Source organism: Oceanobacillus sp. B139/18 (genome assembly GCF_055524595.1).
On sequence record NZ_JBVFXI010000014.1, the window covers coordinates 1 to 44,546 of the forward strand.

The 44,546-nt window shown below is 37.5% G+C and carries 66 protein-coding genes; 10 read left to right on the forward strand and 56 right to left on the reverse strand.

Translation table 11 applies throughout. From position 1 onward, the window contains the following. Nucleotides 1-317: 317 nt before the first annotated feature. The 3 genes from ACZSMY_RS22220 to ACZSMY_RS22230 all read right to left on the reverse strand — a co-directional run bounded on the left by ACZSMY_RS22220 (nt 318) and on the right by ACZSMY_RS22230 (nt 1,326). Nucleotides 318-590, reverse strand: a complete 273-nt coding sequence (locus tag ACZSMY_RS22220) for a hypothetical protein (protein ID WP_465148300.1) — start codon at nt 588-590, stop codon at nt 318-320. Nucleotides 591-871: 281 nt separating this feature from the next. Continuing rightward, nucleotides 872-1,111: a YolD-like family protein gene (locus ACZSMY_RS22225; protein WP_289584881.1), complete on the reverse strand. Its 240-nt coding sequence runs from the start codon at nt 1,109-1,111 to the stop codon at nt 872-874. Then, a complete protein-coding gene (locus tag ACZSMY_RS22230; RefSeq protein ID WP_465148301.1) occupies nt 1,111-1,326 on the reverse strand; it encodes a hypothetical protein in 216 nt (71 codons plus the stop codon). The genes ACZSMY_RS22225 and ACZSMY_RS22230 overlap by 1 nt, the downstream gene beginning before the upstream one ends. A 116-nt stretch (nt 1,327-1,442) precedes the next feature. Between ACZSMY_RS22230 and ACZSMY_RS22235 the strand changes: the two genes are divergently transcribed. The 5 genes from ACZSMY_RS22235 to ACZSMY_RS22255 all read left to right on the forward strand — a co-directional run bounded on the left by ACZSMY_RS22235 (nt 1,443) and on the right by ACZSMY_RS22255 (nt 4,710). After that, nucleotides 1,443-1,841 carry a hypothetical protein gene (locus ACZSMY_RS22235; RefSeq protein ID WP_465148302.1) on the forward strand — a complete coding sequence of 133 codons (399 nt, stop codon included), beginning with the start codon at nt 1,443-1,445 and terminating at the stop codon, nt 1,839-1,841. Between the two features lie 34 nt (nt 1,842-1,875). Next, on the forward strand, nt 1,876-2,163 hold the full coding sequence (locus tag ACZSMY_RS22240) for a hypothetical protein (RefSeq protein WP_465148303.1): 288 nt from the start codon (nt 1,876-1,878) through the stop codon (nt 2,161-2,163). Between the two features lie 215 nt (nt 2,164-2,378). Further along, complete coding sequence (locus ACZSMY_RS22245) at nt 2,379-2,528, forward strand: hypothetical protein (protein ID WP_289584886.1); 150 nt, start codon at nt 2,379-2,381, stop codon at nt 2,526-2,528. 245 nt (nt 2,529-2,773) lie between these two features. Further along, nucleotides 2,774-3,016, forward strand: a complete 243-nt coding sequence (locus ACZSMY_RS22250; RefSeq protein ID WP_465148304.1) for a DNA-binding protein — start codon at nt 2,774-2,776, stop codon at nt 3,014-3,016. A 686-nt stretch (nt 3,017-3,702) separates the two neighbouring features. Next, nucleotides 3,703-4,710, forward strand: a complete 1,008-nt coding sequence (locus ACZSMY_RS22255) for a YheC/YheD family protein (protein ID WP_465148305.1) — start codon at nt 3,703-3,705, stop codon at nt 4,708-4,710. A 38-nt stretch (nt 4,711-4,748) separates the two neighbouring features. Here ACZSMY_RS22255 and ACZSMY_RS22260 read toward each other — a convergent pair whose 3' ends face one another. The 39 genes from ACZSMY_RS22260 to ACZSMY_RS22450 form a co-directional block, all read right to left on the reverse strand. Further along, nucleotides 4,749-5,519: an N-acetylmuramoyl-L-alanine amidase gene (locus tag ACZSMY_RS22260; protein WP_465148306.1), complete on the reverse strand. Its 771-nt coding sequence runs from the start codon at nt 5,517-5,519 to the stop codon at nt 4,749-4,751. A gap of 56 nt (nt 5,520-5,575) precedes the next feature. Continuing rightward, the gene (locus tag ACZSMY_RS22265; protein WP_465148307.1) at nt 5,576-5,842 is read right to left on the reverse strand and encodes a phage holin; all 267 of its coding nucleotides are present in this window, start codon (nt 5,840-5,842) and stop codon (nt 5,576-5,578) included. Between the two features lie 14 nt (nt 5,843-5,856). Continuing rightward, nucleotides 5,857-6,201: a hypothetical protein gene (locus tag ACZSMY_RS22270; RefSeq protein ID WP_465148308.1), complete on the reverse strand. Its 345-nt coding sequence runs from the start codon at nt 6,199-6,201 to the stop codon at nt 5,857-5,859. A 60-nt stretch (nt 6,202-6,261) separates the two neighbouring features. Beyond that, a complete protein-coding gene (locus tag ACZSMY_RS22275; RefSeq protein ID WP_465148309.1) occupies nt 6,262-6,522 on the reverse strand; it encodes a hypothetical protein in 261 nt (86 codons plus the stop codon). A gap of 90 nt (nt 6,523-6,612) precedes the next feature. Continuing rightward, complete coding sequence (locus tag ACZSMY_RS22280) at nt 6,613-6,933, reverse strand: hypothetical protein (protein WP_465148310.1); 321 nt, start codon at nt 6,931-6,933, stop codon at nt 6,613-6,615. Between the two features lie 87 nt (nt 6,934-7,020). Beyond that, on the reverse strand, nt 7,021-8,982 hold the full coding sequence (locus ACZSMY_RS22285) for a phage tail protein (protein WP_465148311.1): 1,962 nt from the start codon (nt 8,980-8,982) through the stop codon (nt 7,021-7,023). Nucleotides 8,983-8,992: 10 nt separating this feature from the next. Further along, a complete protein-coding gene (locus ACZSMY_RS22290) occupies nt 8,993-9,337 on the reverse strand; it encodes a hypothetical protein (protein WP_465148312.1) in 345 nt (114 codons plus the stop codon). Then, nucleotides 9,327-10,835, reverse strand: a complete 1,509-nt coding sequence (locus tag ACZSMY_RS22295; protein ID WP_465148313.1) for a S8 family peptidase — start codon at nt 10,833-10,835, stop codon at nt 9,327-9,329. Before ACZSMY_RS22295 ends, ACZSMY_RS22290 begins: the two co-directional genes overlap by 11 nt. Beyond that, nucleotides 10,835-11,533, reverse strand: coding sequence for a hypothetical protein (locus tag ACZSMY_RS22300; RefSeq protein WP_465148314.1), 699 nt, complete (start codon nt 11,531-11,533; stop codon nt 10,835-10,837). The genes ACZSMY_RS22295 and ACZSMY_RS22300 overlap by 1 nt, the downstream gene beginning before the upstream one ends. A gap of 8 nt (nt 11,534-11,541) precedes the next feature. Next, a complete protein-coding gene (locus ACZSMY_RS22305) occupies nt 11,542-12,468 on the reverse strand; it encodes a phage tail domain-containing protein (protein ID WP_465148315.1) in 927 nt (308 codons plus the stop codon). Between the two features lie 3 nt (nt 12,469-12,471). After that, on the reverse strand, nt 12,472-16,116 hold the full coding sequence (locus ACZSMY_RS22310; protein ID WP_465148316.1) for a phage tail protein: 3,645 nt from the start codon (nt 16,114-16,116) through the stop codon (nt 12,472-12,474). 181 nt (nt 16,117-16,297) lie between these two features. Next, on the reverse strand, nt 16,298-16,639 hold the full coding sequence (locus ACZSMY_RS22315) for a hypothetical protein (RefSeq protein ID WP_465148317.1): 342 nt from the start codon (nt 16,637-16,639) through the stop codon (nt 16,298-16,300). A 26-nt stretch (nt 16,640-16,665) separates the two neighbouring features. Then, the gene (locus tag ACZSMY_RS22320; protein ID WP_465148318.1) at nt 16,666-17,052 is read right to left on the reverse strand and encodes a tail assembly chaperone; all 387 of its coding nucleotides are present in this window, start codon (nt 17,050-17,052) and stop codon (nt 16,666-16,668) included. Nucleotides 17,053-17,158: 106 nt separating this feature from the next. Next, nucleotides 17,159-17,701, reverse strand: a complete 543-nt coding sequence (locus tag ACZSMY_RS22325; protein ID WP_465148319.1) for a phage major tail protein, TP901-1 family — start codon at nt 17,699-17,701, stop codon at nt 17,159-17,161. A gap of 45 nt (nt 17,702-17,746) precedes the next feature. Continuing rightward, nucleotides 17,747-18,133 (reverse strand): hypothetical protein, encoded by a 387-nt coding sequence (locus tag ACZSMY_RS22330; RefSeq protein WP_465148320.1) that lies wholly within the window; start codon nt 18,131-18,133, stop codon nt 17,747-17,749. 1 nt (nt 18,134) lies between these two features. After that, a complete protein-coding gene (locus tag ACZSMY_RS22335) occupies nt 18,135-18,476 on the reverse strand; it encodes an HK97-gp10 family putative phage morphogenesis protein (RefSeq protein WP_465148321.1) in 342 nt (113 codons plus the stop codon). Then, nucleotides 18,467-18,778, reverse strand: coding sequence for a hypothetical protein (locus ACZSMY_RS22340; RefSeq protein ID WP_465148322.1), 312 nt, complete (start codon nt 18,776-18,778; stop codon nt 18,467-18,469). Before ACZSMY_RS22340 ends, ACZSMY_RS22335 begins: the two co-directional genes overlap by 10 nt. Further along, complete coding sequence (locus ACZSMY_RS22345; protein WP_465148323.1) at nt 18,775-19,125, reverse strand: phage head-tail connector protein; 351 nt, start codon at nt 19,123-19,125, stop codon at nt 18,775-18,777. The genes ACZSMY_RS22340 and ACZSMY_RS22345 overlap by 4 nt, the downstream gene beginning before the upstream one ends. Nucleotides 19,126-19,127: 2 nt before the next feature. Continuing rightward, nucleotides 19,128-19,409, reverse strand: coding sequence for a collagen-like triple helix repeat-containing protein (locus ACZSMY_RS22350; protein ID WP_465148324.1), 282 nt, complete (start codon nt 19,407-19,409; stop codon nt 19,128-19,130). 62 nt (nt 19,410-19,471) lie between these two features. Beyond that, nucleotides 19,472-20,401: a phage major capsid protein gene (locus tag ACZSMY_RS22355; RefSeq protein ID WP_465148325.1), complete on the reverse strand. Its 930-nt coding sequence runs from the start codon at nt 20,399-20,401 to the stop codon at nt 19,472-19,474. Nucleotides 20,402-20,413: 12 nt separating this feature from the next. Further along, nucleotides 20,414-21,016 carry a DUF4355 domain-containing protein gene (locus tag ACZSMY_RS22360; RefSeq protein WP_465148326.1) on the reverse strand — a complete coding sequence of 201 codons (603 nt, stop codon included), beginning with the start codon at nt 21,014-21,016 and terminating at the stop codon, nt 20,414-20,416. 180 nt (nt 21,017-21,196) lie between these two features. Continuing rightward, nucleotides 21,197-21,367, reverse strand: a complete 171-nt coding sequence (locus tag ACZSMY_RS22365; RefSeq protein WP_465148327.1) for a hypothetical protein — start codon at nt 21,365-21,367, stop codon at nt 21,197-21,199. A 58-nt stretch (nt 21,368-21,425) separates the two neighbouring features. After that, entirely contained in the window at nt 21,426-21,587 is a 162-nt protein-coding gene (locus ACZSMY_RS22370; RefSeq protein WP_465148328.1) for a hypothetical protein, read from the reverse strand. Between the two features lie 11 nt (nt 21,588-21,598). Next, entirely contained in the window at nt 21,599-22,540 is a 942-nt protein-coding gene (locus ACZSMY_RS22375; protein WP_465148329.1) for a minor capsid protein, read from the reverse strand. Between the two features lie 181 nt (nt 22,541-22,721). Continuing rightward, entirely contained in the window at nt 22,722-24,137 is a 1,416-nt protein-coding gene (locus tag ACZSMY_RS22380; protein ID WP_465148330.1) for a phage portal protein, read from the reverse strand. Between the two features lie 12 nt (nt 24,138-24,149). Continuing rightward, nucleotides 24,150-25,442: a PBSX family phage terminase large subunit gene (locus tag ACZSMY_RS22385; RefSeq protein ID WP_465148331.1), complete on the reverse strand. Its 1,293-nt coding sequence runs from the start codon at nt 25,440-25,442 to the stop codon at nt 24,150-24,152. After that, complete coding sequence (locus ACZSMY_RS22390) at nt 25,432-25,872, reverse strand: terminase small subunit (protein WP_465148363.1); 441 nt, start codon at nt 25,870-25,872, stop codon at nt 25,432-25,434. The genes ACZSMY_RS22385 and ACZSMY_RS22390 overlap by 11 nt, the downstream gene beginning before the upstream one ends. Before the next feature lie 554 nt (nt 25,873-26,426). Beyond that, on the reverse strand, nt 26,427-26,951 hold the full coding sequence (locus tag ACZSMY_RS22395) for a hypothetical protein (protein WP_465148332.1): 525 nt from the start codon (nt 26,949-26,951) through the stop codon (nt 26,427-26,429). A 2-nt stretch (nt 26,952-26,953) separates the two neighbouring features. Continuing rightward, nucleotides 26,954-27,175: a hypothetical protein gene (locus ACZSMY_RS22400; RefSeq protein ID WP_465148333.1), complete on the reverse strand. Its 222-nt coding sequence runs from the start codon at nt 27,173-27,175 to the stop codon at nt 26,954-26,956. After that, on the reverse strand, nt 27,175-27,570 hold the full coding sequence (locus ACZSMY_RS22405; RefSeq protein WP_465148334.1) for a RusA family crossover junction endodeoxyribonuclease: 396 nt from the start codon (nt 27,568-27,570) through the stop codon (nt 27,175-27,177). The genes ACZSMY_RS22400 and ACZSMY_RS22405 overlap by 1 nt, the downstream gene beginning before the upstream one ends. After that, complete coding sequence (locus ACZSMY_RS22410; protein WP_465148335.1) at nt 27,563-27,733, reverse strand: hypothetical protein; 171 nt, start codon at nt 27,731-27,733, stop codon at nt 27,563-27,565. The genes ACZSMY_RS22405 and ACZSMY_RS22410 overlap by 8 nt, the downstream gene beginning before the upstream one ends. Before the next feature lie 5 nt (nt 27,734-27,738). Beyond that, nucleotides 27,739-28,053, reverse strand: a complete 315-nt coding sequence (locus ACZSMY_RS22415; protein ID WP_465148336.1) for a MazG-like family protein — start codon at nt 28,051-28,053, stop codon at nt 27,739-27,741. Then, entirely contained in the window at nt 28,050-28,388 is a 339-nt protein-coding gene (locus ACZSMY_RS22420; RefSeq protein WP_465148337.1) for a hypothetical protein, read from the reverse strand. The genes ACZSMY_RS22415 and ACZSMY_RS22420 overlap by 4 nt, the downstream gene beginning before the upstream one ends. 11 nt (nt 28,389-28,399) lie before the next feature. After that, nucleotides 28,400-28,660, reverse strand: coding sequence for a hypothetical protein (locus tag ACZSMY_RS22425; RefSeq protein WP_465148338.1), 261 nt, complete (start codon nt 28,658-28,660; stop codon nt 28,400-28,402). Then, complete coding sequence (locus tag ACZSMY_RS22430) at nt 28,660-28,854, reverse strand: hypothetical protein (protein ID WP_465148339.1); 195 nt, start codon at nt 28,852-28,854, stop codon at nt 28,660-28,662. Before ACZSMY_RS22430 ends, ACZSMY_RS22425 begins: the two co-directional genes overlap by 1 nt. Before the next feature lie 55 nt (nt 28,855-28,909). Beyond that, nucleotides 28,910-29,140 carry a hypothetical protein gene (locus ACZSMY_RS22435; protein WP_465148340.1) on the reverse strand — a complete coding sequence of 77 codons (231 nt, stop codon included), beginning with the start codon at nt 29,138-29,140 and terminating at the stop codon, nt 28,910-28,912. After that, nucleotides 29,133-29,279 (reverse strand): hypothetical protein, encoded by a 147-nt coding sequence (locus tag ACZSMY_RS22440; RefSeq protein ID WP_465148341.1) that lies wholly within the window; start codon nt 29,277-29,279, stop codon nt 29,133-29,135. The genes ACZSMY_RS22435 and ACZSMY_RS22440 overlap by 8 nt, the downstream gene beginning before the upstream one ends. Further along, nucleotides 29,276-29,674, reverse strand: coding sequence for a hypothetical protein (locus ACZSMY_RS22445; RefSeq protein WP_465148342.1), 399 nt, complete (start codon nt 29,672-29,674; stop codon nt 29,276-29,278). Before ACZSMY_RS22445 ends, ACZSMY_RS22440 begins: the two co-directional genes overlap by 4 nt. Before the next feature lie 383 nt (nt 29,675-30,057). Then, nucleotides 30,058-32,277 (reverse strand): AAA family ATPase, encoded by a 2,220-nt coding sequence (locus ACZSMY_RS22450; protein ID WP_465148343.1) that lies wholly within the window; start codon nt 32,275-32,277, stop codon nt 30,058-30,060. Nucleotides 32,278-32,342: 65 nt separating this feature from the next. Here ACZSMY_RS22450 and ACZSMY_RS22455 point away from each other — a divergent pair, with 65 nt between their 5' ends. Beyond that, entirely contained in the window at nt 32,343-33,173 is an 831-nt protein-coding gene (locus tag ACZSMY_RS22455; protein ID WP_465148344.1) for a DUF4393 domain-containing protein, read from the forward strand. 149 nt (nt 33,174-33,322) lie between these two features. On the opposite strand, the gene ACZSMY_RS22460 is transcribed toward ACZSMY_RS22455, so the two are convergent. Beyond that, nucleotides 33,323-34,906, reverse strand: a complete 1,584-nt coding sequence (locus ACZSMY_RS22460; protein ID WP_465148345.1) for a DEAD/DEAH box helicase — start codon at nt 34,904-34,906, stop codon at nt 33,323-33,325. Between the two features lie 69 nt (nt 34,907-34,975). Here ACZSMY_RS22460 and ACZSMY_RS22465 point away from each other — a divergent pair, with 69 nt between their 5' ends. Beyond that, complete coding sequence (locus ACZSMY_RS22465; RefSeq protein ID WP_465148346.1) at nt 34,976-35,773, forward strand: hypothetical protein; 798 nt, start codon at nt 34,976-34,978, stop codon at nt 35,771-35,773. A gap of 10 nt (nt 35,774-35,783) precedes the next feature. Here ACZSMY_RS22465 and ACZSMY_RS22470 read toward each other — a convergent pair whose 3' ends face one another. The 13 genes from ACZSMY_RS22470 to ACZSMY_RS22530 form a co-directional block, all read right to left on the reverse strand. Next, on the reverse strand, nt 35,784-36,539 hold the full coding sequence (locus ACZSMY_RS22470; RefSeq protein ID WP_465148347.1) for a hypothetical protein: 756 nt from the start codon (nt 36,537-36,539) through the stop codon (nt 35,784-35,786). 3 nt (nt 36,540-36,542) lie between these two features. Beyond that, entirely contained in the window at nt 36,543-36,968 is a 426-nt protein-coding gene (locus ACZSMY_RS22475) for a hypothetical protein (protein ID WP_465148348.1), read from the reverse strand. Nucleotides 36,969-36,981: 13 nt separating this feature from the next. Continuing rightward, the gene (locus tag ACZSMY_RS22480) at nt 36,982-37,551 is read right to left on the reverse strand and encodes a hypothetical protein (RefSeq protein WP_465148349.1); all 570 of its coding nucleotides are present in this window, start codon (nt 37,549-37,551) and stop codon (nt 36,982-36,984) included. Between the two features lie 17 nt (nt 37,552-37,568). Further along, nucleotides 37,569-38,702 carry an ATP-binding protein gene (locus ACZSMY_RS22485; RefSeq protein WP_465148350.1) on the reverse strand — a complete coding sequence of 378 codons (1,134 nt, stop codon included), beginning with the start codon at nt 38,700-38,702 and terminating at the stop codon, nt 37,569-37,571. Between the two features lie 2 nt (nt 38,703-38,704). Further along, nucleotides 38,705-40,030, reverse strand: coding sequence for an AAA family ATPase (locus ACZSMY_RS22490; RefSeq protein WP_465148351.1), 1,326 nt, complete (start codon nt 40,028-40,030; stop codon nt 38,705-38,707). Between the two features lie 48 nt (nt 40,031-40,078). After that, a complete protein-coding gene (locus ACZSMY_RS22495) occupies nt 40,079-40,330 on the reverse strand; it encodes a hypothetical protein (protein WP_465148352.1) in 252 nt (83 codons plus the stop codon). A 15-nt stretch (nt 40,331-40,345) separates the two neighbouring features. Then, the gene (locus ACZSMY_RS22500) at nt 40,346-40,561 is read right to left on the reverse strand and encodes a hypothetical protein (RefSeq protein ID WP_465148353.1); all 216 of its coding nucleotides are present in this window, start codon (nt 40,559-40,561) and stop codon (nt 40,346-40,348) included. Then, nucleotides 40,562-40,888 (reverse strand): hypothetical protein, encoded by a 327-nt coding sequence (locus tag ACZSMY_RS22505; RefSeq protein WP_465148354.1) that lies wholly within the window; start codon nt 40,886-40,888, stop codon nt 40,562-40,564. A gap of 4 nt (nt 40,889-40,892) precedes the next feature. After that, on the reverse strand, nt 40,893-41,042 hold the full coding sequence (locus tag ACZSMY_RS22510) for a hypothetical protein (protein WP_465148355.1): 150 nt from the start codon (nt 41,040-41,042) through the stop codon (nt 40,893-40,895). A 93-nt stretch (nt 41,043-41,135) separates the two neighbouring features. Further along, nucleotides 41,136-41,375, reverse strand: a complete 240-nt coding sequence (locus tag ACZSMY_RS22515; RefSeq protein WP_465148356.1) for a hypothetical protein — start codon at nt 41,373-41,375, stop codon at nt 41,136-41,138. A gap of 2 nt (nt 41,376-41,377) precedes the next feature. Next, on the reverse strand, nt 41,378-41,701 hold the full coding sequence (locus tag ACZSMY_RS22520) for a DUF771 domain-containing protein (RefSeq protein ID WP_465148357.1): 324 nt from the start codon (nt 41,699-41,701) through the stop codon (nt 41,378-41,380). A 13-nt stretch (nt 41,702-41,714) separates the two neighbouring features. Beyond that, nucleotides 41,715-41,897, reverse strand: a complete 183-nt coding sequence (locus ACZSMY_RS22525; RefSeq protein WP_465148358.1) for a helix-turn-helix domain-containing protein — start codon at nt 41,895-41,897, stop codon at nt 41,715-41,717. An 18-nt stretch (nt 41,898-41,915) separates the two neighbouring features. Continuing rightward, nucleotides 41,916-42,131 (reverse strand): hypothetical protein, encoded by a 216-nt coding sequence (locus ACZSMY_RS22530; RefSeq protein WP_465148359.1) that lies wholly within the window; start codon nt 42,129-42,131, stop codon nt 41,916-41,918. 379 nt (nt 42,132-42,510) lie between these two features. Here ACZSMY_RS22530 and ACZSMY_RS22535 point away from each other — a divergent pair, with 379 nt between their 5' ends. The 3 genes from ACZSMY_RS22535 to ACZSMY_RS22545 are packed head-to-tail and all read left to right on the forward strand — an operon-like array spanning nt 42,511 to nt 44,501. Next, complete coding sequence (locus ACZSMY_RS22535; protein ID WP_465148360.1) at nt 42,511-42,933, forward strand: helix-turn-helix domain-containing protein; 423 nt, start codon at nt 42,511-42,513, stop codon at nt 42,931-42,933. A gap of 12 nt (nt 42,934-42,945) precedes the next feature. Continuing rightward, the gene (locus tag ACZSMY_RS22540; RefSeq protein WP_465148361.1) at nt 42,946-43,359 is read left to right on the forward strand and encodes an ImmA/IrrE family metallo-endopeptidase; all 414 of its coding nucleotides are present in this window, start codon (nt 42,946-42,948) and stop codon (nt 43,357-43,359) included. A 35-nt stretch (nt 43,360-43,394) separates the two neighbouring features. Continuing rightward, nucleotides 43,395-44,501: a site-specific integrase gene (locus tag ACZSMY_RS22545; protein WP_465148362.1), complete on the forward strand. Its 1,107-nt coding sequence runs from the start codon at nt 43,395-43,397 to the stop codon at nt 44,499-44,501. The last annotated feature ends 45 nt before the right edge of the window (nt 44,502-44,546 follow it).

Genomic DNA, 44,546 nt, shown 5'->3' on the forward strand with positions numbered 1-44,546 from the left:
CGATACTGGTATGATAGGCTAGGTTCAACGTGGTTCGTAACCATCCCACGCTAAAATTGGGTTGAATTTAGATAATTTAAAAGAATTTCAAATGAGGATAAACGTTGTTATGGAGGCGTTTATCCTCATTTTCATTTTACTCAGGATAATGTGAGATGATATAAAAATTGATTTTGTTTTACACATTTTTTACACACTAAAAAAAGAGAGGTCCTCTTCTCTTTAAATCCTTTTTATAAAATTATTTACTATGTTTTTATGTATCCTTGTAATGCATGATTTATCTCCGAAACGCCTACCCGCAATTTTTTATTTATTTACCATTCAGACACTATATCTACGATTGCCTTAAATGTAGGTTGAGCAATCCACCAACGCTTTCGATTCTTTCTTACCTCATGAACCCTTACTCTTGGATCGTGTAATATTTCATCCTCTAAATAACGGACGGACATGCAAGTGACTTCTGTTAACTTATTGATGTCTACAAGCACCAAATGTTGATGAATTTGCTTACTAACTTCTTGTTCAACGAAATCTCTTAAAGCTTTTTCATCTAACGAAATTTTTATCTCTCCAGTTGGAAACAAATTTTCACCTCCGATATATTCTACTTAGAAAGAATTTTTCCTTCTTAAAGTATAGATTTATGGTAACATTGTTACTAAGTTGGGGCTAAAAATAATACGTGGGTGAACGTTAATTTATAACCAAATAAAAAAGACGCACCGTCCTTGTAGTGCGTCTTTTTGTTCCTACATAAAAATGAGATAACATAATATATCGTTAAAAAAAATAAACAAAAGGATTATATAGGAATAGGTAAATTATAACATAGAGAATGCATAATAAGTATATATTTTTTGATAATTTACACTTTTATTACTTGCACTATCCAATTAAACGGAATATCAATTTCTCTATCCTCATCATTGGAACATCTAACCACCATATCCCAAATGTTCATAGGTTTGTCTATGTAACAAGTTATTTCATGAAAGTCATCATCCTTAAAATATTTAATATTTACCTCTGCCCCTTGCTTGTGAGCGTCATATATCATACTTCCGTTATATTCTAATTGATCTAAATCCAATACAGGCTTTTCCATTATGCACCAATGCCCCTTTTCGCTTGGCCACAAGATAAAATATTTTCTAACTTAAAGCTGCGTACCTGTTTTCTATAGAAGCAATAGGCCAACACTCTTTTATCATCTATATCCATTACACGAATAATACGCTGGCTAACCTTAGCTTTAGAGTCCATATAATAAATCATGACCTTTTCTTTTTTATCCAAAGACTTATTAAGTAACCCAATCATAATTATCCCTCCAAAAATTGCCGTTTGACGAATGTTTGTTCTGGTTATAATATAAATATATCACACAAAACAGAACAAGTGTACTGTTATTTTTTAACAAGAAGGGAAGGTTTGGAATGGAAAATGTATCTATAACCTACGTAACACCTGAGATGCATGGCTATAAGGATCGCGGTATTTTGAAATGGCAAGGGATGATGTTAAGCGACCACACAGACGCATTAAAAAAAGAAATGAATGAGTATGAAGAAGTTAAACCGAAAGAAGAAATGACGGAGGATGCAATTGCAGAAGTGTTAAATAAGGCATTTATAAATAGCTATCCTGTTTTAATCCAGGCAAACGTGATGCAAAACGGACTGTATTATAAAGACCTCCAATGCAAACTGGAAGGATACGCAGAAGGTCAGATTCATTTAAAACTGAAAGATGGAAGAACTACCTGTTGTATTCTTGAAGAAATAAGAAATGTGGAAATGATGAATCCTTTGGATTGGTATGATAAGCTAAAATAAGATTTCGCAATAACACAAAAAGGAGTATCGATATATGACAGAAAAATATAAATTGTTTTTAGATAAAATAAAAATACATGAAAATCATTTAAAAAAAGAAGTTAAATTAGCGCAAGAATTAGAGAGAAATTCACCTTACATCGATGATTACCAAAAGAAGAAAATTATCGATGAGGATGGAGAAACTGTTGTTTTTATCTCAAAAATAGAAATTAATGAATTTAAATATAGCAAAGAACGTGATGAAATTTATCATAATCGGATTACCGGTAAAGCATTAAACTATTGGTTAGATTTTGTTATAGATAAAGTTAAAGTTTAAATAATATATACAGCCCCACTTTGTGAGGGCCTTTTTTTATATTTAAGATACGTAACGTGGAGCATTTGGGTCCTTTGGATCGGTCTGATAAAAGATTAATGATACAAGATATTTCTAGCATTTTTATTGAAAAAAATTAAAAAAACCCTAAAACCTATTTACTTTTTTGAATAGATATAGTATAATTAATTTATCAAGTTAAGGGAGGTGAACAGGTGGATGTAGAAAAAATCATAGCATTAATTGGAGTTACAGCAGGAGCGTTCAAAGCCATCACGTCAGGATTGAAAGATATCCACGACATGAGAAAGACGAACAAAAAGAAAAAGCGACGCTCTCCCGCCAAGAAGAAACGTCGCAAGTAACTTACAGGGAAGGGTAAAACCTTCCCCTCCAATTAATATTATAACACATCCACCCTATGCTATGATAAAAAAATTCGGTTACACTAATGTAATGGTATTAGCTATAGGAATATTGATTATTGTAACTTTTGTTGATTTCAATAATTTAAAAGCTATAGACTACGTAATACTTTCACTTTTCGGCATTACTGTTCTGATTCATCTAATTAGAATTGTATTACTTCTTATGAAAGGCTGGGATTAAATTGAAGTATGAATTTGAATCTACAGAGGAATTGTTGGATTTTTTAAATGAAAATTTATTATCAACTGTTGAAACAGCAGAGATTTTAGAAGTGTCTAAAGCACGGGTCGGGCATATGGTGAAAGACGGTAAGTTAATACCAGCTAAAGACCAACCCAAAGTGTTTTTAAAAGAAACTGTGCTGGAAAGAAAACAAGAACAAGAAGATTTAAGGAAAAAATATAGACCGTATGATGAAAAATAAGCCCCTTACGCCGTGAAGAGCTTATTTTTGCGAAAAGAAAGACGCCTGCAATTATCTATGCAAGCGTCCAACCTTTGAGTCCCAATTGCCAAAGCAAATCCAAATATCCCACAGAGCATTCTATGTACGTACTTCCATAAACGTGAAGTTTTATTCTTAGTTAACAAAAAAAGCCACCTCTACACAGGGGCGCAGAAGTGCCTAAGATTCAAGCTTACGGAAATATTAGGTGTGTTCAATAATAGGTCAAGGGATATTATCCGTTTATCCCTTATTTATCTATGTAATTCGATTTTATCCTATGAAAAAAGGTTTGTAAAGGGTTTACAAAGAAAAAGGCGCCCGCAAGTATCTTAACGAGCGCTTCATCATCTATATAAAGGATGGAGTTAGGAAAAGGGTGGTACCCCTATATCCTTACGATATAATTTTATCTTATAGGAGAGTTCGTGTAAACAGATAATAAAAAGACGCCCGCGGTGCATAGTCGGACGTCTAATTGCAGATTTACAGATAGTCAAATACTGAAGATGGAGGTATCAGATTTCTATAATTCTGCAATTTAATATTAGCCTATCATATTTAAGACTGTAAAGTCTCAAAACGTGAAGGCTTATTTTCTTGTATTAATTTACAGAAAAATAAGTTATCATGATATTATATGGACGATTAAGGAGGAATAAATTATGAAAGTAGGCATGTTAAGATATCCTGAAAAACCACCCTTTCTAGCTCGAACTATCGCTTATATTTGCAGCCATTATAATATTGACTTTTTCTATTTTAGACCAGAGGATGTTGACTTAACTTATCAAAAAATAAATGCGCTATTTTTAGTTAACGGAGAATGGTTGCGAAAGGAAACGGATTTTCCAGACGTTATAGATAACGCTCCAATGCGGGAGCGTGATAAATTTTTGTATAGTGTATTAGAAGACCATAGTATTTTAACAACAAGAAGAATCGGTTCAAAAAAGAAAATCTTTAATATGTTAGAAAAAGATGGCAGGTTTAAAGATATATTAATTCCTTATAAGTTAATAGAGGATGAAGTGGACATTAAATTAGCTATTGATGAATACGGAAAGGTTTTACTTAAACCATCTCGAAGTAACCAAGGTAAGCATATTTATGTAATTGAACGTAATAATAATGGCTTTCAGGTTAGTACGGACTCTACAACAAACAGTTATTCGGATCAAGCATTTACTAGCCTATATAATGAAGTCTTTGCTGATAGATTGTATATTTGCCAGCCGTTTATTGATTCTAAAACTAAAGAGGGTCACCCATTCGATGTGCGCATACATACTCGTAAAAACATTGAAGGTAAGTGGTCAACTGTTAAAATATACCCAAAAATAGGCATTGGAAAATCCGTTACATCTAACATAAGTCAAGGAGGCGGCATAAGCGCCATTAATTCCTTTTTAGAAGCGCAGTTTGGGGATAGGTGGAAAGAGGTTAAGCAACGCTTGAATCAAGTAAGCAAACAATTCCCTGCCCGCTTTCAAACATTATATGACTATCCTATAGATGCATTAGGTATTGACGTAGGCATCGATAAGTCAGGCAAGTTATGGCTTTTTGAAGTAAATACATTCCCTGGTGCTATGTATTTATTTGCAGAGGATGCAGAAGCTCGTGTACAGTATTATAGGTATTGCGCTAATAAAGCTACACAAACAATCTAATATGTATAGCCCCTCACGAAAAGTGAAGGGCTAGTTTTTTATCTAGTGTAATAACGAACATACTGCGTGCTAGCAGTAATATACAGTCCGCTCTTAAGCTGATACATATAACCATTGCCAACTTTAAATTTATCTCTAGCTACTGTAAAAACTTCACCCTCATTAACGATTACCGCTCTGTCATCCCAATTAGCAGTGTTGTAAGTCCATAAGGACGGTGTGATGACCTCAACATAACCTTGCTTACCAGAGCCACCACTACCAGATTTACGTTTTAATCCAAGTGCTTGTGCAATACCATTTGCATGTCCTAAAGCAATCCGATTCAGATAAGCATCTGATTTAAGCTTATTTGCATCAGCAGTTGTGTCGATAAATCCATTTTCAGTGAGGACTGCTGGCATCGCTGTTTCTCTTAGCACATGGAAATTAGCACGTTTTTTACCACGATTATTAAGGTCGACCTGTTTCATAACTTCTGCATGCAGTTTATCACGATAGGTTATTGTGTTATTAGAGACACTTCCATTGTAAATATAATCTTCATAGCCCGTACCGCCACCAGCATTAATGTGGATGGATACAAAGTAATCAGCACCCCAGCTGTTTGCATCATTTGTGCGTTGTGCAAGACTTCGAGTTGTGTCGCTTGTCCTACTCATGCGTATAGAGTGCCCTTCATAGTCACGATTTAAAATGTCCCGTGTTTTTAGTGCGATTTTAAGTGTAAGCACCTTCTCCTGTAAGCCATTTGCAACTGCACCTGGATCTGTTCCGCCATGTCCTGGATCTAAATAAATTCTTGCCATAATAAATTCCTCCTAAAATATTTTTATATAAAAATAAAGAGCAGCCGCAGCTACTCTTATAAACGTTTTGCTTTTTTATCGTCTTTAGTTGCTTTTAAAATGCGGTCTGCCTCTTGTGCTTGCGGTGTGTAACTGTTGTTTTTCCAGTGATTCCAAGCCTCGGTTAAAAATAAAGCAGCAATGGTTAATCCGGTTGCTATTTGCTCGTTATCAAAAGGCAATATTTGATACCCTAAAACCATTCCAGCAGTATTTATAAAAACCACCGCCAACACAATTAATCGTAACCACTTGTTATCAATTCTTTGTAATTTCTCTTTCATTAAAATCCTCTCCTTTAGCTATTAATTACATAAGTCAAGAAAAATACCGCCAGGCTTATACCTAAGGCAAGCCATGACGGTAAGTTATTTAACACATTTTCTCTGCGCTTTACTTCTTTTTCGACATCTTCAATGTTAGCTTTATCTTTCATCTCATCTTTAATTTCACGGATGTCTTTTTCTAACTCTGCCCCTTTATTTCTTGCGCCTTTAGCGATATCGTAAGTCTCGTTTATTCGCTCCTTCATATCTAACAAACTGTCTAGTTTCCCATCCTGTTTTGCTAGCGACACCTTGACTTCCATCAGGACATTCATAAACTTTTCCATGTCCTCCACTTCCTTCTGTGTTGTGTCCATTCTCGCCCCCCTAACTTTAGAGCATGAAAAAAGCACCCCAAGTATGGGATGCTTTAATATTTATTCTTCATATTTGTTTATTAAATCTTTTACCTTGTCATACATTTCTTCGTGTGCTGACTTCGATTCATCCTTTAACAAGCGCCATGGAATTTCAATATCTTTTTTAGAACAAAAGGCTTTTCCATAATACACATCTTCTTTGCCGCCCATAGATTGAGCTATAAGCACCTCGAAATCCCAAATATCTTCCGTTTTACCATCAATATCATCAATTCTTAAAAAGTAATGCTCAGTAACATTGCTAACATGAATTATCATTTTATCTCCTCCTTCCTACTACTTATATCGGCATAGTAGAAGGTATTTTTAAGCATTAAAAGACACCTCTTTATGAGATGTCTTTTGCGGTTAATTATTTTCCTCATGTGCTTTTCTATTCCAAAGCAACTTATATTCATTATTTTCTTCTATTAATGTGACTACATCTATCACTGATGAATTAGTATTCAATAAATGAAATACATGGGTGCCCACAGGTCCTGCCGTTTTTTGAGGATGTCCAATCGATATCATTTTGTTTAAGAAAAACCTTTGAAGTGATTCTGTTATTTTTTCAACCGGTATATCGCTTAATTCTTCTTTTGATGACGATGAAAGCATATCATATATTTTCGTATCACCATTTTTACCGTATGCATAAATTAATTCCATAGCTTTTTCTGAATCCAATATTATCCCTCTCCTTTCCGTCTTAATTATAATAATATTCGACAAAAAGAAGGAAATTCCTGCATAAAATAACAATTATTCAGTGATTTATGTCAACCATGTAATATTTCCAAACCTACTAATTCCAGCTTCTCCATCATTATTAACGAAAAAGTAAGTGTTTTCGGTTGGACCAATTCTTGCAGAGTTAGTACTACTGCGGATTTTAACATTGCTACCTACATCGATATCCGGAGATTCGATTTTTCTTGCCCAGAATTTTTCATTATCAAAATACCCCATAATGTAGGCGTTACCGTCATTTCGATTGTAACTAAACTGGTACCTTCCGTTCGAACCGTTCCTTCCGTAATAATTTCTGACAGTATGATCTGGTTCGTATAGACTGCAAGCTTGATTTCGTGGGCTGTCGCCCTCCCATAGTTTCGTGGAAGAGAACACTCCCGCCCAGGAATCGTTCGAGTATGGTCCAGCAATAAATGTATAGTGACTACCGTCATAACTAAATGTACGGAAAGTTGGTCTAATCAGACTTTCTACGGAATGACCGATGTTAAAGTAACCCTCATCTCTATCCAGTATCAATCGGAGTCCAGGTATATCCGTGTCGACTATATTTCCGGGTCCAAATCTTCCAATCTGAAAACCGTTCGGATGGTAAAAGGTTAAATCATACTGCCCGAAATTCATCGTCAATTTATCGCCAACATAACTCCATATCGAACCGTCAGAGATATCAACGCGTCTATCTCCGCCAGCAGTAATCGTTCCAGCTAAAATATGTTCTGCAAGGATGCCTCGACCAGTGATAGCGTTACGGAACGTCCTACCGCCATCCTGCGATATCCCTAAACCTGCACTATTTAAAACTACAACAAGGTTAGGGTTATTTGGATCACGGGCAATGATGCCATTCTCAAAATCCAATTCAGTTTGAGCAGAAAGTAACGCCTTGGTTACTTGTGCTACCTCATTATTTAAGGCATTCATCGGCAGCTTGCGTTTACCTTCTAAAATATCACTAATGGCATTTGTAGCATTACGCATTTTTGACTGATGACGTTTGACGATATCTTGACTGCCAAATGTGATATCAAGGGCGATAATTTCGCCTTTCCAGTTCTTTGTTTCCTTCTGATTTACAATTCTCACTTCTTCATTAAAGCCAATTCGTTCATCAATTAAAAATACCCTATCGCCGACATTAGTCTGACCAATAGGGTACCCCTGCGCTCTTAAATCGTGAATATCAGCAGTAACACTTATCTTAATAGATTCGTCTACAATCTTTTTCATATTTCGATTAAGCGTTGGCTCGTTACGAATTCTACCATCTTTCAAAGGCTCTGATTCACGTATACCAAGAATGTATACTAACGGAGAAGCATAATCGCCTGTCAATTTTGCATCTTGCCAATCCCCTGCTTCTTTGTCACCTTCATAATCTGCATAACCTTTAATATAGGTATACATTTCTGAAGCATCTACATCATAAACGACATTAGATGCGTTTAAGCGATGTCGGTACATGATGTTTTTATCTTCTCCAACCTGTTCATTGATAAATACTGTGTTGCCCACAGGGGGGTGAAATTCTCCACCATAGCGATTAAGCCAATCCTGGAACATTTTAAGGCGTTTCGTACCACCTCCAAAATTTTCCCATTCCGATGCAGAGTAGTCACCATTTAATACATAATTATAGCCACTATCAGAAAAAATAAGGTCTAGTCCCCTTCTGGCAGTCATCGAACCGCTATGCAACTCATGTACTACTGACACATTAAAGTCGTCAAAAAACTTTGGAATGGCACGTATTTGGGCTTTAAGATATTGCCCTTCTCCACGCTTTTGAATAGCAACTATTTTCCATTCCGTTTCATCATCATCCACCAAAGTCCAAAGTTCCGATAACTCCATCAAAAAACGGCTATTTGGTTTGTTATATTCCAAATCAGCCGTTAATATTTTGTCACTATTTAATGCATGATCTACCTCTGTCGTTGCCATCACAACATATTCCCGATTGTTTAAGTCTCTAACATACATTTAATCACCTTCATTCAATAACAGCACTATCAAAGACACGTATTTTAAAACTTAAATCAGATGGATAAATATAAGTGAATTCCTCAACGACAATATGCACCTCTACACTATACGTTCCAGCTGGGAGAACTTCATCAATGTTAAACTCTAAACGACTGTCAAATACAGTAGAAGACTGCTGATATTTGATTTCATTTTGACTATCAACTAAATAGATTTGAGCCAATTGACCGTTCAATGAGAGCATGGATAATTTATTTTCATCCAGTAACTCAAGTACGAAAGTGCTTGCATTATCACCTTGAGCAATTCTAGTTACCCTGTTGACAGATCTGATATTTAAACTATTCGCCATAACCTACCGCCTCCACTTCTTTCCAATCTCCATCAATTTTTGCGTAAGCTTCTGTTGCTTGCCACATGTAATCTGTATATCGCCTGAATTGGCTGACTGCTGTATCTAAAACAGATAGCTCGTATAGTTCTTCTGGTGGTTGCGGAATCCCTCTACTTCTGTTTTTCACAGGCAATTCCGGTGGTCTTATACTATTAGCAAAAAGTATTTCTATAAGTTCTTGCGCTGTTTTATCCGAAAAAAGTTGCCGAATAAGCGCCAAATATCCAGCTATCATCGGAACCGACATAGAAACACCTGTCATGCGTCCATATTTATTCCCAGCATAACAAGACATAATATTATGTCCAGGAGCCGATACGTCCAACCAATTATAATCACTATTAGATTTAAATTTTCTACCATCATCTCCTGTGTGACTAACAACGACTACGTTAGGCATCTTCGGTAACAATTCTACGAAGTTCACTTCTCCACTACTTGTACTCGCTGGTACGACTACTATAACTCCGCGTCTATATGCTCGTAAAAATGCCTCACGCATAGCAAGTCTTAAATGTTTTGGGGCACCCATTGCGCTAGTACGCCTGTCAGTTGCTTCATATCTAGCACTATTCTCTGTTATTGCTTGCGAAATAGATAAAATATCAATCCCTTCCTCAATGGCATAATCAATTGCCTCAATGAGTGACTTAATGCGGGTTTCTATAGTCAGCATATACATCCGGATTACATAATGCTCAGCATCTGGAGCAACACCGCATGGATATCCGTTTTGTAAGTTCCTGGCTAAAACAATACCCGCACAATGTGTATGATGGTCACCGGCAGCATAATAATAGGTGTCATGATATAAACACGCATGACCTCCTGCGATAGGTAAAGCATCATGCTCTCCAATACCGTGGTCAACAATGCCAACTTTCACGCCTTGACCCGTAATGCCTCGATTCCAGAAATCATCTATCTTTAGCCTTGCATGAGCGTAGGTGACGGTTGTTTTCAAGTAATTATCGAGATAGTTGTCTTCAGGTGCCGGTGAATAATCTGAAACTCTGGTGCTCTGTTCTAATTGATCATCCCACACAGTGAAATCTACATCTTCGGTAGAGTTTGAAGTCCTTACTTGAAACTGAAAGATATTAGTATTTCTTACACTAGTATGCTCAAACCTTATTACTTCATTTCCACCGATTCGTTGCTCATAATGCCTGTCAGTACCGGAATCCATTCCATTAAATCTAACAATTCTACTTTCACTCAAATTGTTTTTTACATAAACAGATGCGGTGTGTATTTCACCAACCTCACCAATCCGACCATAAGATACCAATGCTTTAAGGTTTGTTGTTCCTCCAGAGGTTGTTATTCTTACAGCGTTACCTATATTAAATTCAGGTACTTCTATATTAGGTTCTCTGTTGACCGTCGAATCACTGTAACTTTGGAAATTGAATTTATTAGAACCAATTATCAAATTCCGTCCTCTATCCAACATCAGTTATCACCTACTGGTTTAAACCAAAATTGAGCATCATTTGGAGGATTATCTCCGACATAAAACTGCTGTGGCGGCGTTACGCTATCGTTCATAATCCGATAGATTTGTGCAATCTTGGCCACTACCTCAATTTCAAAAAAGTAAATATTCAAGAAGTTTTCACTTCTGTCCAAGAAGCGACCGTTCATCATTTGCAGACTTTCTCCAATCCATTGTTCCGGATTGCTTTGCCAGCTGTCACGTCTATCTTGCCTAAAATGAACGGTCTGCCCTGATAAATTACGTTTAAACAGTGTATAGCGCTTATTCTGTTCCAAAGGAAAATTCAATACTAATCGATTCCATCCGGAATTTACACGTACTGTTTTATAAGCTATTTGAGCACTTGCGGGTTCTCCTGCTTCTTGTTCGGATAGTCCAATACCAATGGAACCTGCATTATTGGAAAATACCCACACACCATGGATAATACCGTTAACCTTAGATATAAAATTCGCTCCGTAGTCAGACGTATTGTTAAACTCTCCGCTTGATGGTTTTGTAGCACCATTGATGTCGACATCTGTGGCATTTGGATTTGTGCTAATTATATCTTTAATAATTTCAGCAGGAATGTGAGATAGTGTTTCAAAATTATCATTAATCTTTTTTAATTCGTCCCGATCTAACGGACTTCCTATTGTTTCAATTGTCATATAATCACCTACTTGTAGTAATATGGAAAGTCAAATGCAATTATTGCGCTATTACAAAAGAAAATCTGAATATTGTTCCATCCCGGGGAAAGTTCAATAAAATCTTTTCTCGTATCACGTAAAAATGCCAAGTTGTTTCGTGTGACGTTAGCACCATCATAAACAACAGTATCTGTAGACCTTAAAGGTACATTGACTCTTGCCCTACTACCATTTGTTGAATTGGTAATCTGAAACATGTCAGTACTACCTCGAACATTAGATACAGTTATCTTTAAATCCTGTTCAAACGGGTGAATAGGGACATTACCGGCATTAAAAACTCGAAAAGTTTCTCCTGATTCAACCTCATGCGTGTAAACAAGAGATTCATCTGTTAATTCCAAGCCCATTCCAAACCCCCATAGTTCACTGATTACATCAATGCCGTCACGTTGAATGTCTTGGGTGGTGCCGATGGATTCCGCAAATGGTAATTCCGTGGTCTCGAATATTAATTCTCCTTCACCATCATATATCATTTGCTCTAATTCAAACGTATTCTGTAAACGAACCTTATATATTTTTCCTCCGATAAATTTATTATTTGTAGATTCATCCATTTTTGCTGGTTCATTCAAATCAACAAAAGCGTAAGCAAGCATTTTCGCTCGCCTACGCTCTCTGATATAGTATGATTCTTTATCTAATACTTTTTCAAATAGTAAATCTCGCAATAATGGGTAGTCGTGGTAATCTCTAGCTCGAACCATGAACGGTATTTTTATAGTTCTCACGCCATAAGTTGAGCCATAATCAACACGCCGGTCTGTACCTTCAACTTCACCATATTGAGGTTCTATGGGTATGGATGACACGATGAAGTCTTTAACCATCACACCGAAATCCTCAAAATTGAAAGACTCCCCATTCTGTTTTATGATTTGGGCATCCACCGATTAAAACCTCCTTATAGTAGCTTCCACTGCATTTTGTTCATTGACATAAGCTCTTACACCCTCTTTGTTATCATAGACATTTATTTCTATAGGTTGTCTCCTAACGTCAACGTTTGCATTGACGCCATTCTGCACCTGCGCTACAGCATTACGCTTTATTCCTTTCAAACTGGAAGCAATCTGTGATGATTTCATATCCATTTCCGGATTAAATGACTTCGTTGCTACAGATGCCATGTTGGTGCTGATATTAGCAACTTTGTTTTTCATTCTTCCAGCACCACGAACCCAGCCTTGGAAAGTATATACACCAAACTTATCAAATACTTTAGAAGGCGAATTAATGCCTAGCAGGCTTTTAGCACCTTCAATAGCTCCATCAACAACGCCTTTAGCAGCATCTATAACATCATCAGCCATTGATAAAATACCATCAATTAATCCATCGATAATATTCTTTCCAATGCTGAATAAATCAATGTCTCCAAAAAAGTCCATCACATTGTTCCAGATATCTTGAATCGTTGTCCAGACGTTATCCATTGCTTCTCCAACAGCGCTAACAATATCATTGAATATATTAGATACTGTATCAAAAATAGAACTAACAACATCCGATACAGTAGAGCTAATACTATTCCATATACTCGAAATCGTATCCCAAATACTGCTCATGACACTGCTGATTGTGCTAAAAATGCTACTAAAAATACTGCTGACCGTACTGAAAATGCTACTTAACACACTAGAAACAGTTGATACTATAGTATTCCATACGCTAGACGTCACACTAGAAATCGTATTCCAAGTATCTGTTATGAAACTCTTAACTGAATTAAATACGCTGGTTGCAACGCTTTTAATTCCATTCCATACTGCGCTTAGCACACCTTTTATCGCATTCCAAACAGCTGACGATACAGATTGTATGATATTCCACACTGTTGATATTAGGTCCTGAATACCGTTAAACTGCGTATCTGCCAGTGTTTTGATTCCATTCCATATCGACATGAGAACGGATTTTATTCCGTTCCATACAGCCGACGTAATGCTTTTGATGGTATTCCACACCGTTGACACGACATTCATCACATTATTAAAGGCACTCGTTGCAATACTTTTGATGCCATTCCATATAGTCGTGAGAACAGATTTAATACCGTTCCAAACTGTACTCGATACAGATTTAATCATGTTCCAAACAGAAGTTATCACCGATTTGATTCCATTAAAAATAGGCGTCACAATAGACAACAATGTATTCCATATCGTTGATAAGACTGTTTTGATATTATTCCACGCCGTTGTAGAAGTGGTTCTTATACCGTTCCATAAGCCTGTGAAAAATGCAACTAGTCCCGCAAATACTGTTGATGCAGCAACTACAATTGCATTCCATACTGTCGTTATCCCGGCTTTTAAAATTTCCCACGCCGTTAAAGCCACAGTTTTGATCGTGTTCCACAAATCTGTAAAAAATGTTTTTAATCCTTCCCAAACTGGAGTGGCAACTGCAATAATCCCTTGCCATACAGCGGTTAAAGCAATTTTAATAGCATTCCATACAGTTGTTGAGATTGTCATAATCGCATTCCATAGACCTGTAAAGAATGCTTTCAGCCCTTCCCAAATCGGAGTTGCGACAGCGATGATACCTTGCCATACAGCAATCAAAATGGTTTTAATGACGTTCCATGCTGCTCTAGCTGTCGTGCTTATTACTGTCCAAACACCTTGAAGGAAAGTTGCAATGCCTTGAAATATAGGAATAGCAACGGATAAAATCCCCTGCCAAACTGACGATAGAAAAGAAGTTATCTCTGTCCATGCCGTCATTGCTGTGGTTTTAATCCATTCCCAAATAGAAACAAAGAAGTTGACAATTCCAGTCCATACCGATGTTGCTATTTCTTTAATATTCTGCCATGTATTGGATAGAAACGTAGTAATCGCATTCCAAACAGTGGAAGCAACGTTTTTAGTTCCTTCCCAAACAGTGCTGAAGAAGTTTGTTATCGCCGTCCATACTGTTGTTGCAATGCTTTTTATCTTACTCCAAGTGGACGAAAGGAAATCACTTACTGTACCCCAAGCTTGAATAGTGAATGCTTTGATTTGATCCCAGTATTGAAAGATAATCATAGCCACTAAAATAACAGCTTGGACCACTATACCGATTGGGCCACCCGCAAAACGCAATAACGCACCGCCGATTCTAGCAATCCACGGTCCGACTACCGTCATAATATTGATAAATCCGGAAAATGCGGTAATTACCATAGTGATAAACGGTATAAGCGCAAGTAAAGCTCCACCTAACACCGTTCCTAAAGCAATTAATTTTCCTATAATCGGATTGTTTTGCATCATAGAACTTGCCCACTGTAAAAATCCATTTGCTACATCCAGCATCTTAGAACCTAACGGAGCGAGTGCAACACCTAAGTCGATGATAAAACCGATAACGTTACCTATTAGATCAATTACTTTCGGGCCATTCTCCTGAACATACTGGATGAATTTCTGGAACCCGTCAGACTCTGCTATTGTAGATGACCATTCGCGGAACCTTTTCATCATTTGACCTAAGGCGTTAAATATAATTTCACTATTTGCACTGAACGCAACAAAAAGATTAATGATTCCATGAAAGGCGTCACCAAATATCCCCCTTACTGTTGGAAGATTGGTTTTGATGTAATCAACGAATTTTTGTAAAGAATCTGACTGTGCAACTTTGGAAGCCCAGTCTGCGAAATTCGCACCCATTTGTTGAAAACCTTCTGAGGCATCCCGTATAGCTGGACCGAACGCAGTAAGCAGGGTCATTATTCCTTTACCAAAATTACCTATGGCAAGTCCTAGATTCTGAAATACCATTGGTCCGACTGTATTGATCATGTCAAAAAAGTCCGTTGCTATTTTTGAATCAAAAAACTTATCAAATCGCTCTGACAGTATTCTTACATACGTACCAACTTTTTCAAAAGCTGGCTGTAATGCGACAACGACTTTTTCCAGGCCTGACATAGCTGCAGTAAATGCTCTAGCTACATCTGGTGCGATTGCATCCGTTACACCTTGCCAAGCACTTTTTAGCGATTCTAATTGCTTTGCTGCCTTCTGATTTTCTGCCGTAGCTTCTGCGGTACCATCAATGATACTTGTAATGGTCGGTGTCGCTGCTGCACCAAAAGCGAGCGCTAACCCGCCAGCAATACCAAACGCTGCACCTAATGCTGCTACTCCAGAAGCTAAAACGCCAAGCGCATTAACTGCTGCCATAATAGCCGGAACTAATGAAGCGATAATTGGAACTAATACAGAAGAAAACGATAGCGCAATACCGCCTATCATACTGCTCATCACAATACCAAATGACTGCATAAAGCTTGCCATTCTCTTGATGGCGTTCTGGAAATGGCGAACTTCTTCTTCTGCAGCGTTAAAAACACGCTTATTCATATCTCCAAATGTTTTAAAGCTTTTCAAAGCATTTTTAGCTCTTACTCGAATAGGGATGTTGACTCGTCGTTCAAGTGCTTGTTTAACAGCCTGTAGCATTCCCATTTTACGGGTTGCTTCTGACGTATCAGCATCTACGTTCACAGTATTTTTCGACTTAGTAAAAGCTTGCATCATCTTCCTGGCTTTACGGATATTACGCCTTAGGAGCTTTATGTCCGCACCTAATTCTGTATCTTTTACAGATTCAGATTCTCTTTTAAATTTTTGGGTTACTCTACGCGCAATGTCAATAGCCCGTTTGTATTTACTAGTTTTTGCTTTCAATTCTGCTTCAATACTATAATTCGCCATCATTTCACTCCTTTCTGTTTAGATTCATTGCAAGTTCTGCAGGAGAAGGCTGATTATTGATTGGCTTTGATTTTTCTATAGGGTTATTAAAATTCTCGTCAACCTTTTTCAATGCCTGCTCATAGTCAAAAAAGTCCTCGAAACTTTCAAATACATATTTTTCTTTTGGTTTTTTCTCCGTTCCGACATTTTCCGTTGCGGATACATTTCTATTTAAAAAAGCAGATAAATGCATGTTGTATAAATCATCGATTTCTTTATACTCCTGTGCATACCGCTTGTAATGGAATTCTGATAAAGTCATCATTTCTACATCACGTAAACGATTCATGCCAAGCTTACGCATAGCATAAATGACAACCTCATTATAGGTTAGTCCGTCTCTACTGGTTCCACCGCTTTGATCTTCGGTTCTTTCTTGAACTCTTCCGGAACTAGATTTCGGGTCATAGGTCGCTTTCCCAACTCTTCAATGACCTGTTCCCCAAATGCTTCAAAGCCTTCTCTTTCAGCGATGTCATCCAATACTATTTCCAACTCTTCATAAGTTTTAGGTGACTTCTTGTCATGGGATGATGCAGCTTTAATTACTTTGGATAGACCAATAATATTCCCGGATTGTAATTTAGGCACAAGCATTTCCAATCCTTCACCCAGGTTAGCCCCTTCAATTTCAAATCCTAGCTCCTTATCAATCTCTGTTAATGTACGTAACCCAAAAGATAATTCAATTTCTCGTCCGTTAAATGTAATATGCATATAATATTCCTCCTATATTAAAAAGGGGCGAAAAGCCCCCTGTTATCCTAGTTATCCTAATTTAAAATTTTGTCCAATTGTGGCATCCCCTATTGGAAGGGGATTATTAGGGAGTTTGATTGTCATCCTCTGTTGCTAAACCATCATCTGCAGGATCATCTGCTAAAATGTCATGGAAAACATAAGATAATGTTTCAATATCTCCATCTGGCAACGTAACCCTGCCTTTTTGACGAGTACCTGATGTTAGAAAGGTTCCTTCTACTTCCGGATTATCTTCTGACCCGTCAGTAGTCTCCCATTCACTGATATATCCTTGTCTATATTCAGCTGCAAAGGTTGTTCCGCCTTCTGAACTCTCACGGTCTGCAAGATCTACTTCCCACATTTCTACCGGATAATCCTCCACAATGGAATCTTCCAGCATTGTAAATGTTGGGTCTTTTTTGGATTGTAGAGCAGATATAGATACTTCGTTTTCCAATGCAGCAGAACCTTGAACCCCTCCGTCTTTTGTTGGCGTAGATTCTCTATCACGAGAATATGATTTACTGTGTTCAGTCTGAAATACCAGTTTAGCTGCTTCTGCTGCTTCACCAAGCTTCCGAAAATATAATACTTTGTGTACTCCATTTGCAATTTGAGCCATTTACTTGCCCCTCCTTTATATTAAAAAAAGCACTCTACTGAGCGCTTAAGAAATTCTGTATTCTGCTGTTATGATGCTGTGTAACAAATCATCATCTGTGGAATTATCATAGATTGTATTCGCATTAAGCGTTTCATACCGTAGATAATAATTTTCTAGTTTTGACAGATCTCTTAATGCCTGCTTTAACGCAAAAACCATTTCGGAATGTTTAGCCCGGTTATTTGCATAACTCCATACATGCACAGTCTGTGCTAGATTTGCAGTAATCACCTGTTTATTATCCGCGATATCATTGTCTGTGGTTTCTCCCACATGTACGAATGGATACGGGCCTTCATATTTCACATGCGAATAATCAATCGTGGTGTACCCCAATGCTAATGATTTACTAAACACAGCATTAAATAATTGAATGTCTGGTGCTTGCATATCATTCCACCAATCTTTCAAGGTCTGCAAGAAATTTTGGGCGTTGCGCATTTACACTTGGAAACATAAACGGCTGTGCTTCCATGTACCTTGTGCCAAATTCCAGGAACCCGCTGTGTTCAGACTTTGAAATAGTTTTCCCATACAACTTATCAACTATATTCGTTTCAATATTTCTACGGGTGTATCCTGTAGCATATCCCTTTGTAAATCTTGCATTTTTAACCGTTCTTTCCGTCAATTCAATTGTATTTTTCTTAACAATTTCCCCAACATCGTCGTCAATGTCATCATGCATCCTATCAAGGTTTCTTAATAAGTCATCAAAGCCATTTAAGTCCATTCGCTCACGCCCTCTAAATAAAAAACACTCTCTGACCTGTGTGGCACATGCCGGAGAATGTTATATTTTTGAGTGCCAATCACCGCCTTATCAGCAACACCAGTATATGGCCTTTGAAGTCTTGCTGTAGCTACGTTTCTTTCATATGACCCAAAGACAGCTTCTGTTTTATCTAAACTGACAGCAGAGACGTTACAAGGCAAAGTGACACCTTCATCAACTACAATTTCAGTCTTTCCTGTATCGGGATTATATTGACGTCCACTAGATTCATGTAAGGTGATTCTTTTTGAATAATTCAAATGAAAAACACCTTCCCCCTTTTTGGTTTTGAATCATCATCACCGTAATCATTAATGATATCCATGTAAGGGTCTAATTCCTTGTCTAAATCATAAAAATCTATTTTATGACCTTCTACAGATTCGGATTTCATCCCCTCTGAACCAATTCGATTAAATCGTCTAATTGTGATTTCTTCGATGATATAATCTAACTCAGATGGCACAGATTCAATAGTTTTATTTACTATTCGTAACTTTCCTAGCAATAGACTACGGATATTCTCAATAAAAACCTCCAGAACAGGATCTTGTAGATTGTCCTGGATGCCTAACACTGTCTTTACTTTAGCTTTAATATCAGCCATGATTATTCACCTGTTCCGGCGCCTTCTAACGTTTCAACGCGAGCAACAAGTTCATTCCATTCTGTTTCAGATGGGAAACCGGCAGCGCCATCAGAACCGGCAGGACCTTGTGGACCCTGTTCGCCGGTATCGCCTTTATCTCCCTTGTCACCTTTGGTACCACGCTGCCCTCGCTCACCTTGAGGACCCTGTTCTCCTGCAACGTCAACCAAGTCTTGTACATCTTGCTCTGTGATGACGTGACCTGTTACTAATCTTTCTTTCAATTCCTCTTTTGTAGCCATCTAATCACTCCTATCCAATTTGAAATGTCTCCCCTATGGCAGTTTCCCCTATTGGAAGGGGATCATGAGGGAGTTTCTTCTCCGCCATTTCCTTCTGGTTCAATTTTCGCGAATGCATCATCTTTAAGGACCATGAAACCAACATCCATAGTGGCACGGATTGCAATCAATTCACGCTCAAATAGATTAATCGGCTCGCCATTTTCATCAACGATAGAAGACAGCTGTGCTTCTTCAGAAATGGCATAGTTTAAGTTGTATGGAATGCCATAGCGAACATAATTGAAGTTTCCGCCGAACAATTCACCTTTATCCATTTCAGAAGATTCCAAGTCAACAACTGGAGAACCATCTAGTGTATTTCCGCTGCGATTATACAAACGAACTGGATCTGTAATCGTTCCATCGGTTTGCTCGTATCCATCAACAATCCGGCGTAATGCAGAACGGTTTTGCTTTTTAGATACATAAGCATTTACATCAAAGCCGTCCTCATTCACAAGATCGGATAATTCAAAGAAATTATCGTTTGTAATCCCGCCTGGCACAACATGTTCAGCATCTGTAATGGATGCTTGTAATGATTGCGGAAATGGATTATCTACCCCTAGAATGGTCGCTTCATCAAACTTTTTATAAAAAGCTTCTGCGACTAACGGGCGGACTTCCGTAAAGAAATTTGAAAGTGTGTACTGCAAAAACTCACGAGATACTGGAACGATAACGCCAAGTTTTTTAGCAACCATTTTTGCAGTGAGCCATTGTGGTTTGGAAGTTCGGATGACTTCACCCTCACCAACCCAGTAAGCTCCAACGCCTTCTGCTAAATACTGAAATTCTTTTTCCTGTTTTGTCATCTCCTCGTACTGCGCGAGTTGCATCATTACAGAATTGGAAATGATGTCCTTTAAAACTAAGGTTCCTTGTTCCTTTGGGATTTGACCTGTTTTTGCGTCTTGTAGTAAGACATTATCTGGATTAAATTCTGGCATTTTATATTCCTCCTATTTAATTAATCTGTGCTCCTGCGCCATTTTAGCGACAGAAGGTATCTTATTGTTTGACGTTCCACCGTTTCCAGCTGGTGGTGTGTCTTGGCGTAATTTTTCTTTAACAGCGTTATTAACAGCTTCATCAAAGGACTTTTTAATGCCACTAATGGCTTCTTTAATTTTTTCGTTATCCTCTAAAGTGATAAGAGAAGAAGCAAAATCAGTCGGGAGATTTTTCTCTTTTAAATCTGTTTCAACTTCTGATTCAAGCCGTTTTAAATTCAACTCACGCTCCCGTTGTTCCAACTCTTTTATTCTCTTGCTATAATCTGCTTCCTCTTGCTGCGCTTTTGTCATTTTTGCATATTCAGCAGCATCCTTCTTAGCATCTTCAATTGCCTGCTGTTTTTCTTGCTCCAACTTTTTAGCTTGATTCTTCAAAGCTTTATCTACAGCTTTACTTACTGCTGAATCAACATCGGATTTTGTGAATGTTGTATTTTCCTGCTCATTATCATCATTTGTGGTTTCAGTGGTTTCAGTAGTTTCAACATTTTCATTTTCGGTTGTATTTTCATCAGCAAAAAACTGTAAATTTAATTTTAATATTGGCATTTTCAATTCCTCCTAATCCCATGCAGTCATTGCCTACCAATCTTTCATCAAATAAAAACAAGCCCCGTACAGTCCTTTTACAGCCCGTCCAGTGCTTATCTATATAAAACTATTCAATTGATATTTAAAGCCCACACAGTATTAATTTTTCGGTAGTTTAACGTGATTTCGCACAAAGTATTATTTACGGATTCTGTCGCCATCTAACAAATCATTAATGAACTTCGCTTGTTTTTCTAATTGTTTTACCGCCTTTAATTTTCTTCCATCAACATAATAACTAAATATAATTACTCCCGTTAGAAGTAAACAAATTATTAAAGAAACTATACCGGTCATTAAGTCAATCAAAAAATCAACTCCTAATATTTATTACACATAACCCAGTGCGGGAGATAGATGGACCACCTTACCTTTCTGCCTTAGAAGGCTTTACATTTTCTATGTCAACATCTGGTGGTTTCCTTTTGTACGGAGTATCTTTTGTAACAGTATTATTCTCTGTCAATGCATTGGCGATACGTTTCAAGCTATTGTCAATTGACTTTAGATATTTTTCTGTTTTATCCAAATGAATCACTCCTATAAAGTATATTTTCCTTTACGTTCAGCAAAGAAAGATTCTCTCCAATTCCCAGCAAGCAATACTGTGGAACTTCTGCAAAAGGGATGCATTGGTGGAGCATTTAGACCTGGCTGCATATTTTTCACTTTAAACTTTTTGCCATCTAAACCTCTACATATCTTTGTAGTTCGGTTATCCAGCATCGCAATATATTCATATTCAGCTTCCGGGTCGTCACTGGCCAATCCTTCATAGCTAAGTTTCTGCGCACCGACTTGCACCCTTGCTGTCTCTGTAATTAATAATCTTCTTGCTTCAAAAGCCGTTACATCAAAGCGCTCCCGGATGTCTGGTACAAATCTATCTGGATGAACACCGCGGATAATGGTACTATTCATGATACGATCCAATTCATCACGCAGTTTCTCCATGTCATCCCAAATTCGTGAGGACCACGTCGCATTATGAAAAGAAGCGCCAACAAGTGACAGCAGCGTTTCTGTGGAAATAACCATATCAACGCCTAATATTCCAGCCTGTCGAGCAACTTCCTCAATCCCGGCCTGTTCTAAATACTCTTGGAAGGTAGTCTCTATATCATTTGCCATAGCGACTAAATGAGCGTTTAAATACATCATCAGTAATTCCTGGCGATTGATATACATTTTCGTGTTGTAGGTAGACAGCTCTCTATTTGCTTTGTCGCTGAAATTACGCTCTTTAACATATCGTGCAGCCGTATCCTGGAACGCTTGTACATCCATTTCGGATACGCGCTTTTTAGCCTCAGCAGGTGTCAATTGATTCCTGACAGCATATCTGGCATAGAAGCTTTGAATCTCTTTTTCTGCCTCACGCAGAGCCACATTGATTATTCGGCGTATTTCCTTCACAACTTCCTCATCTTTCATTTGTTCCTGTTTGATGTTTTCGCGTTCACGATCTTGCCAATATGACATTTGACCTCACCATCCTATAACCACAAGACACTTATAATAAATGAAGCCATTCCAGCTATGCTGACAGCTGTTAAATTGTTTCTGAGGTTAGTATCTCTCTTTTCACCAACCACACCCAAGAACCCTAAAACTATTACAACTAATAATATAATCTGAAATGCTATAACCATAATTCATTCCCTCAACTTTCCACATCCATATAACTTGAAGTTTGTCTCTGCTGTTTTCGCTCTTTTTCACGCTTTTTTATTTCCTCTTGCGGATTTTCCACAAAAGAAAGCAGACTCAATTTAGTCTCATCGGACAAGTCTCCACCTAGTCTTGTAAATGAATCTATTTCATCTTTAACAGACTTCGGAAGATTCGGCGTAAACGTAATAGCGATTTTATTCGGTGCAAAGCTACCTTCACTGGCAAGCGTCATGATGTTATTGATTAAACGATAACGCTCGCGTAAAGACTTTTTGAACAGCCTTTCCTTCGTTGCTCTTTTCTGCTCCAGCCCAAACAGTTTATATTTTAAAGATTCACCCGATTGGTTACCGGAAAAAGAATCATCATCCATGTTAGGCGTGTAGGTGAACATATGAATATCGTTTTTAACACGGTCTTTATATGACTCGGTGCCCTGCACATCATATTTTTTATAAATATAATCCGCATCAGCTGATGTCTGTCTTCCTTCTGAATCAGGCTCTGTTTGTAACAGCAGAAGGTTATGCTCTTTCATCTGTTTAGCATCATTTTCATCCATATCCACATTACCTGTAATCTTTAACATGGCGTCGTTGAAATCAGTCATATAATTGGCTGTATCTGATTCTGCTTCATCGTACAGATCAATCAAAGATAATACTTTTTCAAAGTCTCCACGCCTAAAACGATTATTGCTGTATTCGATAATAGGTACGCCGTCAAAAGCATGCGCCTCTTCGCTTCGCAATGTCAGACTATAATCTTCTCCTAGATCGTAGTATTTAATTGCGTTGCTGGTATATAAATGAACAGTCGTCTTTTCAGAAAATGCATTGTACAAGTATCTGACACCTGCAATAGGATTCCTTTCTACTGTGTCATCATAAATCACAAATGTATGCTGGACTTCAGAGACAGTGAACCTTGTTTCATCCGCCTGTGAACGATATAGCAATTCATAAGCCCGTCCATATATTGACTGGTCAAGCACCAACTCACTATTATGCTCATCTGCATCATTAACCCTATTAATCTCTCGAATCTGTTCATTCACTGAATCATCAGGGTACGTTGTTTTTAATGGGATGCCAACCATAAAACCTTGAACAAACCCAGATACGTACTCACCAAATGCATGAACAGCTCTGTTATCTGCTAAGTGATCCTCGCGCCTGCGGTTCGGTCTTAATATATTTGTATTTTCGGCTTCATAGTATGATTGAAGTGTCTCAAGCCGCGGCCGTTGGTGTAACTGATGATGCTGTATCATTTCTGACAAATCATCCAGATTATCTAATAAAGCATCTATGTCGCTGTACGTATAATGCATGTTAGCTTCTTTAGAAAATCGCTTCACAGAGCTTTTAGAAATCAGCCCTTCTTCAAATTCATTGACTTTCATAGCAGCATCTCCTTACAAACCAAGCGATTTGAACGCCTGGTATTTTTTACTTTTATCTTTCCGCTTGCCTAAATGGTATCGCTCCATAGAATATCTGAGAGCATCAATAATATGGTTATTTGCATCCACAGGGACATTAAGCCATTTGCCTTCTTTATCCTGGTCAAATACGTAAGTGTTGAATTCCTCGATGGTATGAACGCAAGAAGGATGAATATATATCTTGAATCCTTGCAAGAAATTAATGCCATGCATCACGCTGCCTTTACCTTTAACGGACCCATGAAGCCTTCTCACACCTTTTGAAACCAATTCACGGATAAGCCTTGGCTCTGCACTATCACCTGTAATAAATGCTTTAAGCAATTCTTTTTTAGACAGCATGTCGTATATATTTTGTGTAGTCATGCCCTTTTCGTAATGCTCGTCATATATCCATATCTCTTTATTTTTTAAATCAACAATGGAACTGACTTCTGTTGTGGGATCGTTGGTGAAACCGTAATCCATTCCATGCGTTGTCTCTTGCAGCTGCTTGATTTTTTCAAGAAAATTAAAGTCTCTAACCTCGAAATTCTCAAACACAAGACCTTCTGCAACGCCCCAGTCACCATCTGCAACAATGCGGGCACGCCTCGGATTCGTTCTGTATAAATCCAGATATCTTTTTCTATCCGTATCATCCAGCCACTCATTGACACGAAAGGTGGTCGTATAAGCAAATACATCATTCCGTCTTGTCTCTTTATCAAAAAACTCACGCTTTAACCAGTGTCGCTCTGACCATGGGTTAAACGTGAGTGTAATTTGTTTAAAAAACTCTGGATCATCATGTGAACCACGAATCGATTCTATGACTGTATCAAAAGCATCCATACTTTCTATCTGATAAGCTTCTTCTCCCCATACCCAACATAAAATACCTACATCAACGGATATAGAAGTTATCTTTAACGGGTCATCAAGACCACGGAATAATATCTTTTGCCCGGTTGGGATATAAGTTATTTCAGGCATGGACTCATTAAATTTAAACAGGTGCGCAACCTTTAATTTATTCGCCGCCCATTTTAGATCAGTATATGTGGACTGTTTGTTGGTATTAGAATAGCGCCTGATGACAAGCAGGTTCGCCCATTCGTATTTCATGATTCGATAGATAAAATTGATTGCAGTGTTCTTCGATTTCTTAGAACCACGGGATCCTTTAACGACACGGTAGAATTGTTTATTATGCCAAAAACGGTTATATCCTTTACCGATAGCTTTAGCTGGTGAAACTCTCGGCCGTTCCTTAATCGTCATCTTCCGGCACGTCCTCAACAAAGGTAGGTGTAATATTTTCTACCTGTTGTTTCTCGGTCCACATAGCGTAGCGTTTACCTAAATCAACTGCTGCTGCCTTTCTTGTTTGAACACTAGGCTGCAGCGATACAACTTTCTGTCGTCCGTCTCCATCAAAAACTGGGACAGGCTCAACTACTTCTCCTCGAATAACAGAAGTTAAAAACTCCATGATTTCTTGCTGGTCAGCAACACGTTCCGATTGCAGTTCCTCCAATCGTTTATCTATATATTCTGAAACAGTAGTATTTTGAAGTAATTTACTCACATTTGTATTTGCATATTTTTTGCTGTACCCAGCCCTTATAGCTGCCTGTGTGGCGTTTCCCGTTTCGATATAATAGTCTGCAAAACGTTGTTGTTTGATAGTTATTTTTCTTTTCGTGGTCATCACATAAGCACTCCCTCCCTATTTTAAATCAAAATAAAAAGACCCTTGATAGGGTCTGAGTTTGTCTATTATTTAATCTTCAATTTTATCAGTTCTCACAAAACCGCTCGTTCGGATTGATCCGTTTTTAGCTTCACAATATGGGCAGTAAATGCATTCAGTATCTTTTCCTCCAGGGTATACGTCCCCGTATTCTTGATACAAAAACGTTTTACCACACTCAGTGCAATCCGTTTTTGTTCCCTTAGAGTCATGCATATGGTTATAGTAACTCATTTTACTCCTCCCTTAGCCTTTTTATGTATATGCTTCTATCGTATCATTGTAAAGGATTTGTATCTAGGAGAAAAAAGTAGCGCAGCCCTCGTAAGGAAACTGCACCTGATTAAGATATAGGTGGCGCAGAGCGGTTCCAAGACCCTGCGCCAAAGACTAAAAGGTGAAAAATAAATTGATTAAATACGCATACATAGGATGTTGTATTTGTGGTATTTATGCCACACTATCATATTATCACCCTTGAATACGCCATTTCAAGGCGACTTTTGGACAAGCTACTTTTTAAAAGGAATTGCATGAACTCCAAAAAATATAACAGGAAGTTGTTCTATTGCCTTGTCTAAATAGCGACGAACTGTGCGCTCATCAATGTTTTCCACTGTTGCTATTTCAGCATTCGTGAATTTCCAATGACTGATATATTTCATTTCCAGAACGCGATAATATTTCATTTCTTCTTCATGAAGAGAACTTTTATACGCCTTCATCTTTCTCTGAATATAATAAACCATAGCCAATGATTTTTTCTTACTTCGCTTTATGGATTCGATTGATTCAAGATTAATCTGCTCTACATCCAAATCCTGTATGGAAGTATCCTGCAACTCTTCAAGTTCTTGTTTTGTATCTTCACAATGCAAAACTAATGATCGATAATTTTTTAGTAACAACTTGATATTATGCAGCCGTCTATCATGCTTAACTTCTTCTTGTTTTTCTAAATCTGCCTTGAAGGCTTTCACAGCTTCTTTTGATGCAACCTCTGTAATTAGCTTTAACTGTTTCTCTGTAAGATGCATGATTATCCCCCTCTACTTCGCTTTTCCATATCCATGAGCCATTCCACAAGCATGATCATCTGTTTGATGACAAGCTCATTTTTGTTATACCGGACTTCAAACTGACCAACTGACTCCATGACCCAATCCCAAAACTGATTGCTGCTTAAGCCATACTGAACAGCCTGCTTGTTTACTTCTGCTATCCAAGTAACGATTTCGTTATAAAATTTTTGATAGTCCATCAAATCGCCTCAATCTTGATATAAATACCTGGCAATTCTGCCCAATATTTTTCTATAACCTCACTAGCAACCAGAGCATCATCTGTCCAAAAATTAAGATCCGTCATGCAATCTTTAAGAAGCTTGACCATGTTATCGGTATCCGGCTTTGTCGTCTTGTATGTGCCGTTTTTATGCTTGCCTGTAGTTTTAAACATCCACCAGCTTGTAAGCCTCACAGCAGACGTATATTTAACTGCTGGCACATGTTTAGAAAGATGGGCCATTAATTTTGCTCTAGCTGCCTGCAATGATTCTGGCTCATAATAAACAGGCTTTCCATTTCTGACGGTAACTTGTTTCTGCTGATGCGTAGTTGTTGGTACCTTTTCCATAGGCATGAAGAATTCAGTCATCGACTTCACCCTCTCCATATGGCACAAACTGCAGATAATATAACCCAGCCTCTGATTCTATTTCTAGTACAGCTCCGTTTTCATCAGATACATATTTTTTGATATTGCCCTTAATGCCATTATTGATTTCTTCCAGCATTGCTACCTCTTTACCAAATTCCATACGGATCACTCCTTCAAATCGCTTTCTTTTACGAACACACCGTTAACCATCTTCCCTTTTCTATCTGCAATTTCTTCATATGCAGCCTCTATGCAATCCTCAATATCAATATCCATCTGCATGCAGAGAATAGTCAATACCACGTACATGTCGCCGACAGCATCTTTTACTTTTGCTTTCTTACGTCCTTTAGCAAGAGAAGCTGCCAATTCTCCGTGTTCTTCTGCAAGTTTTGCCATTTGCTTAAACGGATCTGCAGTATCTAATTGCCTTTCTATTGCCCATTGCTTAATTAGTAGCGTTGTATGGTTTAAACTCATTCCGATTCTCCTCTCAATTCTTGACGTGCTTTTTGACCGCCATCATTCATTACCTTTGATAAATCATTACCAGAGTCCACAAATGAATTGAAGCTCTGCACGTAGTTTGAAGGGTCAGCATAAAACCGAAGCGTTTCTTTTAACTGCTGATTTTCTTCTTTCAATGGTTTTATAACAATTTCATTTAATTCCAGGGCATTCTCTTTTCTTAGTTTGTAAAGATGAATTACTTCTTCCAACTCAGGAACCTTTTCAGCTTGTTGGATAAGCCATTCAATGTTTATAGGGAAACCATTTTTGTAATCAATTTTTAACTGTTCCAATTGTTCATCCATCACTGCACCTCCTAAAGACTTTCCAATTCTGTTTTCAATTCATTTAGCCGTTCTCTTAACACTTCTAACATCCGTTCTTCTGTTGCTTGGTCTAATTTATATTCAATTTCTCCTGTCCAAGGTAAAGATTCTCTTTTAACAAAAAACCTAGGTTCACGCTTAAAAAAGAATAAAGAACAATTTCCTATCCTCTCGATGCTGTCAATGAAGTGGTCAAGCTCTCTAATCCCTTGTTCTAACTCGTTAGCTTTGTCAAGTGTTTGGCTGTCCATCACTCATCATCCTCCAATTCAAATCCAACAGTACATATTTCAGGGTTTTTCCGACTTGCAAGCCTTCTTTCAGCAGCAGGTGTAGTAAGCCAATAAATATAATCAGGGTTAACGTTCATTACTTTGGCGCAATGCTCTTTTGTACCGATGGCAATTAGATTATCGCCTTTATATACGGCATACTCTTTTTCCATCACGATTCCTCCTTTGATTAATCCCTCGAACTTTTAGAAAGTTAGACGATTTATGCTAATCAGCACCCTCCTTCATCTGTCGGTTATTTCCGTTCCATATTGCATCTAGCAATTCATCCCTCTGTATCTGTGTGTCAACCAGTTCAAGCCTTAGCTCTTCTTTTTCTTGCTTCAGCTGGCTGTTTTCAGCTCTAACTACGTGTACCGTATAAGCCATAATAAACATCGCTATAACAGCAGCTGCTATCAGCACGTAAAACCCAATACCCCATATCTTTTTAACCATCCTTAGCCTCCTGTTCATCTATCTCTTTTATCACTTTGATAGATTGCTGGATTCCCATTGCGACCAACGGCATATTAGCTTTTCCTGCAAACTCAGCTTCTTCTTGAAGCTTAGCTATGATTTTTTCAGTTAGTGTCATTTTGTTTCCTCCTTGATTCCGTTTATTTGATTTTCTAAATCTTTGCGTACTCTGCATTGATACAATCTAGTATCATGTATTTTTTTCTGACTCCGTATTTCTCCAATGGATTTATTTAAATCGTTAATCTTATTGCCCCAATCTGAGAATACAGGACCAAGGTGTTTCAGTAGATCATTTTCATCTTTTGCTTTCCGGCGTTCTCGCAGCACCTTTTGTAGTTCTTTATAAATCTTAAATCCTTCAAAAGCATTTAAATCCACATTCTCTATCAAATGCAACAAATCATTTACCTCACGTTGCAAAGAGCCGATTTTTTCGTTATTAGATTTATAAATTTTCGGTATATCTTGAACAGTGTTTCTGACATCGACAGCTATTTGTTCTACGTCCAAAATTATCACCTACCATTTTTTTACTTTTTTGATTTTGAAATTTTTTCTTTGTCATAGGTAAGAGAAAAATGGTGTGGCGGGCAGAGCGTAAGCCCACCACTTTTTTTCTCTATGACCTAGTGAATGAAATGAACGTTATTACCCCCTTTAGGGGGTACCTTTTCATTTCACGATTTGAAATGAAAAATCTTCGAGAATTTCACTTCAAAATATCCAGTTATCTCCTAATTATGAAAAGTGAAATGAAACATAAATTATCGAGGTTTTCATTCAATATTTACATTTCAAGGAAATTGTGAAACGAATCGTGAAATGAAAAGTATCGAGTATTTCACATTTTGAAAAGTGAAATGAAATGTTTCAATTCGACAATTTCACGATTTTTATTTTGGTTTCCTTTCCACTTCGCCATTAATAATTTGAAATCCACCATGATTTTTAATACGATTTCTGACAGTTCTATCTGTTATTCCTAAGAATTCTGCAATAGCTTCTAAGGTAATTTTTTCATCGATTGAACATGCATCATAGGCTGTTTCTAATGCATTATTCTGTTCTTCCTGTATCTCCTTCTTGCTTTTCTTCTTTTTCTTATCAAAGCTTTTCTTCCATGCTGGCTGCTCGCTATCAGGCTCAATATCTTTAAGAATCCCTGTATTATCCACGTTATGGACTGGATACTGGAACCACATATTAACCGCATCAAACTTTGGATACTCTCGCAATGTCCCTTCAACACGCCATGCAGACCGCATTTTTACACGTTTTACCGCTCTATCAATCTCAGACTCTACCTGGCTGAGTTTATTAGGATCCAATACACGCTTAGCATGATTATTCATTTGGCTAACACTCTGTTGGTCATCGATGCCGACATTTTCATCAAAGTAATCAAAGTTAGCCTCTCGGATAGCCTTAGAATAAATAGAAGTAGCTGCTGAACCTTCTTGCTGCTTCATTAAATCATCAGTAAGCTCTAGTTCAACTAAGTCAATAAGCGCATCCGGGTCCCTTGCAAATACACCAGAGCCACTGGACCTGTCCATAGACTTTTTACCACCCTGTGAACCTTTACTATGATGGTGACAATAGATAACTGCAGAGCCTAACTCTGTGGCTATTTTGTCAAATTGGTTAGTGAAATGAGCCATCTGGTCAGCGCTGTTTTCGTCACCTGTTAGCACCTTATAAATCGGATCAATAATAACGGCGATATATCCTTTTTTCTGTGCCCTACGAATTAATTTAGGGGCTAGCTTATCCATCGGTGCTGTCTTCCCTCGTAAGTTCCAGATATCAATATTGTCAATGTTATTAGGAGGTAATCCCAAAGCCTTATATACATCTTTGAAACGATGCAAAGCACTTGGGCGATCTAACTCTAAGTTGACGTACAATACTTTCCCTTTAGCACATTGCCATTGCAGCCATTTCATCCCTTCCGCTATCGCTATGCATAAAGCAATAAGAAGAAATGATTTACCTGCTTTTGAAGGTCCAGCAATCAGCATTTTATGACCTTGCCTAAGAACGTGTTCTATTAAATTTGGAGCAAGTTCAGGCATGTCATTCCAATACTCTACTAAGTTCTCTGGCTCTGGTAAGTCATCATTGATATCCTCAATCCATTCATGCCATTCTTCATAACTGGCCTTACCAATATGAGTGTCTATAATGAATTGTTTCTTTCCATTTCGTTCCACACCTGGCATCCTAGACAACCTAGATGGATTTCTATTTTGACTATCAATATTCAGCCCATTTTTCTTACATACGTCATACAGATAATCAACACGCTTTTTGTATTCATCCTTGTTCACAGCATCTATTTTGACGATGGCATGTATGCTTTTTTTACCGCTGAAAACTAAGGCTGCTATTGGTAATTCAAGCTCCCGCATGATGGCATTTTGTTTTTCAATGTCCATTGTGTCGGATTCTACCAAGGCATATTTAAATTCCGTTACATTTTCGTTTTTTACACCTTTACCATCGAGTGGATTAAAACGGATCCATGCACCAGCCTCTGGGTTATAATCACCAAGTACCGCGCCAATATCTCCGTACTGATTTAAAGACTGAATTAATTCGCCAGCTGTCCGGTCAACGTTTCCTTTAGTAGGAAGGTGTTTTCCGTCGTCTGTTTGCCATGTATCCACCACATAGCCGACATGTTCTGATGCTTCGAATAATGTTTCCAAGTATCTAATCAGCTGGTGTACTGGATTCCAAGCAGCAGGCTCTCTGATTTCCTGTCCTTCAATCCAGTTTTTATCTATAACAACGTAATCATCGTTGCCAGCTATTTCATCGTTCCAGTCCAGCTCATGGTCCTCTTTATTGCTTCTAGGCTCCCAACCATGTTCCTTAGCAAATTGCGTAATCGTTGCTCCAGTAATTCCGTCTCCTTCAAAGCTAGTCCATTTTTTGAAACATTCGCCTGGTTTGTATCGCTGGCTATCTCTACGACTCCAATCCTCCCAATCTGATGCGGTATAGCCCTCGTATTTGAGAGCCATACCCACATTGAGCCATTCTTGATAATCCAGATAAGCAGGATCCACGTAATCTAGTAATTGCATTAAATCTAGTTTATTTTCCATAAGGTGGTATCACCTTCTTTCTTTTGTGTTAAAATCTATATAAAAAATAGATTGGAGATGAAACAATGGACTTAACTCCTTTTTTATCAATAATATCTGGTGCATTAGGTGGCGCTACATCTGCTGGTGTGTTTAAGGGACCTATCCAAACATTAGAAGACTGGTGGTACATAAACTTTGGTCATAAACAATCAGAACAGGCAAACATGTTAAGAGCTAAACAAGAAGCTAATGTTGAAGCTTTAAAAAAACAATTACTTGAGGATGTTTCAGAGATAGACCCTGAAAATATCAAGGAACCAAAATTAAATATTATAGGTCCTGCTTTGGAAGCCTCACGTTACTATATTGAAGAAGAATCACTCAGAAACATGTTTTCAAAATTAATTGCTTCATCAATGGATAAAAGTAAAAATGAAACAATTAGAACATCTTTTGTAGAAACTATTAAGCAAATGGAACCGATTGATGCTAAAAATCTTACATGCATTTTAGATAAAGATGATATTTTTCATGATTTAATTTGTGAATATAGAATCAATTATTCTATCGGTGGTTACAAAACCACTCACTCTAATGTTTATTTAGGAAATCCTCAAACCAATAACCAAAAACTACTAGGGACATCTTTGGAGAATTTAGCTAGGTTAGGATTAATTGAACTCACATACCAAGAAAGAAAAAATAAAACTGAAAACTATTTTCCTTTTGAGGATACTCAAGAATATAAAGAAACAAAAGAATATATTATTACCATGAATAACTCTATAACTGAAGCCAAACAGAAGCACCCAAATTCAAAAGAGTATGATATAAAATTGAGTGGTCCAGAAGTTAAACACGGCCTCATTCTTTTAACCAATTACGGAAAATCTTTTTGCTCTATCTGTCTTTAAATAGCATTTCCTTAACTCTTATTAGTTCTTCTTTAAAAAATCTATCCATCCACTTCTCTATCATTTTCATTTGTAATTTCATCATAAGAAAAGACGTGATTAGAGAAGTGACCATGGATATTGTGACAATTAATACAAAATCCATTTTTTTATCCCTCCGGTTTATATTCACTAGGCTTAACACCAGCTGGCAGTCTCCATCCATTAGCAGCAATACGGTCAATCATCTTCTTACCATTTTCAAATGACCAATTGCCGACATGATTAAAGCCACGTTGCTCTAAGAAACGAATCTGCTTAGGCGTCGTCAATCCTTGTTCTCGGCGCTTTTCAATTTTATCTAGCATCTTAGTAGCCTTACCTGCGTTATCAATAGAATCAGGATGGATGCCTAGCTTTTCTAACTTATTGACTTGATTTTCAGTAGGCGGCTCCATTTCCCAACCAAAAGAAGGTTTATAATTAGCTAAATCCTCAGCTTGAATACTCATTTCAAACTGCAACGGATCCACTAGCTTCCGTTTCCGACGTTTCATTTCTTGCAGTTGCTTGGCTAACGCTTCTTCACGCTGGGCTATAACTTCTTCCTCAGAGGTCTGTTCGACGACTTCTAAGTCTAATGGAATGCCAGCCTCTTCAATCTGTTTGGTCATAGCGTTGGCCACTTCATCACTTTCCGCAATTAAATGGGCAGGATGACAAAGTTCATGGCGATCTGTATGCCAGAGAAAATCTAATAGCAATAATTCATTTTTTCCTTCAAATAGTCGGGTACCTCGCCCAACCATCTGGCTGTAAAGACTGCGTACTTTGGTAGGTCTTAGCACTACGATGCAGTCAACAGATGGACAATCCCATCCCTCTGTAAGTAACATCGAGTTACAAAGCACGTTATAGCGACCTTTATCAAAATCTTCTAATATTTCAGCGCGATTTTCTGACTCACCGTTTACCTCGGCCGCCTTAAATCCCTTTTGATTTAAAATCTCGGTAAACTTCTGACTTGTCTTTACTAATGGAAGAAAGACAACTATTTTTCTATCACTTGCATTCTTCACCATTTCATCAGCGATGGATTCAAGGAACGGATCTAATGCAGAACCTAAATCACTTGTTTTAAAGTCTCCTGCCTGTTGTCCTACCTTGGACAAATCTAATTCCAACGGTATGGTTAAAGCTTTAATCGGACTGAGATAACCTGATTTGATAGCTTGTGGCAGCGTATATTCATATGCCAATGATTCAAAGTAGCTGCCAAGATTTTTCATATCACCTCTGTCAGGCGTTGCAGTTACTCCCAATACATGGGCATCTGTAAAATGATTTAATACGCGTTGGTAGCTATCTGATATACAATGGTGTGCTTCATCGATAATGATTGTGTCAAAGAAATCAGGAGGAAACTTTGAAAGGCGTTTCTCTCTCATTAAGGTTTGAACACTGCCCACAACTACTCTATAGAAACTGCCTAGTGAAGTATCCTGCGCTTTTTCAGTGGCACATTTAAGGCCTGTTGATTTTTCTAATTTATCTGCTGCTTGATCTAACAATTCACCCCGGTGGGCAAGGACAAGCACACGCTCGCCCTTTCTTACTCTGTCCTCGATAACTTTTGAAAAAACAATCGTTTTACCACATCCGGTTGGAAGTACAAGCAACGTTTTCTTTTTACCATCTGCCCATTCATCTTGAATAGACACTCTAGCTTCTTGCTGGTAATCTCGTAATTGCATGTAAAAACTCCTTTATTTGTTATATAATTAGACTAAAATATTTAAATTCAAAATGAAGAGGTACATAAAATGAGTCGTATAACTGATAGAACTGAAGCACTACAATTAATTAAAAAAATAGACAAAGAAAAAAAAGATTATTTTGTAATTCATTATTCATGTGAAAGCTTTTTTGAATTAGAAGGAAAAAGCCCACGAATAACTTCAATTGCAGTTGAAAACCTTGAAAATGGACAATCAGAGCTTTTTGCTATCTATAAAACTGCCGAAGTTTTAAGCATCGAATTTCAGGAAATTGAAGAAAAATATTCTCTTATCGAAAAAGCAATGTTAAAAGAATTTTTCGATTTCGCTAAACTTAACCAACATAAACACTGGATTCATTGGAATATGAGAGACTCTATTTTTGGGTTCAAGGCCATAGAGCATCGATATCAAGTCTTATCAAAAGAAGAGCCTTATAAAATTCCTGATGAACGAAAAATTAGTGTTTCTGAATTATTTAAAAAACTATATGGTTCAGAATATATAAGTGATCCTAAAATGGAAAAACTCATGAAGAAAAATAATTTAAAACCAAGAAACTTTTTAAATGGAAAAGATGAAGCTGAAGCATTTAGTTTAGGTAAATATCATGATTTAAGTATGTCTTCAGCTTCCAAGGTTAGATTGTTCGCACAAATGATTAACTTAGCAATAGATAATTCTTTGCAAACTGATGTGCCTAATTTTCAAATTTACGGTACTAGCTTAAAAGCTAAATGGTATGCATTAAAAGAAAAATCTTATTTTATTCCAATGTCCTGGTTAGTAACGACAATTTTAGGTGCAATAATCGGACACTTTATTTCTAGGGGACTCAGTTAGTAGAGTCCTTTTAAGCTATAATAGTGATTCTTTTATCATGAATTTCTAACTTTAGTTCTTCAGTTAGAAAGTCTTTAATATTAGCAATTGCCGTATTTCTCCAAGCACCGCCGTCAGCTTCAAAGATAGCTCCACGTGGACCTTCCTTCATACGGAAGATAAAATCTGATTCTGGTTGCTCTACTTCAAGAAACGTACGGTACGGCGCAAGTGTTACTGGGTTAGGTACCACAACATCATCAGCATTTGAAATTCCTGTTTTAATTGTTACAGCCTGAGCTATTCCTGTGTCACCAGTTTGACGTACATTCTCCTCTTGAACATTACCAACAACTTTTAACAACAAATCGCGATCCTCTGTTTTACGGAATTTCGATTGAAAATTAATAAGCATTTCTTCCACATCATAGTAATGTTCATAACGAAAACTCGGAACAATTGCACCGACAGATACAAGCATTTCGCGACTGCCATCTGCTAACAGCGTGCTTTGCAAAGAAACACTACGTTCATCCTCTACATGTAAGAATAATGGTTCGTTTTCCCGTTCTAGCTTGGATTTGATATATTCAACTAATCCGGTTAAAGAATTTAGGTTTAATACATTATGCGCTGTATTAACTACTGGTCTAATTTCTTTTGGCTGGCCATCATCATTAATAATAAAATTACGCAAGATTCCATCTGTATCACAAAATTGAATATGCCTTTCATCCGGTTGAATACCTGCCTGCATTAAATATTGAATAGCATCTTTTGATAACATAATTTAACCTCTCCCTTTTTGTAAGTTGATTATTTTACGCTTTTCTTCTTCCTTTTCTATTACATCTACTGGCTCACCAACATCAGTTTTTTGTCCGTCATCATCGAAATAAGTCTGACCAGGAGAATTTGATTTCAATTCACGAGCTTCAATTTTCCCGGTAGTAAGGTCTTTACCAGTCAAAATAGTAGCTGATGTGTCTTTAACATTTGCTAGTTTAATAGATATATTGCTGGTAGTTTTGATAGTTTGGCGGTTTTCATCTGGCTTAAGCTCAATCTTAATTGTCATTGACCGCTTATCTTCTGCCTCGGTATTCGGATCATGGATGTTGTTAAAAATCTTTACAAGTTCATGGTCTACCTTTTCTTGTATTGCCCCTCCCGCAAGTTGCGAGAGAGGAAACTGAATATCTTTGTTTTTAGCCATCTATATACCCTCCTTAAAATTGGCCTGGCGTAAATCCTCCACCTTGATTATTTTGTTGTGGTTGCTGCGTCTGCCCTGTTTGTCCAGGAAATGGCGCTTGATATTGTTGTTGCGTTTGCTGTTGTACAGGAGGTACCTGCTGCAGACCTTGACCATTCGGAAAAGCTTCATCATATGGATAAAAACTTTTCACTTGGTTATTGGCTCTTTCTTCTCCCTGAGACATATATTTATTAACATGAATTTTTGCCTTACCTTTTGCACCTACAACCGCATTCCAATTCATTCTAAAAGGCTCACCTTTTTTCTTCTGGCCGATACCAATGAAGAAATTGGAAATTAATCCTTCTGTCTTTGTATGCAACAATAGGTTGTGGAAAATTGTTTGATCGCCATGCTCCTGAGAATGAACAGTTAAAGTTAACTTCGCTTGCGGGCATGCCGGCATTTTTTCACTGCCTTGGAATCTAGCACGCTCAAATTTTTCTACTGTAAAGTAGTAATCACCATCCGGCAGCAAGGTAAACTCTCCACCGTCCTTTTCTATCTGATCTTCCCACTGTAATTCTCTTTCTTGTTCCATTTAAAATTCCTCCTTATTTAAAACGGGGCGTTTGCCTCACGTTGTTGTTGAATCATTCCAAAGACTTGCTCCCACGCTCCAACAAGCACACCTTGAATAAAGCTTTCATCGTAGTTAGTAATTGGAGTGTCAGCTGGATAATAGCCTTTAGAGCCTACAACTGTTTGAATTTCCTGCTCCGATACATTATTTTGCTGCATTAAATCTTGCAATGCTTTTGGTAAATTCGGGTTAATCTGACCAGACCACGGGTTAGTTGTATTTGCTTCTGGTTGTGCAGCAGGTTGTTGATTTTGTACAGGCTCCTGAACCGGTGGCGCAGTATTAGGTTGTTCCGGCTGCGTTGTTGTCTGCGGCTCCGGTTGTGGAGCTGGCTGCGTTGTCGGTTGCTGTACTTGTTGGTTTTGACTTGGTGCAGCTTGTCCACTATCAGCAAAAATATGAGCGATTTGGTTATAGTCCATAGGAATTTCATCTGGCAAACTGTGACGATTTTTAGCATCCCAAGCAGGATGATGTGTTGTGTAAATCGTTCTAGTACCGCCTTGACCTTTAAATTTTTTGCCTTTATCATCGGTGGCAACACTATAGGTTTTATAGTTCATGAAAAGGATCATATCAGACCATTCTTTTACTAATGCAGCTGTTTTTGCAGTTGTCTTATTTCCAAGCTTTAGTTCATAGCGGTCGTAAGCTCCCATTTCGTCAGGTGCTTCAAATCTTACAATTTTTGCATGTGCAGTGAGAACAACATTAATCCCTACTTCTATCACATCAGATAATTTATCAAGGAATTTTCCAACCTCTTCTTCTAATTGAACAAAACCATCACCATAACCAAAACTTGTAATACTTTCCTTATTACCTCGATGTGTTACAAAATCAATCCCTAATCTCTCTGCCCAATCAATAGTATCTATAATAAGTGTTTTACATGGGCGATTATTTTTCACAAAATCAATTTGTTGATGAAGGAAAGTCCAGCTATTAGGCTTATCCATTCTTGCCACATCCATATTACTTGTACTTCCTTCTGTATCAATAAATATCGGATCCGGGAATTGTGCTGCGAAAGAAGATTTTCCAATCCCCTCCGGACCATACAACACTACTTTCTGCGCTTTAGCTGTTTTGCCTTTCGTTATATTCATAATTAAAATTCACCTGCTTTCCATGTTTTCGGCTGCTGTGGAGTATCCTCCTGTTTAGGTTGTGGTGGCTCCGGCGGCGTATTATCCTGCCCGGATACATAACCATCCTCAATGATGATTTGACATTCCTCACCATTGGATACTCGTGTAGCAATCGCCTGTAAATCTTCTTGTACTAACCAATCTCCAAACTCTTTTAATGTGTTGGCATCCATTTGCTCCAGCTTGTCCAGTAAGATAAATCCACAATTAGGCTTAAGCTTACGGACAATAGCAGTCGATACTCTCAGTTGGTCTGCGCCGCTCATGTTATCCCACTGCTGACCTCTATAGACAAGTTCGCCTTCTTCAACGGTCAACTCAGGCAACGGTAAATCCGCGTTGTCTAGGAGATCTGTCTTTTTCTGACGTACATCATTAATTTTTTTAGTGAGTTCGTCATACTGGACGCTATAGTCTCTTGCATCCTCTTCTGCTTTATCCTTATCAAGATTGGCGCGTACTTTACGGTTAATTTCATCAATCTCTTGGATATTACGCTGCAATTCCTCGGTTGATTGGTCTTGCAAGTCCTGTGCAGAAGTTTGGGCAATCTGTAAATCTTGACCTAACTGTGCATACTGCTGTTCTGCTTCGGCAAGTTGCGCTTTAATACGCTCGATTTCTTGGCCTTTAGCAGCGTACTGTTGTTGAATATTAGTCAATTGATCACGTTTCCGTTGGTTTTCTCCATTCTCTGCCATAATAGCCTGTTGCTGATTAATCAAATCTGATGCAGATACTAACTCTTTTGGAGCATCAGTATAATAGGTTTGTTCATCAGCATACTTTTTCTTTTGCGTAGCAATCTGACCAATAGTAAGACGTTGGTTATACAGTTCTTTTTCTTGGTGTTCATATTGATAAAGCTGTTCACCTACGCCGATGATTTGCAGCAGCGTGTTGGCTTTTTCTTTGCTGCTGGAGTCCATGAATTTTGGTAAGTTAATGGCCAGTTCTTCTACAAAACTATCCAGCAATTGTTGACCATGCTTTTCACCGTTAGGATCAGTGACTTTCAAATCGCTGTTTTTTCCTTTACGCTCCACTACCAACCCATTTGATAAAGTGACAGATAGATAAGGATTGGACATAGAGCCTTCCCTAGTAGCTTGGCTAGGTTTATACCTATTGCCTCCTAAAGCCCAAGCAATGGAATCTAAGGTACTTGTTTTCCCTTGCCCGTTACCTCCTCCGATGACAGTTAGGCCATTTGCAGATGGCTCAATTTTCACTGCTTTTACACGCTTTACATTTTCGATTTCTAGTTTATTAATTTTAATCGACACTGTATTTCCTCCCTATTTTTGTGGTATGATAACCACAAGATTATATTTTTAGTTTTGGCGGTCAGTTGCAGCTGACTGCTTTTCTTTTGCAAAATTGTTATACGCCTCTACAAGTTCAAGCATTAAAGGAAGGCCTTGCTTTATATAACATTGATTGCAGCAGAACATATCTGTTTGAATGTTATAGCTCGGTTCTTCCATGCGAATCCATTCCGCTGGAGTTACTTCGTTTAGTTCTGATACATATACAATGAATTCAATCTCTTCCGGCTTACGATTACAAAATGGACAAATTGGCATTGGTTATTCACCTCCTTAAAGTTCATCTTCTAGCTTCTTATCAGTAAAATAGACCCTACCACTATCACCTAATACAACAATTTCTACTTTTAATTCCTTTTCTTCCTCATCTAAATAAACACTGAATAACCCATCTTGGTAAAACAGATAATAATGATGATTTTTAAGGTCTAAATCCTCACCGTGTTTATTAAATAGTTCAGTGAATAATTTATTTGTTAATGGATCCATTTATTTAGCCTCCTCAAGAGCTTTATTTTTTGCTTCCACAGCTTTCTCAGTAAGTTGGTAATAACCAATCATTACAAAGCCAGACGACTCAGCATCAATCGGAATCGGTTCAATTACATCAGCATCAACTAAAGCCCTAGTCATCCCTTCATTTTCAGACCAATCTTTAATACCAACCTCATTGTCATTGTTTATTCTGTCAGCGTTGACGGTTGCTGTAGCGACAGGCTCACGTGATTCCTTTTCCACAAATTGGATAGCTGTATTTCCATTACCATACTGACCAAATTTCAATTTACACTGATAACCTTTAAAATTGACTTCCATCTAATTACCACCCTTCATTTTCTATTTGCTGATGCATCAGTTTTTTGTAAAGCATTAGCCTATTATGCCTGTATGGGTTACGTTTTTTACTTGGATGAATAGAAGTAAATTCAGCTACCTTTTTTAGATAATAGGCGATACGTTCAGGCAACATATTTACAACCCCCTCATATATGAATCATCATTAATAATAGAAATCCCATTGCACCGGCAAACATTACCTGAAAACAAAAATCTAGCTTGTCCATCAGAACATCTGCCTTGCTTTCTCTTCCGCTTCTCTTGCATCTTCTTCAACTTTTTTCTGATGCAGCGCTCTTAAAACATCGTGCGCAATAGCAATTTCTGTCTTAAATTCATCCCAGTAATTAAAATCCGCATTACTGCCAGCTTCAATAGCTGTCATGCAAGCATTGTGAATGCGATTTAGTTGATGCAATGCTGCAAAGAAATCCTTGTCACGATATGCGTTTAGCTTTATATCCATGGTTAACCTCCTTTAAAAATTTGATTAAAATTCTTATCCAAGAACTCAGCCATCTTGTTTGCTTGAAAACTCCAAGTTTGTCCTTTAGATTTTGGATAGTAAACAAAACCGCCATTTTCTACATCGAGAATTTTTTTGAAACGTGTCGGATACAAAATATTCTCTTTTATCCAAACCTGTTTCCTGCCAACTTTCTCCTCCAAATCTTTCATGGTCCAATACACCCCCGTTAGAGATTGGTTTTGAAGATTCTCCAATTCAATCTTGCTAATCACAACTTGGTCATCGGGAACAGGAACCGAAAGATTAACGCTGAATTTTTGCATTTTTTCACCTCACTTAAATACCTAAAATTTTTCGGATGCGCTTTATATGCTCCTGAGCTTTAGGTCCAGTTCTTTTACCATTCAGAATATCTGACAAATAAGCACCGGAAATTCCTAGCATTTGAGCTAATTCAGCGTGTTTCATTTTCTTTTTGTAAAGTTCATTGCGAACTCTAATACTTAAATCCTCTGACATGATGTCGTCCTCCTTTCTTTAATTATCAGCAGGGAAAATATCATTAACCAATTCATTCCCTTTCTCAGAATGCTCTTCAATAAACTCAGACAAGCTATCGTACATAGATTTGCTAATGATTTTTGCTTCTTCAACAGTACAATCATATTTTCTAAAAGCTTGAAGCATTTCTTCCGACACTCCAACGCCTTTATGAAATACTTCCTTCAACATCTGTAGAAATTCATTTTCCATGTAACCCTCACCACTTCCTCATTGATTAGCGTTGCTACCGCTGTATAAGCTATAAGTTTGTTCATTTTTATACCGTCGTCGGCTCGGTATCACAGCGCATTAATTTAAACTAAAAGCTAATTAATTAGCAAAAAGTATTGACGTGTTTTAAACTTTAATATAGAATATAGACATAGCTAAATAAGACTATAAAAAGCCTGTAATATCACATTTTGTTAGCTCCCCAGCGAAAAAATGTATTTAGATAGGTCGTAATTTTTATTGTCTTTTTCGCTAATCAAATAGCTTACCTAGAGTATATTAAACTTTAAAATAGATGTCAATATATTTCTATTCAAAAGTTTAAATATTTTTAGGTGTAGTGTATAGGATGGTTGATATGACTACATTTGAACGAGTAAAAGAATTGTGTGAAGAACAAAAAATATCAGTTGTTGAATTAGAAGAAAGACTAGGATTTGGAAGAAACTCACTATATGCATGGAAGAGAAAAACACCTAACGGAGCAAATCTTAATAAAGTAGCCGACTATTTTAACGTATCTACTGATTACTTATTAGGCCGTACTGATAAGAAAAGATATTATGATCTGACAGAAAAAGATGAAAAAGATGTAGACAAAGAATTAGAACGTATTCTTAATAGTGCAGAAAGTAATTTTGGAATTGGCGCTTTTGATGGTCGTGAAATTGATGATATGGATAAAGAAGATTACGAATTATATGTATCGTCACTTAGGAATGCTATACGAATGCATAAAAGATTAGCTAAGAAGAAGTTTACACCCAAGAAATACCGGTAAGGGAATGATTTCGTGGTAAAAAAGAAGGTTGGTCAATTAATTAAAAAGCACGGTACAAACGATCCTTTTTTAATAGCTGCAGCTTTGGGACACGAAGTTGTTTATGAGAATTTGGGCAGTTCACTGGGGTATTTTAGCCGCCTCTATAGGACAGCTATTATACATTTAAATGAGAACCTACCTTACGAAAAACAGAAATCAACTTGCGCACATGAGCTTGGACATATTTTATTACATCCCGAAATTAATACAGCATTTCTTAAGAAGAATACCTATTTTCCTGCAAGTAAAGTTGAGCAAGAAGCAAATGAATTTATGATTGAACTTTTATTTATTCAAAATAAATCTAATTCTATAACAATAAAAGAAGCTACGGAAGAATATGGCATACCCGAACAGCTTCTCAAGAAAAATTTTTACCCTTAAAAAGAACATACATTCTTATTAAAGGAGGAATTAGCTTGCCTAGTTATCAAAAAAGAGGAAAAACGTGGCAGTATACAATTAGTAGAATGGTTAATGGTAAATCAGACCCTATCCGTAAAAGTGGATTCCGCACTAAAAAAGAAGCTCAAATTGCAGCTGCGGAAATAGAAAACAAGATGAACAGAGGAATGACCATTCATTTAAAATTAGAACCAATTGATGAGTATTTCGAGCAATGGACAAACCTTTATAAAAATCATGTTTCCAAAGGGACAAGGCAACTATACGATTACACGTTGAACTATATAAAAGAGTATTTTCAGGACACGCCGCTACAACACATTAATTATAATGAGTATCAAGCCTTTATTAACAAGTTAGGTGAGAGCTATTCTAGAGAAACGGTAAAGAAAGCAAATTCTCATATTAGAGCCTGCGTTCGCGATGCGATGGACGACGGGATTATTCATATCGATTTCACGCGTAAAGTAGTTTTATCTGGAAAAAGTGGTAAACGGGCAATAGAAAAGCACTTGCAATACGGCGAAAGTCAAACGCTATTACACGCACTATTTGATTACCTGGAAAAAGAACACCGCCCGGTTTACTATATTATTCTGCTGGCTTTGACATCGGGTATGAGATTTGCTGAAATGTCAGCCTTAACCAGAAAAGACTTCGATTTTGTTAATAATACGATAGATGTCAATAAATCGTGGGGCTATTTGCCAACGACTGAAAACGGAGTGCGAATCACAAAAACTGAAAGCTCTAACCGTACCATAAACATGGACACTCGAACCATGAAGGTATTTAAAAAATTCTTTGAAGAAGTACCTGAGAATATACACCAGCTCGTATTTTTCAATCCGGCATCAAAATATAAAGTATATAGTAATACAGGAGTAAATAAAGCATTAAGAAAGCTATTTAAATCCTTAAAACTTGATGGTGTGTCTATACACGGGTTGAGACATACTTACGCTTCCGTATTATTGTACAAGGATGTATCTATACAATATATTTCTGAACAGCTAGGACACTCTGATGTTGATACAACGATTCGGGTATACACTCATCTGCTTAAAGAAAAAAGAAACGTCGATAGAAATAAGGCGATACGTATTTTTTCCTCAATGTGATTCATTTTACACATATTTTACACATTGCTATTTACAATCACCTTC

What these genes read in the sequence shown, in the direction of transcription:
- ACZSMY_RS22465 (WP_465148346.1), top strand. Translation starts at nt 34,976, where the DNA reads ATGAGTCGTATAACTGATAGAACTGAAGCACTACAATTAATTAAAAAA.
- ACZSMY_RS22265 (WP_465148307.1), bottom strand. Translation starts at nt 5,842, where the DNA reads ATGAAAGAGAAATTACAAAGAATTGATAACAAGTGGTTACGATTAATT.
- ACZSMY_RS22375 (WP_465148329.1), bottom strand. Translation starts at nt 22,540, where the DNA reads ATGTCATATTGGCAAGATCGTGAACGCGAAAACATCAAACAGGAACAA.
- ACZSMY_RS22355 (WP_465148325.1), bottom strand. Translation starts at nt 20,401, where the DNA reads ATGCCAGAATTTAATCCAGATAATGTCTTACTACAAGACGCAAAAACA.
- ACZSMY_RS22380 (WP_465148330.1), bottom strand. Translation starts at nt 24,137, where the DNA reads ATGAAAGTCAATGAATTTGAAGAAGGGCTGATTTCTAAAAGCTCTGTG.
- ACZSMY_RS22235 (WP_465148302.1), top strand. Translation starts at nt 1,443, where the DNA reads ATGGAAAATGTATCTATAACCTACGTAACACCTGAGATGCATGGCTAT.
- ACZSMY_RS22460 (WP_465148345.1), bottom strand. Translation starts at nt 34,906, where the DNA reads ATGCAATTACGAGATTACCAGCAAGAAGCTAGAGTGTCTATTCAAGAT.
- ACZSMY_RS22290 (WP_465148312.1), bottom strand. Translation starts at nt 9,337, where the DNA reads ATGGCGAATAGTTTAAATATCAGATCTGTCAACAGGGTAACTAGAATT.
- ACZSMY_RS22240 (WP_465148303.1), top strand. Translation starts at nt 1,876, where the DNA reads ATGACAGAAAAATATAAATTGTTTTTAGATAAAATAAAAATACATGAA.
- ACZSMY_RS22415 (WP_465148336.1), bottom strand. Translation starts at nt 28,053, where the DNA reads ATGAGTTTAAACCATACAACGCTACTAATTAAGCAATGGGCAATAGAA.
- ACZSMY_RS22390 (WP_465148363.1), bottom strand. Translation starts at nt 25,872, where the DNA reads ATGACCACGAAAAGAAAAATAACTATCAAACAACAACGTTTTGCAGAC.
- ACZSMY_RS22420 (WP_465148337.1), bottom strand. Translation starts at nt 28,388, where the DNA reads ATGGATGAACAATTGGAACAGTTAAAAATTGATTACAAAAATGGTTTC.
- ACZSMY_RS22480 (WP_465148349.1), bottom strand. Translation starts at nt 37,551, where the DNA reads ATGGAACAAGAAAGAGAATTACAGTGGGAAGATCAGATAGAAAAGGAC.
- ACZSMY_RS22395 (WP_465148332.1), bottom strand. Translation starts at nt 26,951, where the DNA reads ATGCATCTTACAGAGAAACAGTTAAAGCTAATTACAGAGGTTGCATCA.
- ACZSMY_RS22485 (WP_465148350.1), bottom strand. Translation starts at nt 38,702, where the DNA reads ATGAATATAACGAAAGGCAAAACAGCTAAAGCGCAGAAAGTAGTGTTG.
- ACZSMY_RS22500 (WP_465148353.1), bottom strand. Translation starts at nt 40,561, where the DNA reads ATGGATCCATTAACAAATAAATTATTCACTGAACTATTTAATAAACAC.
- ACZSMY_RS22515 (WP_465148356.1), bottom strand. Translation starts at nt 41,375, where the DNA reads ATGGATATAAAGCTAAACGCATATCGTGACAAGGATTTCTTTGCAGCA.
- ACZSMY_RS22450 (WP_465148343.1), bottom strand. Translation starts at nt 32,277, where the DNA reads ATGGAAAATAAACTAGATTTAATGCAATTACTAGATTACGTGGATCCT.
- ACZSMY_RS22410 (WP_465148335.1), bottom strand. Translation starts at nt 27,733, where the DNA reads ATGGAATTTGGTAAAGAGGTAGCAATGCTGGAAGAAATCAATAATGGC.
- ACZSMY_RS22510 (WP_465148355.1), bottom strand. Translation starts at nt 41,042, where the DNA reads ATGTTGCCTGAACGTATCGCCTATTATCTAAAAAAGGTAGCTGAATTT.
- ACZSMY_RS22225 (WP_289584881.1), bottom strand. Translation starts at nt 1,111, where the DNA reads ATGGAAAAGCCTGTATTGGATTTAGATCAATTAGAATATAACGGAAGT.
- ACZSMY_RS22230 (WP_465148301.1), bottom strand. Translation starts at nt 1,326, where the DNA reads ATGATTGGGTTACTTAATAAGTCTTTGGATAAAAAAGAAAAGGTCATG.
- ACZSMY_RS22260 (WP_465148306.1), bottom strand. Translation starts at nt 5,519, where the DNA reads ATGGCAAGAATTTATTTAGATCCAGGACATGGCGGAACAGATCCAGGT.
- ACZSMY_RS22530 (WP_465148359.1), bottom strand. Translation starts at nt 42,131, where the DNA reads ATGGAAAATGAATTTCTACAGATGTTGAAGGAAGTATTTCATAAAGGC.
- ACZSMY_RS22255 (WP_465148305.1), top strand. Translation starts at nt 3,703, where the DNA reads ATGAAAGTAGGCATGTTAAGATATCCTGAAAAACCACCCTTTCTAGCT.
- ACZSMY_RS22520 (WP_465148357.1), bottom strand. Translation starts at nt 41,701, where the DNA reads ATGCAAAAATTCAGCGTTAATCTTTCGGTTCCTGTTCCCGATGACCAA.
- ACZSMY_RS22350 (WP_465148324.1), bottom strand. Translation starts at nt 19,409, where the DNA reads ATGGCTACAAAAGAGGAATTGAAAGAAAGATTAGTAACAGGTCACGTC.
- ACZSMY_RS22285 (WP_465148311.1), bottom strand. Translation starts at nt 8,982, where the DNA reads ATGTATGTTAGAGACTTAAACAATCGGGAATATGTTGTGATGGCAACG.
- ACZSMY_RS22435 (WP_465148340.1), bottom strand. Translation starts at nt 29,140, where the DNA reads ATGGTTAAAAAGATATGGGGTATTGGGTTTTACGTGCTGATAGCAGCT.
- ACZSMY_RS22405 (WP_465148334.1), bottom strand. Translation starts at nt 27,570, where the DNA reads ATGACTGAATTCTTCATGCCTATGGAAAAGGTACCAACAACTACGCAT.
- ACZSMY_RS22330 (WP_465148320.1), bottom strand. Translation starts at nt 18,133, where the DNA reads ATGCAAGCACCAGACATTCAATTATTTAATGCTGTGTTTAGTAAATCA.
- ACZSMY_RS22430 (WP_465148339.1), bottom strand. Translation starts at nt 28,854, where the DNA reads ATGGAAAAAGAGTATGCCGTATATAAAGGCGATAATCTAATTGCCATC.
- ACZSMY_RS22425 (WP_465148338.1), bottom strand. Translation starts at nt 28,660, where the DNA reads ATGGACAGCCAAACACTTGACAAAGCTAACGAGTTAGAACAAGGGATT.
- ACZSMY_RS22525 (WP_465148358.1), bottom strand. Translation starts at nt 41,897, where the DNA reads ATGTCAGAGGATTTAAGTATTAGAGTTCGCAATGAACTTTACAAAAAG.
- ACZSMY_RS22440 (WP_465148341.1), bottom strand. Translation starts at nt 29,279, where the DNA reads ATGACACTAACTGAAAAAATCATAGCTAAGCTTCAAGAAGAAGCTGAG.
- ACZSMY_RS22475 (WP_465148348.1), bottom strand. Translation starts at nt 36,968, where the DNA reads ATGGCTAAAAACAAAGATATTCAGTTTCCTCTCTCGCAACTTGCGGGA.
- ACZSMY_RS22345 (WP_465148323.1), bottom strand. Translation starts at nt 19,125, where the DNA reads ATGGCTGATATTAAAGCTAAAGTAAAGACAGTGTTAGGCATCCAGGAC.
- ACZSMY_RS22275 (WP_465148309.1), bottom strand. Translation starts at nt 6,522, where the DNA reads ATGATAATTCATGTTAGCAATGTTACTGAGCATTACTTTTTAAGAATT.
- ACZSMY_RS22505 (WP_465148354.1), bottom strand. Translation starts at nt 40,888, where the DNA reads ATGGAAGTCAATTTTAAAGGTTATCAGTGTAAATTGAAATTTGGTCAG.
- ACZSMY_RS22295 (WP_465148313.1), bottom strand. Translation starts at nt 10,835, where the DNA reads ATGTTGGATAGAGGACGGAATTTGATAATTGGTTCTAATAAATTCAAT.
- ACZSMY_RS22535 (WP_465148360.1), top strand. Translation starts at nt 42,511, where the DNA reads ATGACTACATTTGAACGAGTAAAAGAATTGTGTGAAGAACAAAAAATA.
- ACZSMY_RS22270 (WP_465148308.1), bottom strand. Translation starts at nt 6,201, where the DNA reads ATGGACACAACACAGAAGGAAGTGGAGGACATGGAAAAGTTTATGAAT.
- ACZSMY_RS22335 (WP_465148321.1), bottom strand. Translation starts at nt 18,476, where the DNA reads ATGGACTTAAATGGCTTTGATGACTTATTAAGAAACCTTGATAGGATG.
- ACZSMY_RS22320 (WP_465148318.1), bottom strand. Translation starts at nt 17,052, where the DNA reads ATGCATATTACATTTAACGGACGAGAAATTGAATTATCTTTTGGGTTA.
- ACZSMY_RS22360 (WP_465148326.1), bottom strand. Translation starts at nt 21,016, where the DNA reads ATGCCAATATTAAAATTAAATTTACAGTTTTTTGCTGATGAAAATACA.
- ACZSMY_RS22470 (WP_465148347.1), bottom strand. Translation starts at nt 36,539, where the DNA reads ATGTTATCAAAAGATGCTATTCAATATTTAATGCAGGCAGGTATTCAA.
- ACZSMY_RS22455 (WP_465148344.1), top strand. Translation starts at nt 32,343, where the DNA reads ATGGACTTAACTCCTTTTTTATCAATAATATCTGGTGCATTAGGTGGC.
- ACZSMY_RS22400 (WP_465148333.1), bottom strand. Translation starts at nt 27,175, where the DNA reads ATGGACTATCAAAAATTTTATAACGAAATCGTTACTTGGATAGCAGAA.
- ACZSMY_RS22315 (WP_465148317.1), bottom strand. Translation starts at nt 16,639, where the DNA reads ATGCGTAAGCTTGGCATGAATCGTTTACGTGATGTAGAAATGATGACT.
- ACZSMY_RS22300 (WP_465148314.1), bottom strand. Translation starts at nt 11,533, where the DNA reads ATGACAATTGAAACAATAGGAAGTCCGTTAGATCGGGACGAATTAAAA.
- ACZSMY_RS22385 (WP_465148331.1), bottom strand. Translation starts at nt 25,442, where the DNA reads ATGACGATTAAGGAACGGCCGAGAGTTTCACCAGCTAAAGCTATCGGT.
- ACZSMY_RS22310 (WP_465148316.1), bottom strand. Translation starts at nt 16,116, where the DNA reads ATGATGCAAGCTTTTACTAAGTCGAAAAATACTGTGAACGTAGATGCT.
- ACZSMY_RS22495 (WP_465148352.1), bottom strand. Translation starts at nt 40,330, where the DNA reads ATGCCAATTTGTCCATTTTGTAATCGTAAGCCGGAAGAGATTGAATTC.
- ACZSMY_RS22325 (WP_465148319.1), bottom strand. Translation starts at nt 17,701, where the DNA reads ATGGCTCAAATTGCAAATGGAGTACACAAAGTATTATATTTTCGGAAG.